Below are 56,866 nucleotides of genomic sequence, written 5' to 3' on the forward strand. Positions count from 1 at the left end.
ACCCGATGCGCAATATCGCGCCGTGCATCTCTTGCCACGGCGGCGTCGACCAGAAACTCGGCGCGCCCTGGCTGGAAGGCATGCCCAAGGATTACCTGGTGCAGCAGCTGGTGCAGTTCAAATCGGGCGCGCGCAGGAACGATGGGGAACTGCAGATGCGCAACGTGGCGCATGCAATGACCGCTGCCGAGATCGATGCCGTGGCCAGCTTCTATGCGCGCAAGGGCCTGCCGGCGCGCGAATGATGGCTGCGCGCCACTAACGTTGACTACTGGAAGGCCGACGCCACCGCGTTGGCGCCGGCTTCCTTGACGATCTGGTAGCAGGTGCACGAGGCGGCAGCCAGGCCGTCGGGATCGATGATTTCGATATTCCCGCGGCTGTAAATGATCAGGCCCTGCTGCTGCAGCGCGCTGGCCGCCTTGGTCACGCCGACCCGGCGCACGCCCAGCGCGTGCGCGAGGAATTCGTGGGTCAGGTGGAACTTATCCGATTGCAGGCGGTCACGCGTGATCAGCAGCGAGCGCGCCAGCCGCGCCTCGAGCACGTGGAAACGCGAACAAACCGCAATTTGCATCGCTTGCGCCAGCAGGCTGTCGGTGTAACGGTACAGCATGCGCTGCAGCGACGGGTTGCGCGCGAACTCGGCGCGAAAGGCCACCGCATCCATGCGACTGGCGTTACCGGCACGCTGGACGATGGCGCGCACCTGGCTGGTTTCGTGGCCCAGCGCCACGGTGGTGCCGAGCATGCCTTCGCGCCCGACCAGACCCACTTCAAGCGTCATGCGCCCTTCGGCCACACCGAGTAGCGAGATCAGGCAGTCGTGCGGAAAATAAATAGAGTGAATCAGGTCACCGGGATGGGACAGCACCATGCCGATGTCGAGCTGGACTTGTTCCAGCGCCGGCAGCATGTGCGCCAGCTCCTCGACCGGCAAGGCCGCTAGCAACTGGTTGGCATGGTGCTCCGCCAGCATGGGCGGTGCGGCATGGTTCATCGCATCCTCAACGGGAGACATCGGACATTCAAGCATGGTGGTTTTACAAGGGGCATGGGTGGCGACAGTTACATTTACCTACAATTTGAACAAGCGTAACCACTCTGATACGACAGGTATGTACGGTGACGCACGGATGCGCCGGATGCTTGCCAGCGACAATGACTTACTGACTGTACGCAAGAATATGCGTGCGCTCCCGGACCGAACAACCAGCCAAGGAATCACCATGCAATCGACCATCCCACCTGCCCCACCCGGCCGCGCCCGCCAGCATCCGCTGCTGATTGCCGCCGCCATCGCCGTCATCCTGTTTTGCCTGGTGGCCACGGCCGCCGTCATGGGCTGGATTCCGTCCACGCTGCGCGGCGGCGCCGACAACACCTTGAGCGAAGCTGACCGCATGGCACTGTCGAGCAAGATGGCGCAGCAGGACAATGTCGCGGCCGTGGTCACGCCTGCGCCAGCAATGGTGACAGCGGCGCCGGCGCCGCAGAACTTCGTGCCGGCCCCGGCCAGTGTGCCCGCACCCGAACCAGTTGCCGAAGCGGCGCCGCCGGCGCGCGACTGGTGCGCCAACTGCGGCAATATCGAATCGATCCGCACCATCACCACCCGCGCCGAGGGCAGCGGCCTGGGCGCGGGTGCCGGCGCGGTGCTGGGTGGCTTGCTGGGCAACCAGGTCGGCAGCGGCCACGGCCGCCAATTGGCGACGGTTGCGGGCGCCGTCGGCGGCGCCGTGGTGGGCAACCAGGTCGAGGGCAGCATGAAAGCCAATACCAGCTACGAAATCCGCGTGCGCCTCGACAATGGCAAATACCGCACGTTCCACCAGACCCGCGCACCGGGCTGGCGCGACGGTGACCGCGTGCGCGTTGTCAACGGCGGCCTGCGCTCGGTCAGCTGAAGTGTTCTAAAAACAACAGGGAGACCGGGCTGCGGCCCGGTTTTTTTATTTCTTATTCGCAATGTGAAACAGCGCACCGAGTCGCATCTGAGCAGGAGGGACAATCGCTTCACGTTGACGTTATCGACGGAGCAGGACAACCAAGGGGAAGGATAGCTATGAACAATCTGACATGGAGCGGCGTCGTTATTGGGGGCTTGCTGATCGCGGGTTTCGGTTTTCTCTCGGTATCGCACCTGCCCGTCGACGGCGCCAATGCTGTACAAGCGCAAGATGTACTGTTCCTGATGTCGGGCGGCCTGATGACCAGCTTGCTGGGCGCTGCAGGCCTGCTCGGTTTGACGGGGCAACGCGCGAGCGTTGCGAAAAGAACAAAATAATTACCATGAATGTACGGTATCGAACGGAGCGATCCGCGCGAAGCACCGATACTGACAACCACGGCGAATCTGTCGCCACTACCTCTACCAGGAGACTTCCATGCTTTACACTATCGCCGTCATTCTCGTCATTCTCTGGCTGCTCGGCCTGGTCACTTCGTACACCGTCGGTGGCTTCATTCACATCCTGCTCGTGGTCGCCGTGATCATGATCCTGGTGCGCCTGATCAGCGGACGCGGTATCTAGTTACCCCGCGCAGGCGGGGGCCCATGGCGCGCAATCCATGCCTGCGCCCTGACACCCCCCACACCGCAAATGGCGGCCCGACCTTGCAAGGTACGGGCCGTTATTACGTGCGCCGTACGGTTCGGCACATGTTAGGTACACTATGCTTTTATAGCCATACAGAATGTTATGCTCGCAACAATTGAACGTATCGACCCCGACAGCGACCGCATCGAACCACTGGTCGAACTGGTCGAATGCCTGCGCCAGCGGCGCCGCCAAAAACGGCCGCAAGCGCGCCTGGCAGTCCGTACTCTCACACAGTTACTCAAAGGCAATCCCGGCCACGCCTGGGCCTTGCGCAGTTACCTGACCCGCCTGCTGGAAAAGCGCCGCCATACCAGCCTCTACAGCGATATCGGCATCCTCTCCAACGATGGCTTTTTTACCGAACTGAAACGCCGCATCGCCTACCGCGTGTTGCCGCCCGCGCTGGATGATCTGTACCTGTCCGACGCCCTCGAGCAAGTCCTGTATGACGAGAAGGACGTGAAATGGATCCGCGCGGTCCCGAATGCCGACTGGCTCGAACTATTCGACACCGTCGCCAACGCGCCCGAGCCGGACGACGCCAGCGACCGCCGCCATATTCCGGGCCGCGCCCGCTATACCGTGTTGCTGGGCATGCTGGATGCAATCCGCACCCTGTCCTGCCGCGTCTGCGCGCTGGGGCTGGAACCGATCCTGGTGCACAGCTACAGTGAAATCGAAAATTTCGATTCTCCTTTCCTGATGCAGAACATCGAAGTCAATCTCTACCTCGATGAATACGCGCGTCAGCTGGAAAACGCGAATGCGCAGCCGGGCGACGCGCGCCACCTGCTGGTCATGCTGGAACAGTGCGACGACGTGGTTGCCAAGATCCGCAAGAATGCCCGCAGCATTGGCACCAGCATCGCCCTCACCTACGTGCTGGTGGCGCTGACCCAAAGCATCGACCGCCTGCGCAAGCTGCTGTTCCTGGTCGATGCCAGCGGCGAATTGCCGAGCGCGCCGACGCTGGACCTGGAAACCGTGGCCATCACCTCCACGCCGCCCACCGAGCCGACCATGTCGCTGCGCCGCGCCGGCGCCATTTCGCTGGCCCAGGAACTGGTGGAAGCGCACAACACCAAGTACCAGATCGGCGGCCTGTTCCGTTCGAATATAGACTTGCTTGCGCGCAATGTCACCGAGAATGCCAGCCGCACCGGCGAGCACTACATCGCCGAGACGCGTGGCGAGCTGCGCCACATGTTCGCCTCCTCCGCCGGCGCCGGCGTGATCGTCGGCTTCATGGCGATGCTGAAGATTTTCGCATCCTACCTGAAAGCGCCGCCCCTGGTCGAAGCGTTCCTGTTCAGCATGAATTATTCGCTCGGTTTCATGCTGGTGCACTTGCTGCATTTCACGATCGCCACCAAGCAGCCGGCCATGACAGCCTCGCGCATCGCCGCCGGCCTGCACAGCAAGGACGGCAAGGGCATCGACCTCGACACCACCGCTGCGCTGATCAATAAAGTGTTCCGTACCCAGATCATGGCCGTGCTGGGCAACCTGGCCACCGCCATCCCGACCGCCTACCTGATTGCATTGAGTTATTTCCAGATCACCGGGCGCCACCTGGTCAATCCGGACAAGGCGGCCCATTTGCTGTCCGACATCGACCCGTTCCACACGCCCGCGCTGGCGTATGCGGCCGTGGCCGGCGTCTGGCTGTTCGTGGCCGGCCTGATCTCCGGCTACTACGACAACAAGGCGCTCTACACGCGCATGGGCCAGCGCGTACGCCAGTTGCGCACCCTGCAGCGCCTGCTGGGTCCGGCCCGCCTGGCACGGCTGGGTAACTACATCGAGGACAACCTCGGCGGCTTGATGGGTAATTTCTGGTTCGGTATCCTGCTGGGCGTGACCCCGACCGTCGGCTTTTTGCTCGGCTTGCCACTCGACATCCGCCACGTGACCTTCTCGTCAGCCAACTTCGCCACGGCCTTCGTGGCAATGGACCAGCAGATGAGCTGGACGCTGGCCGCCACATCGCTGTCCGGCGTGCTGCTGATCGGCGCGGTGAATCTGATCGTCAGTTTCGGGCTGGCGCTGTGGGTGGCGCTGCGTGCCCGCAAGATCCGGTTTAATCACAGCTTGCGCTTGCTGAGAGCGCTAGGTAAACGTTTCATTCACGCCCCGATCGATTTTTTCATCGGGCCCAAATCCGCCGCGGCACTCGAACAGGAAGCCGCAGCACGCGCCAACAAGTGGACACTATGAACAAAACCCTCGCTGTGCTGCTGGTTTGCTTCGCCATGACTGCCTGCCGCACCTTGCCGCACAGCGACAGTTTTACGGAGGGCGTCACCAACAATACCAGCCGGGGCATGCCGACCATTGCCAACGCGAATGGCAAGCTCGCGCACGGCCAGGCCTCGGCACTGGTGGCCAGGCGCTGGGCCAAGGCGTCGCCCGACCTGAAGGCGCTGGCCGTTCTGGAAGAGCAAGCCACCAGCGTGCCCCTGTTTGCCGGCAACAAGGTTACCCTGCTGTTCGACGGCCCGGCCACGATGAAGGAAATGCTGGCCGCCGTGCGCGGCGCCACCACGTCGATCAACCTGGAAACCTATATTTTCGACCAGGACCCGATCGGCCTGGAATTTGCCGACCTGCTGATCGAAAAACAGCAGCAAGGCGTGACCGTCAACGTGCTCTACGACGCGGTCGGCACGCTGACCGTGCCGCAGGCGTTTTTTGAGCGCATGCGTGCGGCCGGTGTGCACCTGGTGGCCTTCAACCCGGTCAACCCGGGCGCGCGCAAGGGCAAGTGGGAAATCAACAACCGCGACCACCGTAAACTCATGGTCGTCGATGGCAAGACCGCATTCACCGGCGGCATCAACATCAGCAGCACCTACGCCAACAGTTCCTTCTTCCGGTCGAAACAGCGCCCGGCGCAGGACGCCGATAGCAGCAAGGTCGGCTGGCGCGATACGCACGTCAAAATCGAGGGTCCGGCGGTGTCCGCGCTGCAATGGAGTTTCGTGAACAACTGGGTACGCCAGGATGCCGGCGACTTGCCGGAGCGCGATTATTTCCCGACCCTGTACGCGGCCGGCGACAAGCTGGTGCGCGTACTGGCGTCCGACCCGGGCGCCGGCTTCGAAATCTACAAGTCGCTGCTGCTGGCGATCAATGAATCGAAAAAATCGATCCACCTCACGGCCGCCTATTTCGTGCCGGACCAGCAGACCGTCGATGCGCTGGCCGCGGCGGCCCGGCGCGGCGTCGATGTGAAGCTGGTGCTGCCGGGCGTGTCCGACCACGGCCTGGTGTTTCACGCGGGGCGCAATTTCTACGAGCCGCTGCTGGCGGCGGGCGTCAAGATTTACCAATTGCAGGTGGCGGTACTGCACGCCAAGACAGCCGTGATCGACGGCGCCTGGTCGACCATCGGCTCGGCCAATATCGACCGCCGCAGCTTCCTGCACAATTATGAATTGAACGTGGTCGTGGTCGATCCGGGTTTCGGGGCCGACATGGAAAGCGCCTTCAACGAGGACTTGCGCGATTCGAAAGAGATCACGCTCGAGGCATGGCGCCAGCGGCCGTGGTCGGACCGCATCAAGGAACTGGCGGCGCGGCTGACGGAGTACTGGATTTAGTCTTGAACTTGTCCATTTAAGCCGTTTTTGAGAATGCAGCGCGGCTTACATAAGGTAGAGCTCGTGTCTGAATGGCAGACCTGGCTCCAGGTCGCTCGCAAAAAACCAAAGAATATATTCAGACGCCACCTTGAGCAAGCCGCCGCCCCAGCGCGGTAGTCTTTGGTGTAAGCATCAAAGCAGTTGATAACAAAAACACGATCGCCGAGAGCAGGAACGCAAATTCAAGAGAATAAGTGTGCGCGGCGTAGGTCGCGATCAAGATGCCAGCCATTGCCCCAACCTGAAGAAAGACAGCGCGTAACGACAGCATTGCGGTCCGCTCTGTTTCACGCACCTGGTTATGAAACAGCGTCATGACAGGCGACGAAGACAGCGCTGCAATAAGGAAGATACAAAGGAATGCGAGGACGAAAGAAATGATATCGGTCAGGAAGTAAAGTGTCGAGAAGGCAGCCGCCAGCGCGATCCGGACAAAGATCATGACATTGTTGTAGTTGTTTCCGAACGCACGGCACAGACGTGGCGACAACAGCTGCCCTATCATGCTGACCAGCTTCGATCCTGCGTAGACTGCGCCGAACAACCATTGCCCACCCTCGAAGTTAACCAGATTCGATAATTTAATCTTCCAGAATTTCTCGAAGCTCATGAACGCGAGGGCACTGATGCTGCTCGACAGCAGCAGCAGACTGAGCACGGAATTATTCATACATGTCGACAGGATAGAACCGCGTTCACGGCCGAACAGAACGCTACCGATCTTGTCACGCCGCACGTTTGCGTCCGATGGGATCATGATGGTCACGGCTAGCATATGCAGAGGGATCAGCAATGCTGCGACAAGATAGTTAATCTCAAAACGATGACTGGCCAGAGCACCCATATAAAAATATGCCAGCACACTGGAAATGAATGCTCCTGCGAACACGCCACCCATCTGGTATCCACCGGCCACAGCCGATGATTGCTGGACTGCTTTCGGATCGCGGCTGTAGGTTTCGATCGTATCAACAAACAGCGCATCAAGCGTACCCGACGCCATGGCTGCGCTTAGGCCGGCAATGGCCATGAGCGCCAGCAACACGGAAAACGCATCAAACAGCAGCAATCCGATGCAAAACACAAACATGAATAGTTCGCCCAGGAGGAAGACGCGCTTTCTGCCGTAGCGGTCGGCCAGTATGCCGAACGGAATGTTGAAAATTGCGGTTACCAGTGCAGTGACAAAGACCATCATACCGATGTGCAGGCTGTCGTAGCCCTTCTCCTTCAGTACAACATACATCACGGGGGCGAGCAGGCCGGTGATCACACCGCCAAACCCGCCAAGGCCGGCGTAGCGGCGCACGAATTTCTTTAAGGTTTGTTCGCTCATTTCCTGTGGCGATGCGTTTTTCCGCGCAGCGCCGCGCCTTCCGGTAAAAGTTAAATTGAGCGATAGTTTCAGATGTCGAAGCCAATGTCACGTGCCAACACGGCGTTGGGAGCGCCAGCCACCACCACACCATCGTACGCCTTGTCATCCAGGTATTGAATGGCCTCGCCCCCCGACGGATTAAATTCCGGCCGCCATCAAGCCATCGTTGTGTGCGGCCCAGATATTCCCGCAGCGCAGGAATTTTTCGGTGCTGACCAGCGAATACGCCTTGCCGATCACATCCCAGCCGTAGCGGTCCACTTCCACCTTGTCGGCATCGATGCGCACCACATTGAAGGAATTGGTTTCACCGCGCCCGCGCGTGGACGTGGCCGTGCCGGCCTGGATGACCAGCGCCGCATATTCGCTCATGGCGTAGCGATCGGACGTATTGCCCGAATGACTGGCGTGCAGGTGCCCTGCCATCAGCACGTCGACGCCGCTCTCGGCGAACACCTGCATGGCCATCGGTGCGCGGTCGACCAGGTCGTCGTCGTCAAAGCCTTGCGGCAAATCGAAGGGGTGGTGGGTGACGATGATGCGCGTGAGTGCCTTCGGCAAGCCGGCCAGGTGCTTCCTGATCTGCTCGACCTGCTCTTCGTTCACGCGCCCGTCCTTGAAGGTCAGCGAGCGCGCCGTGTTCACGCCCAGCACGGCAATTTCGTTGTCGATGAACACCGGAGAGAGGTCGTCGGTGATGTAGCGGCGGTAACGGTCGAGCGGCGCCAGGAAGCGCCGCAGCACGTTGTAGAGCGAGATATCGTGGTTGCCCGGTACCACGATTTGCGGACCCGGCAGGCTGTCGAGAAAGGCCCGCGCTTCTTCGAATTCTTCGCTTTTGGCGCGCTGGGTCAGGTCGCCGGACACCACCACGACGTCGGGCGCCACCTGGTGCACCAGCACCCGCAGCGGTTCGAGCAATTCAGGGTCGACGCGGCCGAAATGGAGGTCGGAGAGATGAACCAGGGTACGCATCTTGGTGTTCCTTATTATGCTGATTGCGGGACCATCACGGTCAGGGCGCCCGGGCGGATCCGGTAACGCAAGGGGGTCGCCATTTTTTCAACTTCGCCGTCGAACGCCACGTGCAGGTGCTTGTGGCGCGTCTCGATCGTCATCTCTTGCGCCAGCAGGACGTCGAAATCGCGCTCTTCCTTCAGGCCACCGATGAGCGCGCGGATGGCAAAGCGCAGCAGGCCCAGGCGACCCGGGCGCTGCGCCACGTACAGCGACAAGGTGCCGCCGTCGAGGCGGCTGCGCGCGCCGATGGCCAGCCCTTCCATGGTGTATTCGTTGTTGCCGATGAAAACGAAGGGCGTGCGCCGCGCCAGGCGCGTGTCGTCGGCCTGCATCCGCACCGACAGGAAAGGATAGCGCCGCAATGCCGCCACTGTCGCCCACAGCGCCGCCAGCCACTTGCCGCGCCCGAGCCGGCTTTGCTGCTTTTCGCGGTCGCGCACAATGTCGGGATACAGGCCGAGGCTGGAATTATTCAGGAACACCTGTTCATTGACGACGCCGACATCCACCTGTTTCGGCATGCCCGTGGCAATCGTGCGCACGGCGCCGTCCAGGTCGAGTGGAATGCCGAGGTCCTTGGCGAAATGGTTCAGCGTACCCATCGGCAGCACGCCATAGGGAATGCCGCTACCGACCAGCTGCGCCGCCACCGCATTCTGGGTGCCGTCGCCGCCCCCGCCGGCCACCATCGGCACGCTCCCGGCCACCGCCGCGCGGGCAGCAGCGATCATGTCCTTGCCATCCCTGGCCAGGACAATCGTCGCCTGCATGCCGTGGGCGGCGAATTTCGCACGCAGGTCTTGGGCCATGGCGTCGTCATGGCCGGCGCCGGCGTGGCCGTTGATGATGACAGTAATGTGCTTCAGGATATTCTCCATAAAGGTAAGCCACGCGCTTCGCGCCGGCGGCGCAAGTTTGAAACGGCAGTGATGCAGATGGCCAGCCACGCCAGGCCCTCGGCGACGCCGGCCAGCACATCGGTCAAATAATGCGCGCCCAGGTAAAGGCGCGAACAACAGACGGCGGACACGATCAGGGCGGCGCCGGCGCCGATGGCAAAGCGCTTGCCGCCAGATTCCACATGACGCACCAGCAGGCAGACCAGGAAACCGTAGAACAAGGTGGCCCCTGACGCATGGCCGCTGGGAAAGCTGTAGGTATGCAGCGTGACCAGCGGCTGCTCGAACACCGGCCGGGCGCGCTCGAAGGCGAGCTTCATCAGGCCATTTACGACCATGCCGCCCGGCACCGTGCAGACCAGCGCCAGCAGCCAGTAGTCAAGCCGGCGGCGCAGCAAAGCGTACCCCAGGATTGCCGTCATCGCCAACACGCCCGCCACGCTGTTCCAGTGGGTGAACAGCAGCGTGAGCCGGGTTACGCCTGGCGTCGCGCGCGCATGAAACCACTGGGCCAGACGCAGGTCGAGCAAGGTGATGGGGCCGTTTGCTGCGACCTGGCCGGCGATCAGGCCGAACACCCAGGCTGCCGCCACCAGCGCCGCCACGCCCATGGTCAGGTACAGGCCGGCGGCGCCTTCGGGCGAAAAGCGGGCGGCGGCGAAGCGGCGCAGGCGGGAAGGTGATGATGCATTCATTTTGTTGATCATACGGCAAGTAGCAAAAAAACCACGCACAGCAAAAAATACTGTTCATCCATACAGTAACTGTGGATTTATACAGTGGTTGTGTTATTCTGGAATCTCTCGACAAACACAACTTCTACAGGAACCGTCATGGCCACTCTGAACAGCGCATTTGGTATCGAACACGCCCCAGCCCCTTTCATGCTGCGTCTCGGCCGTCGCGAACTGGTGGTCACGCGCGACTTCCGCAAGCGCTTCTATGCGGTTAACCCGATCCTCGAATGCGATACGGGCGTCGACGCGGGCCACCTCGAAATCCTGGTGTTCAAGCGCTGGTTGCTGGTGCTGTCGAAGGCAAAGTAAATACGGCACGCTGGTAATTCGCGATGCTTGACCGTATTATGCCAAGTACATGTTAAACCCATGTCAATTGCATGCCGGCCAGCATTAACCGCATACCCTTATCTGAATTGATTCGTTCGCTTTCCCAGGGCCGGCCCCTTAGCGTAGCGCATTCCGTGTAGCGTGCTTCCTGGCGCTGGGCGGGTGCGTATGCGCCGTCCTTCTGAAAGAGACTGCATGCTGCATCAACACTTTTTACGTGCGATTTTTTGTACGACCGTGTCGCTATTGCTGCTCGGGCAGCCTGCGGCGCTTGCCGCCGATATTGCCCTGCTCAACGTATCGTATGACCCGAGCCGCGAGCTGTACCAGGAGTTCGACACTGCCTTTGCGCGCTACTGGAAAGCCAGGACCGGCGACACCGTCACCATGCGCCAGTCACATGCCGGTTCGGGCAAGCAGGTCCGCGCCGTCATCGATGGCGTGCAGGCCGATGTGGTCACCCTGGCGCTGGCCGGCGACATCGATACCCTCAGTGCGCGCGGCCTGCTGGCGCGCGACTGGCAAAAGCGCCTGGCCAATCACAGTGCGCCGTACACGTCCACGGTGGTCTTCCTGGTGCGTACGGGCAACCCGAAGCAGATCCGTGACTGGGGCGACCTCGTCAAGCCGGGTGTATCGGTGATCACCCCCAACCCGAAAACGTCGGGCGGCGGGCGCTGGAATTACCTGGCCGCATGGGGCTATGCCTTGCGTCAGCCGGGTGCCAACGAGGCCAGCGCCCGGGCCTACCTGGCAGCGCTGTACCAGAATGTCCCGATTCTCGACACGGGGGCGCGCGCCGCCACCACCACGTTCGTCGAGCACGGCAAGGGCGATGTCCTGATCACCTGGGAAAGCGAAGCCATGCTGGCCACGCGCGAACTCGGCCCGAACCGGGTCGAAATGGTTGCGCCCATGACCAGCATCCTGGCCGAAACGCCGGTGGCCGTGGTCGACAAAGTGGTCGACCAGCGCGGCACCCGCCGCATCGCCGAAGCCTACCTGGCTTACCTGTACAGCGACGAAGGCCAGCTCATCGTCGCCAAACATTACTACCGCCCGACTGTGGATTACTTTGCCCGCAAATATGCGTCCTCGTTCCCGCGCATCAAGCTGTTCACCGTCGACGACATCGCCGGCGGCTGGGCCGCGGCGCAGCAGGCCCATTTTGCCGATGGCGCACTCTACGACCAGTTGCTCAAGGCGAAGTAGGCTTGGCGCTGGGGCGCCGCGATGCGTTGCCGTGGCGCCTTTGCAGCAACCGCGCCATGGCACGGTTGAGCAGCACCGCCAGGCCGTAACAGACCGCCAGCACCGGCACATACACGACAAAGGTCCATGCCGGCTCCGCGCCCAGCAGTGCGCGGTACGATGCGACCACGGCCAGCACGACGAACATGTGCGACAAATACAGTTCGTAGCTCAGCGTGCCCATGCGCGCCAGCCAGCGCAAGCCGGCGCGCGGCTGCGGCGCCCACGCCGCAAAACCGACCAGCATGCAGGCCGCGCCCACGCACAGCAAGTACATGCCGGCGCCGCGAAACAACTGGTGCGCCAGGCGACCCCATCCCATTGCGAACACGATCGCCAGCGCGCCGAGCAGCGCCAGCAGGCGCGCCGTGCGCGGCGGACAGCGCCACTTCAAGCTCAGCAGCGCCGCCAGCACGCCCCAGGCAATCGCCGCCATGCCGGGCCAGTACGCTTTCTCGCGCCAGACTTCGTCGGCCACCGGCACCAGGTCGCGCAGTGGCACCAGGCACACTGCCCAGATCAGCAGCACGGCAACCAGGACGCGGCGCGGCAACCACAGGCACAGCAGCGGGAAGCCGACATAAAACGCCTCCTCGATCGACAGCGACCACAGCACGTCCCACCCGGCCGGCGCCCAGCCGGTGCGGCCTTCGTACCAGTTGAAGGTGAAGCTCAGCGCCGAGCCGAGCAGACCATGGATGCTTTGATCGCGCGGATCGGGCGCGAAGCCGGGCACACCGAGCGCCGCCAGCACTGTCAGGGCCGCCAGCACCGCCAGTAGCAGCGGCACGATGCGCCAGGCCCGTGCCACGTAGAAGCGCCGCAGTCGCACCTGGCGCAGGTCGCCATCGACGGCAACAATGCGCCGGGTAATCAGAAAGCCCGAGATCACGAAAAAGATGAACACCGCTTCATAGCCATTGAAGCTGATGGCATTGATCAGGCGCTTGGGCAACCAGTCATGCAGCAGGCTGGGGCCAAGCGGCAAGCGGAACGGCAACGCCAGGTGGTGGACGATGACCAGTACGATGGCCAGGCCGCGCAGGCAATCGATGCCGAAGTTGCGCGTAACAGGTGGGCCAGGAAGGTGCATGCAGATTCCGATCGAAACGTAAAGTTACATAATAGTCGCGCGCAGTGCGACCAAGTAGCGTTCGCTGACCGCCACCACGGCGCCGCAGCGCAGCAGCAATTGCCAGCTGCCGTCGCCGCGCGTGGCCAGGCTGGCCACCTGGTCGCGCCGCACGATGGCGCTGCGGTGCACGCGCAAGAACACGGCGGGATCGAGCAGCGTTTCGAGGCGGCTCAGCGGCACCCGGTGCAACACCGTGCGCGCGGCCAGGCGCAGCTCCACGTAATTGCCGGCCGCTTCCAGCCACAGGATCTCGTCGACCCGGATCTGTTCGATGCGGCCCACCGAACGCACACTGATGCGCTGGGCAAACTGGCCCGCTGTCGCCGTGGTGTAGTCGCGCACGGCAGCGGCGTAGGCGGCGCGCTGGCGGTGCCCGAGCATGCTGGCGGCACGCGCGAGCGCCTGCGCCAGCCGTGCGTCGTCGACCGGCTTCAATAAATAGTCGAGTGCGTGCACATCGAAGGCATCGACCGCGTGGACGCTCCAGGCGGTCACGAACACGATCAGCGGCGGCTCGGCCAGGCCGGCCAACTCGCGCGCCAGCACCAGGCCCGATTCGCCCGGCATCTGGATATCCAGAAAAATCACATCGACACCGGCCAGCATGGCGCGCGCGGCCGCCACGCTGGCGCAGGCGCCGGCCAGTTGCCAGCCGGGGTGCGCGGACATCGCCAGGCGCAGGTTGTCGCGACCCGGCGCTTCATCGTCGACAATCAGGTAGCGTACCGGCGTGCTCACGCGTGTCCGTTCAGCGGCAGGCGCACTTCGGCGACGAAGCGCGCGCCTTCGCGGCCGGCCACCAGCGCGGCGTCCGGGTCGAGCAAAGCCAGGCGCGCGCGCGTGTTGGCCAGTCCCAGTCCGGCGCCCGGATTGGCGCCCACGCCATCGCTGGCGGGATTGCTGACGCGGATGCACAGGAAGCCCGCTTCGCGCGCAAACGCCAGCGTGATATCGCCATCGCCGGGACGGCAATCGAGATCGTGACGTAATGCATTTTCGACCAGCGGCTGCAGCAACAAGGGCGGGCACGCCACTCTGTCCAGCGCTGCATCGTCACCTCGAATGGTCACCTGCAGGCGCGCACCGTAACGCAGCCGCTGCAGCGCCAGGTAGTCGCGCACGAAGGCCAGCTCGTCGGCGACGCTGACGCTGTCGCGGCTGGCCGCGGCCAGCGCATAACGCAGCAGCTCGCTGAGGCGTCCGATGCCGCCCAGCGCCAGCGCCTTGTCGCCGTCGCGCACCAGGGCGCTGATGGCGTTCAGGGCATTGAACAGAAAATGTGGTTCGAGCTGGGCGCGCAGGGCCTGGGTGGCCTGGTGCTCCAGCGCCAGGCGCAGCGCCAGCATATCGGTCTGCGCCCGTTGCCAGGCCAGTTCGCGCGCCTGGCCCTGGCGCCAGTAATGCAGCGCCAGCACGGCGGCAAAGGTGCCGGTGGTGGAAAACCAGCCCACGAGCAGCATTTTCATCAGCAACTGGCCGGCTTCCGGCCAGCCAGCAACCGGCAGGTAGCCGCGCAGCCATGCGATATACGCCCACTGGGCCGGCTGGAACAGCAGGATCAGGCCGATGCCAAGGAATATCACCTGGCGCGGCCCGGCCCCCATGGCCGGCCGGCGCGCCAGCGCCAGGTTCAGGCCCACGCACAGCACGATCAGCGGCGTGGCGTATTCGATGAACCAGGTCAGCAGCAAGCTCGGGTAGCTGCTCGCGATGCCGCCCCGCAAATTGTCGCTATACGTTTGCAGCGCGCCCAGCCCGCTGATCGCCATCCATAGCAGTACAGTCAGCCCGATCGATCGGGCCAGGCGGTAGTCAGGGGTGGGCGTTGTCTGCATCTCAAAAGTATACCAGTGGTAACAGGCGCGGCCGGCCAGTCCATCCCGCCGATGCGGTATTTCATCCCGCGGGCGCTGCCGCGCTGCACACGCGCAAGCACAATCGCCATGCCACAACCTGCCGAGGAGACCGATGAAATCCCTGATCACCCTGATGCTATGGCTGGCCGCCAGCATCGCCAGCGCCGCGCCCGCCTATCAGCTGGACGCCACCGAGGTGGTGGACCTGCGCGCAGCCGCCTTGCAGCGCGACTATCAGTTGTACATCGCCCTGCCCGATTCCTGGCGCGCCGGGCAGCAACGCTATCCCGTGCTGTTCGTCACCGACGCCAACTACGCATTTCCGGTCGTGCGTAATATCGCGCAGCGGCTGCACAAACACGCCGGGATGGAAGAGGTGATCGTGGTCGGCCTTTCCTATGCCAACGGCGACACGCCCGGCTTCAGCCGCCGGCGCGACTACACCCCCAGCGTGCCGCGCGGCGACTACCGCTCGGATATGCCGGGCCGGGCCCCGGCCTTCGGCGCAGCGCAGGCGTATGGGCGCTTCCTCGCCAACGAGGTGATGCCGCTGGTCGCGCGCCGCTATCGCGCCGACCTGACCCGGGCGGTGTTCATCGGCCACTCTTACGGCAGCCTGCTGGGCCTGCAAATCCTGCTCGACCGTCCCGCCACGTTCGCGCACTACATTCTCGGCAGTCCATCGCTGTGGTTCGACGGCGGGGTCATGTTCGACCGGGAGCAAGCCTACGCTGCGCGCCAGCGCGATCTGCGCGCGTCGGTTTATTTCGGCATCGGGTCCACTGAAACGCGCGCGCCCGGCAAGCAGCGTTCGCGCGCGGAAGAAAATGCCGACATGCTGGCCGACCTGCGCGACTTCAGGCAGGCGCTGACCTCCCGCCATTATCCCGGCCTCAGCACGACGCTCGAGGTATTCGAAGGCGAGGACCATGCCAGCGTGTTTCCCTTCCTGCTGACGCACGGTCTGCGCACGTACTTGCACAGGAAACCGTAGCCGCAAGCAGTGCAATTGCCTGTCGGCTCAAGGACGCCCCCTTCCCTCGCCCTGTGCTAACTTGGTTCGCAGTGCATTTGAAGGGGGAGCGGCCATGACGTTCAAACTGAAACCCGTCGATGAGCAGGTCATCGTCATCACCGGCGCCACCAGCGGCATCGGGCTGACCACGGCGCGCATGGCGGCCGGACGGGGCGCCAGACTGGTGCTGGCGGCCAGGAATCGCGACGCGCTCGACCAGCTGGCAGCGGAGTTGCGTTCGCGCGGCACGCAGGTCGCGACGGTGGCCGCCGATGTCGGCGTGGCGGCGGATGTGGCGCGCATCGGCAGCGGCGCCGTCGAGCAATTCGGACGGATCGACACCTGGGTCAACAATGCCGGCATTTCCGTCTACGGGCGCCTCGAGGACACCCCGCTGGAAGACCAGTTGCGCGTGTTCCAGACCAATTACTGGGGTGTGGTGCATGGCACGCTGGAGGCGGTGAAACACATGCGCCAGCGCGGCGGCGGCGCCATTGTCAACCTGGGCAGCGAAGTGTCGGACCGCGCGGTGCCGCTGCAAGGCACCTATTCTGCGTCGAAGCACGCAGTAAAAGCCTTTACGGACGCGCTGCGCATGGAGCTCGAACGCGAACACGTGCCCATCTCGCTCACACTCGTCAAGCCGGCCGCGATCGATACACTGTTCCCGGTCCATGCGAAAAACCTGATGGACAAGGAACCGGCGCTGGCGCCGCCCGTCTACGCGCCCGAGCTGGTGGCACGCGCCATTTTGCATGCGGCCAGCCACCCGGTGCGCGACCAGTTCATTGGCGGCGCGGCCAAAATCATTTCGATGAGTGCGCAGGCAATGCCGCGCCTGATGGACCGCTACATGCGCAACAGTATGTTCACGCAGCAGCGTAGTGCGAAGGACACCGCAGCGCAACGCAACGATGCGCTGCACGCGGTCGATCCGGACCAGGAACTGAAACAGCGCGGCACCTGGCAACAGCGCGACGGGCGCCACGTGGTGGAACGCTCCCCCTACACCACGCTGTCGATGAAAGCAGGGTTGGCGGTACCAGCGCTGGTCTCGGCCGGCGTGTTATTTGCGGGCTGGCGACTGGCCGCGTCCATCCTGGCCCGGCGCACTGCTCGCAAGGAAGTCGATGTCGTCCTCGGTGAGAGCAGTGTCGGGCATTGATTCGATGTGGTCGGTATCGATGTCGGCGCCATCGCGCACGGTGGCATCGCGCCCGGCTGCGGCCCGCTCGCCGGTTCCGCTGGCGTCGCTGTCGCTGGAGAAATTCGAATCGCCCAGGTCCGGGCCGGCCGTGTTGCCGGCACGACCCGCTTCGATGTCGGACGTGTTGCCGCGGTCAAAGTCGAGCATTTCGTCATCGATGTCGCCGCCCAGGCCGGGGCCGCCCATCACATCGCTGCCGCTGTCGGAGGTGTCGCTGGGGCCGAGAGCGCCGATGCCGTGACCCTTGCCCAGACTGCGGTCCGGTGCTTCGGGGAAGTTGTCAGGGTCGAGTGTGCTGATACCGCTCATATTCTTGCTCCTTGAAAATCGGTGGATGAATAGCGTTAATCCATGTTGACAGGGTATGCGTGCGATTGCCCACACGTTTGGCGAATACCTGGAACGCGGGGCGCATTCAGACCTTGATGGCCGTGCATGCCCAAGCTCTCATCGGCCAATGAGCAGCACTGTATGCGCTCGGGACGCGCTGGTCTGTTGACGACCGCACATTCGCCCGAGCAGACTTTCCTGTGGGTTTGTCGGCCTGCTCCGACAGGCGCGACCACGCTGCAGGGGCGTGCGCTCAGGCCTCGGCGGGCGGCGCCGTGACGACGCGGTTTTTGCCTTCGCGCTTGGCGGCGTACATGGCGGCGTCGGCGCGCGCCAGCAAGGCGGTCAGGTCGCGCACATCGTCCGACTGGTGCAGCGCCACGCCGATGCTGGCGCTCACGGTCACCGTCACACGGGTCAACTGGTACGGCGCCTGCAGCATCGCGATCAGCTGGCGCGCCTTGTCGTTGGCGTCCGCGGCATCGCTCAACAATTCCAGCACGACCACGAATTCGTCGCCGGCCAGGCGCGCCACGGTGTCGGTCTTGCGCACGGCCTGCTGCACGCGCGCGCCAAACTGGCGCAGCAGCGCATCGCCCTCTTCGTGACCATGGGTATCGTTGATGGCCTTGAAACCGTCCAGGTCGAGAAACAGCACGGCGCACGGCCGCCCGGATCGCGCGGCCCTGTCCAGCGCTTCCGGCAAGATCTGCATGATGGCACGCCGGTTCGGCAAATTGGTCAGCGCGTCGCGCATCAGCAGCGCCTGCAATTCGGCGGTGCGTTGCGCAACGGTGCCTTCGAGCTGGTCGTTCAGGGTTTTCAGCGCGTGCAGGTGCGCGTGTTCGCTGCGCACCAGTTCACGCATGGACTGCGACAGCACCTGCGCTTCGTGGAACGCGGTAATTTCAGGAATCACAGGACGGCCGTCGCCCAGGTCGCGCGAGCGCGCAGCCTGCTCGATGGTGCTGGTAAGTGCATCCATCGGCCCGGTCAGGCGGCGCGCCAGCCACGCGGCCAGCATCGCGAACCCGGCCGCCAACACCAGGCTCAGCTGCAGCACGCGCTGCTCCAGGTGGCGCGGTCCGGCCATGGCGACGTCCTCCGCCTGGCGCACCAGCACGGTCCAGCGCAAGGTGGCCGGGTCAGCCACGGTGCCGGTGGTGCTGTAACCGGTCAGGTAAGAGACGCCGTTGGCCCAGGTTTCGCGGACCGAGCCGGTCTGCCCGCCCCGCGCCAGTTCCATGCTGCGCGTGGCCAGCCTGGTCTCGACCGATCCGGGCGGCCCCAGCAGCACGGTTCCGTCGCCGCGCACGACGAAAATTTCGGCGCCGTATTCGCGCAGCGCCGGTGCGACCAGCTCCTCGGCGCGCTGACGCACCCAGTTCCAGCTCAGGTGCAAGCCCAGCACCCCGCGCAGCTTGCCCGCTTCGTCCAGCACGGGTCCGGACATGTCGATGAAGCGCCATTGGTCCGGCGACACGGGCAACAATTTACCCAGCATCACGGCCGGATGGTAATCCTCGGCGTGCACGCCCAGTTTGCCGCTCTGGAACCAGGGCCGCGCGCTGACGTCTGCATGCTGCAGCATGGACAGGGTCGAGGCAAAGACCTTGCCGTCGACATGGGCAATGCCGATCCAGGCATAGTCCGGAAACGTCGCTTGCAGACTTTCCAGCACGGCGCGCACCTTTGCCGGGTTGTCGGCCTGGCGCACTTCGGGCAGTTCCGCCAGCAGGCGCACGTCACCGATGCCCTTCGCCACCACGCGATTGAGCGAATCACGCATTTGCCAGGACAGCTGCTGGAGCCGCAGCTCGGCGTCCTTGCCGGCATACCCCATGGTCAGGCTGTGGACCAGGGCGACCTGGATCAGTACGGTCAGGCCAACCGTCAGGCACACGCCGATTGTGATCAGGGTACCAAGGCGAAACGGGGATTTCAGACGTTGCTGCAGGCGATTGAACATAAGACGGCGCGGAGACAAAGTGATAGATTGTATCTTACAGGAAAGTGATTTAACAGTTGGCACGCATGTTCGTGATTTTTTGTTACCTTGCGCGTACATCCAGTAACAACATCGGCGCAGCAAACGCTGGCTGCAAGCGTCCTTAGCGTCTAGAATTAATGCACGATTGAAACAACCAGGAACCATGATGACCATCGCGCGCCATTTTTTTATCGCCGCCGTGCTTGCCGCCGGCCTTGCCGGCCAGGCCCGCGCGGACAGCTTCGCCTCGTCCGCATCGAGCGCCGGTTCGGCCTCGAGCGGCAGCATTTCGACCTCGCTCAACGGTTCGAGCAACAGCTCCACCGGCAACGACAAGATTGCCAACGGCGCCTGGCGGATCGACCGCGTCGAGCAACTGGCCCAGCTTCCGGGCCGTCCGGAGATGGTGCGCCTGGCGATGCAGGCCGAACAGGTCGACCAGCAATTGACGCTCGATTTGCCGGTGGCCGTGTTCGCCAGCCAGAACCTCGGTCAGGGTGACCTGGTGGATGTGCAAAAACGCGACTACGGCTTCCAGTTCGCCCGCAACGACACCCGCACTGCTTTCTTCCTGGTGCTGGCCGACGACTGGCACGACGAACTCGCGGCCCGTCCCGTCACGCTGTAATTTTGCGGGCATTCCAGCGCCTGCGCAGCGCGCTCTTGTGCGCCTTGTGGCTGGCCTGCGGCTCGGCCCAGGCCGGCTCGGCGCTATCGAACTTCTGCGACCGCCAGGACAAACTCAGCGCCAGCGAGCAGGACCGCCTGTTGCGCTTTGCCGCCGTGGTACGCACCGAACTGGCGCGCACCGACGGCGGCGCTGTCCTGATCAGCCGCTCCGGGCTCGACCTGTCGCGTTTCGACATCCGTTATTCGCACGCCGCGCTGGCCCTGCGCGGCGCCGACGGCGCCTGGGCCGCGCGCCAACTGTATTTCGCCTGCGACGAGAAACGCCCACGCATCTTCGACCAGGGTATCGCCGGCTTCGCGCTGGGGACCGACGACCCTGCGCTTGGCTACATTGCCATCGTGACCTTGCCGCCCGGCGCCGCCCAGGCACTGGAACTGGCAGCGCGCGACAAGCAGCGCGCGCTGCACCTGCTCGCTGGCCAGTACAGCGCGAATGCCTACCCCTGGAGCTTGCGCTACCAGAACTGCAACCAGTGGGTCATCGAGATGATGGCCAGCAGCTGGGGCGAGCTGGCCGATGGCGCCGATTTGCGCGCCCGATCTCAGGACTGGCTGCGCGAGGCGGGCTATGCGCCGGAACCGGTGCTGATCAAATCACCGTTGACGATGATGGCGGCGTATTTCGTGCCGCTGGTGCACGTCAACGACCATCCCGCGGCCGACCGCGCGGCGCGCCGGCTGCAGGTGAGCTTGCCGTCCACACTGGAAACGTTCACGCGCCAGCGCTACCCCGCTGCCGAACGGGTCGAACTGTGCCACAACACGCGGGAAATCGTGCTGCACCGGGGCTGGACCCCGCTGGCGGCAGGCTGCGTGGCAGGGCCAGGCGATACGGTGCTGGCGCTCGATTAACGGCAAATTCCGTCGGCCGCCATGGCGGGCCGGCCCGGCGCGCACCGTAAAACCTGCCTTTTTGGTAACAATTTCCCGATTAACGCTATGATGCGATGCAGCAGTCGGTGCACCCACTCCACCTTCCAGGGCAAATCATCCATGTCACGCGCTACTCGCCACCACCTCGTTTCCCTCTCTTTGTTTGAACAGGCCATGCTGCGCATGCGCCTTCGCTTGCACTGATGCCGGCCCACGCCTGTCCAAGCTGCGCGCCGCTTGACGCCTGCGTGTGCCCCGCCGTCATGCATGCCGCCGGCCGGCCAGGCACGCTGCACCTGGCCGCGCCTTACTGGGGCTCGCGCCACCGCTGGCGCGCCTGGCTGCTGGTGGCGCTGTGGCTAGGCATCACGCTCGGCTCCGCGTGGCTATATGTGCGCGCCAACCAACTGACCGGCGAACTGACCGACGCGCTGCTGGCCCGCAAATGGGATCTGCTGCAACGGGTGGTCTGGCTGACCATCGGCGTCGGCGTGCTGGTGGCCGCCCTCGGCGTGGTGCGCACCGCCATCATCGAGCTGATCGACCTGGATTGGCGCACCTGGCTCACCAACCATTACCTGGAACGCTGGTTCAGCGCGCACGCCTACTACGACATCGAGCGCGATGGCGAACTCTCGCATGCCGACCAGCGCATTGCCGAAGACGTGCGCCTGTTCGCCAACAGCAGCATCGTCAACCTGTCGAACGTGATCAACGTGGTGATCAGCATCGTGGCCTTCACCTCGGTCCTGTGGTCGCTGTCGGGCACGCTAAGCATCGCGCTCGGCGGCGTGCATCTGCGCATACCCGGTTACATGGTCTACGTCGCGGTGGCCTACAACCTGGCTTATTTCATGCTGGTGCACTGGGTCGGCAAGCACCTGATCGGCCTCGGCATGAAAAAGCAGACCGTCGAGGCGGACTACCGCCACGGCGCCATGCAGGTGCGCGAAAACGCCGAGCAGATTGCGTTTTATGGCGGCGCCGCCAACGAACTGCAGCGCCTGCGCAGGCGCTTCGCGAAAATCCGCAGCAACGTGCTGGCCATCGTGGCCCGCACCGCCAAGCTGGAAATGACGCGCGCGGTCTACGGCCAGGTGTTCGCCGTGCTGCCCACGCTGACCGCCCTGCCGCGCTATTTTGCCGGTGAAATCACCTTGGGTGGCGTGACCCAGGCGGTGGGCGCGTTCGGCCAGCTGAGCGCGTCACTGGGCTATTTTCAAAGCGCCTACCAGAGCTTCGCGATGTGGCTGGGGCTGGCAAACCGGCTGCGCGATTTGTCCTGGGCCATCGACAAGGCGCATGCCCGGCCTAACGGCTTTACCGTGGCGCGCGCCAGCCAGGCCGGCATCCACAGCAGCGACCTGGCCTTGCACACGCCGCATGGCGAGCCGCTGGCCGATGTGGCGCCGCTGCGGCTGGCGGCAGGCAGCCGCACGCTGGTACGCGGGCCGTCCGGTACCGGCAAGAGTACCCTGCTGCGCGCACTGGCCGGCTTGTGGCTGCATGGCGCCGGCACCGTCACGCTGCCGGCCGCGGCCCGGATCATGTTCTTGCCTCAACGCAGCTACCTGCCGACCGGCAGCTTCAAGGCCGCCATGTGCTATCCGATGATGCCCGACCAGTTCGACGACGCCGCCTGCCAGCGCGTGCTGGACGCCTGCGGCCTGGCGACCCGGATCACCTCGCTGCACACCAGCGACAACTGGCAGCAACTGCTGTCCGGCGGCGAACAGCAGCGCGTCGCGTTTGCCCGCGTGTTGCTGCAACGGCCTGATTTCGTGTTCCTCGACGAAGCGACCAGCGCGCTCGACCCGGCCACCGAGGCCAGCCTGTACCAGACCCTGATCACCGAACTGCCCGACAGCGCCATCATCAGCGTGGCGCACCGCGCCGCCGTGGCCGATTACCACGACGACATCATCGAACTGACGCCGAGCGGCGCGCCGTCCGCGCAACCGTGCTGACATGATTGCCGTGCCGACACATCGTGCGTCGGCATTGCGCTGCCATCGTTTAAGATGTGCCAACACCAACCTCGTCAATACGCGCCGCCCATGCACCAGTTCACCCTCCAGCAAAAATCCTTCCTGTTACTGCTCGCCCTCGTCACCATCGGCTTCGCCTGGGTGCTGCTGCCTTTCGGCGGCGCCGTCTTCTGGGGCGTAGTGCTGGCCATCGTGTTCGCGCCGGTGTACCGCTGGCTGCTGAAGAAAACCGGCCAGAAACCGAACCTGGCCTCGTTTCTGACGCTGCTGCTGATCATCGTGATCGTCATCCTGCCCTTGACACTGATCGCGGTCTCGCTGGTCGACCAGGTGGCATCGGTGGTCGAGATGGTGCGCTCCGGCGAGCTGACGGTTGGCATGTTTTTCAGCAAGGTCATGGCCGCCCTGCCCGCCTGGCTGGTCAACCTGCTCGACCGCTTCAATCTCACCAGCCTGGCCAGCCTGCAGCAAAAGCTGACTGCCGCCGCGTCGCAGATCAGCCAGACGCTGGCGCTGCAAGCGATCAACGTCAGCCTCTACACGGTCGACTTTTTGACCAGCCTGTGCATCATGCTGTACCTGCTGTTTTTCCTGCTGCGCGACGGCGCCGTGCTGTCCGCGAAAATCCGCAGCGCCGTGCCGCTGTCGCAAAAGTACAAGCAACGCCTGTTCGGCAATTTTACGACCGTGATCCGTGCCACCGTCAAAGGCAATATCTTGGTGGCAATTGCCCAGGGTGCGCTGGGGGGGCTGGCGTTCTGGTTCCTGGACGTGCGCGCGCCGCTGCTGTGGGCGGTGCTGATGGCCTTCCTGTCGCTGCTGCCGGCCATTGGCGCGGCGCTGGTCTGGGCCCCGGTCGCGCTGTATTTCCTGGCCACGGGCTCAGTGTGGGAAGGCGTGGCCTTGACGGTCTGGGGGGTGGTGGTGATCGGTCTGGTCGACAACATCCTGCGTCCGCTGCTGGTCGGCAAGGACACCAAGATGCCCGATTACATCGTGTTGTTCTCGACGGTGGGCGGCATGGCGCTATTCGGCCTGAACGGGTTCGTGATCGGCCCGGTCGTTGCCGCCCTGTTCATCGCGGCGTGGGACTTGTTTGCCTCCGCCAGCGAATTTCACACTGACTGATCCACGATTGCGGCGCTTACACCCGACCGGAGGGCGTCAGTGAATTGGCCAGCACATCGAGCAAGAGCTTTACTTTCGGCAGGTATTGGCGGCTTTTCAGCCACACCAGGTTGATCGGCAAGCCATCGGTTGCCAGTTGCGGCAACACCTCCACCAACAAACCCTGCTCGACCTGCTGCTTCACGGCCCAGGTCGGCAACTGCGCAATGCCGAGTCCCGCGAGGATGGCCGCCACCTGACCGGCAGCATCGCCCACCGCAATCCGGCCCGGCATGACGCGCTGTTCCAGCGGCGCCGCGCCGGCGCCGGCAAACAGCCACGAGTTGACCAGGCCGTCAGAGCGGCCGTACACCACGCGGTCATGCTGCTCCAGGTCGGTGTCAAGTTGCGGCGTGCCCCTGCGCGCTAGGTAAGCCGGTGACGCGCAGAAAATCAGGCGCTCGGCGCCCAGGTAGCGATGGCCCAGCGCAGTCGGCCAAGTGTTCGGACCGCCGATACGCACCACGATGTCGATGCGTTCTTCGACCAGGTCGACAAAGTGGTCCGACATTGAGATATGCGGCATCAGCAAGTGGTGGTCGGCAATGAAGGCGAGGATGACGGGCAAGGCGTGCAACTGGCCGAACGAGGCCGGCAGGTCGATGCGCACGCGCCCGGTTGGCTCGACGTACTCGGCGCCGATCTGCGTTTCCACTTCTTCCAGGTCGGCCAGCACGCGCAAGCAGGTCTGGTAAAACACACTGCCGGCGTCGGTCAGCGCGAGTTTGCGCGTGGTGCGCGCGAACAGGCGCGCCTGCAAGCGCTTTTCAAGCCGCGCAATGCTTTTGCTGACGGCAGAACTGGTCAGATTGAGGCGCTCGGCGGCGGACGCAAAACTGCCGCGCTCCACCACGCTGACAAACACGTCGAGGCCTTTCAGCCGTTCGGAAGGAAGCATGATTTATTCGGGAATCCAATTCATTAATTAACGTAAATATTACCATCAATGTGCCTACAATTCTGCAATAAAATGGCTGATTAACCATTCCAATGATCGATCACCATGGACGCCTCCACTCCCCGCTCCGGCCTGCAAATCTGGATCATGGCCATCGCCGCCTTCGTTATCGTCACCACCGAATTTCTCATCGTCGGCCAGTTGCCCGCCCTGGCCAAGGACCTGAACATTTCGGTCGCCGCCGCCGGCCAGCTGGTCACCCTGTTCGCGTTCACCGTCATGCTGTTCGGCCCGTTCATGACGGCGCGCCTGTCCCACCTGGGCCGCAAGGGACTGTTCGTGACCATCCTCGGCGTGTTCTGCGCCGCCAACGTGCTGGCGGCGGTGGCGCCAAATATCTGGGTGCTGGCGCTGGCGCGCTTCATTCCGGCACTGCTGCTGCCGGTCTTCTGGGGCACCGCCAGTGAAACGGCCGGCCAGCTGGCCGGCCCGAAAAACGCCGGCCGCGCGGTCGGCAAGGTCTATCTCGGCATCTCCGCGGCGATGGTATTCGGCATCCCGCTGGGCACCCTGGCGACCGACGCCATCGGCTGGCGCAACACCTTCTTCATCCTGGCCGGCCTGTCGCTGCTGATGGCCGTGCTGATACAAACCTTCATGCCGACCCTGCCGGTGCCGGGCGTCGCCAAGGGCCAGAAACAGACCGCCATCTTCAAGGACAAGCGGTTTCTGGCCCACATCGCCCTCTCGGTGCTGGCCTTTACCGCCATGTTCACGGCCTACACCTATCTGGCCGACATCCTCGAGCGCGTGGCCGGGATTGCCCCGGCCCAGGTCGGCTGGTGGCTGATGGGCTTTGGCGCGGTCGGCATGGTGGGTAACTACATCGGCGGGCGCGTGGTCGACGCCAATCCGCTCGGCGCCACGGCGACCTTCCTGCTGATCCTGATCGCCGGCATGATCGGCACCCTGCTCACTGTCCAACACCATGGCCTGATGGCGCTGGCGCTGGCAGTCTGGGGGCTGGCCTACACGGCGCTGTTCCCGGTGTGCCAGGTGCGCGTGATGCAAGCCGGCAGTGCCGCCCAGGCGCTGGCCGGGACCATGAATGTGTCGGCGGCAAACGCCGGCATCGGCCTCGGTGCAATGATCGGCGGCGCGGCGATCGGCACCTGGGGTGTCAGCTCGCTGATGGCCATTTCGAGCGTCATCGCGGTGCTCGGCATCGCGGTGACGCTGTGGATGATGGCGCTGCAGCGTGCACCGCAAGTTACCGTCAACGCATAACTAAAAGCCGTTATTTTTGTCGCATTGGTGCCTAATTTTCACGTATTTAGGTGCCCATCGACAATAGCCATTAAAATGAACCATGGAACATTTTATTGGCTCCCCTGCTGCCAGTTTCACCGACCTCCTGCTCGACGCCGTCTGCGTGGTTGATGCGCGTGGGCGCTTCGTGTTCGTCAGCGCCGCCTGCGAGCAGATCTTCGGCTACACGCAGACCGAAATGATCGGCATGACGATGATCGAGCTGGTGGCGCCGCACGACCGCGTGCGCACCCTGTCGGCAGCCACGTCCGTCATGGGCGGTACGCCGTTCCCCCATTTCGAGAATCAGTATGTGCGCAAGGACGGCAGTCTGGTCGACATCCTGTGGTCGGCGCGCTGGTCCGAGCAGGACCAGGTACGCGTGGCGATTGCGCGCGACATCACGGTGATGAAACGCACCGAGGCCATGCAAGCAGCGCTGTACGCCATCTCCGAGGCGGCCCATGCCGCCGACGACCTCGATACCCTGTTTGCGCGCAGCCACGCCATCATCGGCAAACTGCTGCCGATCGCCAGTTTTTCGGTGGCGCTGCACGGCGACCATGGCTGCACGCTGCATTGCGATTTCCAGGCCGCGGACAGCGCGCCACACGACCCGCTGTTGCACGCCGAGCTGGTCAGCCTGCTGTGCGAACATGTCACGCGCCAGAAGGCGCCCTTGCTGCTGCAGCATCCAGCGCCGGCCGGCCTGGCGCCAGCCTTGCGCGCGGCAGTCGACGGCATGCCGGGCAGCGCCCTGGCCGTGCCCTTGTGCGACCAGGAGCGCACGATTGGCGTGCTGGTCCTGCGCAGCAGCCTGATTGGTGCGCGCTACACCCACCGCGACCGCGACCTGGTGGCCTTCGTCTCGACCCAGCTGGCCGCCAGTATCGGCCGCAAGCAGCTGCATGCGCAAATGCGCTTCATGGCCATGCATGACGAACTGACGCGCCTGCCCAACCGGCGCCTGTTCCATGATCGCCTCGCCACCAGTCTGGCGCGTGCCCAGCGCCAGCAGTCCAGGCTGGCGCTGCTGTTCATCGACCTGAACCGCTTCAAGCAGGTCAACGACCAGCATGGCCATGCCTGCGGCGACCGCCTGCTGCAGGAAACCGCGCGCCGCATCAAGGCCTGCCTGCGCGAGGCGGACACGCTGGCGCGCATCGGTGGTGACGAATTCGTGGTGCTGCTCGAGAGCATCCTGCTGCCGCACGACGCCGCGCTGGTGGCCGATAAAATTCACCTGGCGCTGGCGGCGCCGGTCGAGCTGGGCAATGGTTTGAGGATACCGATCACGGTCAGCGTGGGCCTTGCGCTGTACCCGGAACATGGGGCCGACACCAAGGCGCTGCTGGCGCATGCCGACCAGGCGATGTATGCCGCCAAGGCGGCCCTCGCCATATCCTAGAATCATTTCCGGGTGGCTGCGTTATGATCAATTCCTCAACCTGCCACCGGAACCGAAGATGACGCCCCTGCCCCGCCGCATCGCCCTTGCCCTGTTCGCCAGTACCCTCGCCGCCCACTTCAGCGCCCTCGCGCAGACGCCTGCCGTCAGCGCCGACATGGTCCAGAACGGGACCGACATCGCCGCCAAATGGGTCGCGCCGAGCGCCGACTTCGACTACGTCCGGCGCGAAGTGGAACTGCCGATGCGCGACGGCGTCAAGCTGCACACCGTGATCCTGATTCCCAAGGGCGCGCAGGACTTGCCGCTGCTGCTCGAACGCACGCCGTACAACGCCGGCGAATTTTCGAAAGCGGCAGTCCCGCGCCTGCGCGAAGCGGTCAGCGCGGCCAACCGCGAATGGGTCGACGACCGCTACATCATCGTGCACCAGGACATCCGCGGCAAATACGGCTCGCAGGGTAAATATGTGATGACGCGCCCGCCCGTGGGCGCCCTCAACCCCAGCAAAACCGACGACACCACCGACGCCTGGGACACCATCGACTGGCTGATCAAGAACGTCAAGGAAAGCAACCAGAAAGTCGGCATGATCGGCTCGTCCTACGACGGCTGGACCGTGGCCAACGCCCTGCTCGGACCGCACCCTGCCTTGAAAGTGGCGGCGCCGCAAAGCCCGATGATCGACGGCTGGATGGGCGACGACTGGTTCCACTACGGCGCCTTCCGCCAGGTCAACCTCGATTATTTTACCGGCCAGACCAGCAAGACCGGCAAGGGTGAGTCGGTGCAGCGCGCCGGCCTTGACGACTACCAGAATTTCCTCGACGTTGGCTCGGCCGGCGACTGGGCCAGGCGCGCTGGCTTCGAGCAGCTGCCGTTCTGGAACCGCTTGTCGAGTCACCCGTCCTACGACGCCTTCTGGCAAGGCCAGGCCCTCGACCGCGACCTGGTAGCGCGGCCCTCGAAGGTGCCCTCCATGTGGCTGCAGGGCCTGTGGGACCAGGAAGACATGTACGGCGCCGTCGTCGCGTGGGAAAAACTCACCGCCAAGGGCTACGACAACAACCACCTGGTGATGGGGCCGTGGGCGCACAGCCAGGTCAACGGCAAGGCCGAAACGCTGGGACCGCTCAAGTTCAAGGGCGACACGGCCGCCGACTTCCGCAAGGATGTCCTGATCCCGTTCTTCAACACGTATCTGAAAGACCGCACGCCGGCCACACCGCTGCCGCCGGTAATGATTTATAACGTTCCCGAAAACCGTTGGGACAGTTTTGCAAAATGGCCCGGCACGTCCACGCTGGCGCCGCTGTACCTGCAGGCCAACAACGGCCTGGCCTTTGCGCCAGCCGCCGCCGGCGAGGACAGCTATGTCTCCGATCCCGCCAAACCGGTGCCTTTCCTGGCGCCGCCAATGGCGTTTTCCGAGCGCGCGCGCTGGGTCAGCTGGCTGCTGCAGGACCAGCGGTTTGTGGCCACGCGCACCGACGTGCTGTCGTATCAGACACCGGTGCTCACGAATGCGGTGACGGTGCAGGGCGCGCCGCTGGCCGACATCTTTGCCAGGACCAGCGGCAGCGACCTGGACGTGGTGGTAAAAATCATCGACGTCTATCCGCCGACCGTCCCGGAGCAGCCGGAAATGGGCGGCTATCAGCTGGCCGTCTCGATGGACATCTTCCGCGGCCGCTACCGCGACAGCTTCGAGAAGCCGAGCGCCATTCCATCGAACACGGTGCAGAACTACAAGTTCCGCCTGCCGACCATGAACTACGTGTTCAAGCCGGGCCACCGCATCATGGTGCAAATCCAGTCGAGCCTGTTCCCGCTGTATGACCGCAATCCGCAGACCTTCGTGCCGAATATTTTCTTCGCGAAGAAGGCGGATTACCAGAAGGCGACGGTGTCGGTGCTGCACGGACCGGACGGCGCCAGTGCGGTGCTGCTGCCGGTGGTATCGGCCAGTACCGCGATCGCTGTCACGCGATAAGCCATCACCGGCAACCTGAAAACCGTCATGCCGGCGCAAGCCGGTACCCATACTGCGCTGACAGTATCTTGCTCTTGAGTCAGCATGGGTCCCCCTTTTCAGCGGGAGGACGGCTGTGGGACTGACGCCGCAAGCGTGCTTGTCCGCTGCAGCGCCGCCAGCATCTGGCGCACGCCCTCCTGATACGACGTCTTGCGCACTGGCCCGATCAGCCCCTGCAGCGCGCTGTCATCCATGCGCAGCGGCTCGGTCAACAGGTAATTCATTTCCACCATCTCGCGCATTATCCGGTTGAACAGGCCGAGCACGCGCAGCATGGTCTTGCCGGCCACGCGCAGCTTCACGGGCGCGCCGGTCTGCCGCTCGATTTCCGTCACCATGGCGCGCTGCGTCGTCACGCCGACACCGGCCAGATGCCAGAACTTGCCCCACGCGCCCGGCGCCGCCGCCAGTTTCACCACCACCGGCCCCACATCCGGCACGAACACGAATTCATGCGCAGCGTCGATGGGGCCGAGCATGTTCGCCGTGCCGCCTTCGCGCGCCGCCACCGCCGCGCCATGCAACAAGCTCGCCGCCACGCCAGGCCCGTAAAAGTCGGGCAGGCGCAGCACCGTGGCATTGATGCGCCCTTCCCGATGTGCGGCCATCAGGATATCCTCCTGCTCCATGCGCATGCGCCCCTTGAAGGTGTGCGGCCGGCGCGGCTGGTCTTCGCGCACTGGTTTGCCGTCGGTGCGGCCATACGGATACACGGTGCCGATCAGGATCACATTCTTCACACCGGCGGCAATCGCGCCTTCGAGCGTCTTGCGCATCAGTTCAGGATGCAGTTCGAACTGCCAGTAGTTCACGCCCACCAGGTAGACCAGGGTCTCGATGCCGCTGGCGGCCGCCTGCACCGACGCCGGCCGGTCCGGGTTCCACGTGACGATCTCGGCCAGCGCATCGTCCCCATAGTCACGGCGCAAGCTGGCAGCGTCGCGCCCGACCACGCGGTAACGCTGGCCGGCAGCGCGCAAGGCCGCGGCGATGCTGTTTCCAATGGCGCCGGCGGCACCGAACAGGGCAATTTTCGACATGACATTTCCTTTTGGTGAGTGAATGCAGCCAGTGTGCCGCATTGACTTGGCAAAGGAAATTGGATAACTTCGCTTATCTTCTATACACGAATGCATACCATGAGCAATGAACCGAACTGGGAGTGGTATCGCAGCTTCCTCGCTGTGGCCGAGAGCGGCTCGCTGTCGGCGGCCGGGCGCGCGCTCGGCCTGGCGCAGCCGACCGTCGGGCGCCACATCGACAGCCTGGAGCAGGCGCTGGGCCTGAAACTGTTCACCCGTTCCTACGATGGCTACGCGCCCACCGAGGCGGCGGGCGAACTGCGGCCATATGCCGCCAGCGTCGCCGCCACCACCGCGGCGCTGCGCCGGGTCGCCAGCAGCATCGGCGATGGCGTGCGCGGCACGGTGCGCATCACTGCCAGCGCCGTGATCGGCGTCGAAGTTTTGCCGCCCATCCTGGCCGCCCTGCGCGCGGCCCATCCGGCGCTGGTGATCGAACTGGTGCTCTCGAATGCAGTGGACGACCTGCTCCAGCGTGAAGCCGATATCGCGGTGCGCATGGTGCGCCCGACCCAGGAAGCGCTGCTGGCGAAACGCGTCGGCGCCATCGAGATCGGCCTGTTTGCGCACCAGCGCTACCTGGCCGCGCACGGCACGCCGCAGGCGATGACTGACCTGGCCGGCCACGCGCTGATCGGCTACGACCAGGAATCGGCCGCCATCCGCGCCTGGCTGGCACGTTTCCCCGCCTTCGCGCGCGCGGCGCTTGCGTTGCGCTGCGACAGCGATCTGGCGCAGCTTGGCGCCATTCGGGCCGGCTTCGGCATCGGCTGGTGCCAGGCCGGCCTGGCGGCGCGCGACCCGGACCTGGTGCGCCTGCTGCCCGCAGTCTGCTCGCTGCCGATGGACACCTGGATCGCGATGCATGAAGACCTGCGCGCCAGCCCGCGCTGCGCCGTCACCTTTGCCGCGCTGGTATCGGGCCTGGGTGACTACATCGCCCCAGCCTGAGGTCCAGCGCATCGCGGCAATCTGCGAAAGCTGGCAGCGCACAAAAAAGTACCGCTAGAATGGTCCCATAAAATAACCATGGAGACCATGATGAAATCACTCGCAAGCTATGTGCATGGCGCGCACGACGTGGCGCTGATCGGCGCCACCATCGGCGACTATCTCGAGACGATTGCCGCGCGCTTCGGCGCCAATGACGCGCTGGTCGTCCCCAGCCAGGGGGTGCGCTGGACCTACGCCGAATTCAACGAGCGCGTTACCCGCCTGGCCGCCGGCCTGGTGCGCCTTGGCCTGTTGCCGGGCGAGCGCGTCGGCATCTGGGCGCCCAACTGCGCCGAATGGGTGCTGACCCAGTTCGCCACTGCCAGGGCCGGCCTGATCATGGTCAACATCAACCCGGCCTATCGCCGCGCCGAACTCGAATTTGCGCTCGACAAGGTCGGCTGCACCGCGCTGATCCTCGCGCCCAGCTTCAAGTCGAGCGACTATCTCGCCATGCTGGGCGACGTGGTGCCGGAACTGGCGACGTCCAGCCCCGGCCAGCTGGCGTCAAAGCGCCTGCCGGCACTGCGCCACGTGATCCGGCTCGGCACCGTGCACACGCCCGGCATGGTCAATTTCGATACGGTCTGCGCCGAGGCCGACGCCGGCGACTTCGCCAAGCTTGCCAGCACCGCGCGTGGCCTGCAATTCGACGACCCGGTCAACATCCAGTTCACCTCCGGCACCACGGGCGCCCCGAAAGGCGCGACGCTGACGCACCACAACATCCTCAACAACGGCTTTTTCATCGGCGAGGCCATGCGCCTCACCCGCGCCGACCGCCTGTGCATCCCGGTGCCGCTGTACCACTGCTTCGGCATGGTGCTGGGCAACCTGGCCTGCGTGACACACGGCGCGACGATGGTGTATCCGGGCGAAGGCTTCGACCCGGTGGCGGTGCTGCGCACGGTGCAGGACGAGCGCTGCACCGGCCTGCATGGCGTGCCGACCATGTTCATCGCCATCCTCGACCATCCCGATTTCAGCCAGTACGATTTGCGCTCGCTGCGCACCGGCATCATGGCCGGCTCGCCCTGCCCGGCCGAAATCATGCAGCGCGTGATCGACAGCATGCACATGCAGGAAGTGACGATTGCCTACGGCATGACGGAAACCTCGCCAGTCAGTTTCCAGAGCGCGGTCGACGACCCGCTCGCGCTGCGCGTGGCCACCATCGGGCGCGTGCATCCGCACCTGGAAGTGAAAATCGTCGATGGCGCCGGCAACATCGTCGCGCGCGGCGAAAAGGGCGAACTGCTCACGCGCGGCTACTCGGTCATGCTGGGTTACTGGGACGATCCGGAGCAAACGCGCGACGCGATCGACGCGGCGCGCTGGATGCATACCGGCGACCTGGCCACCATCGACGCCGACGGCTTTGCGACCATCGTCGGGCGCGCGAAAGACATGGTCATCCGTGGCGGCGAGAACATCTATCCGCGCGAAGTGGAAGAATTCCTGTACCGGCACCCGCAGGTGCAGGACGTGCAATGCGTCGGCGTGCCGGACAAAAAATATGGCGAAGAACTGTGCGCCTGCATCGTGCTGCGACCCGGTGCGCAGGTCACGGCGCAAGACATCCGCGCTTTCTGCGACGGCCAGATCGCGCATTATAAAATCCCACGTTACGTGCGCTTCGTCGAGGCGTTTCCGATGACGGTCACGGGAAAGGTGCAGAAGTATTTGCTGCGCGAACAGGCGGCGCAGGCGCTGGTGCCAACCACCTGAAACATCTCGAAACAACTTAAAGAAAAATAGTTAACCGCAATAAAGCACATCTGCGGCGGACTAAAAACATGGTCATTCTGATCACGCTGCTACACGCGGCAATGCCCCCGCTTGCGCTATGAAAATCGGGGAGAAATCGCGCAGCTCCCCTGTTTTATTCCAGCCACGTATTTCTTTGACGATGCCGTTCCATGCTTCAAACAGGCAGTCCGGGCGCGGCACAATGCGCGCTGCATGTGCGTCGCCGTGCCACTTCGCAGCCGCGCAATCCGGTGCTAATCTGCTCGCGCACCAAAGCGGCATCGCCGTTTTTATCAGTGACGCATTCAAAGGACACAGCGTGAAATTCATCCAAACAAGACCAGCGCAAAAATTACTCGCCGCCGCCATTCTGGCCAGCATGTCGATGATCGTGGCGACGCCTGCCAGCGCGGCCAGTTTCAATCCGGCCGATACCTCGGTGCAAATGTTCCGCTGGCGCTGGAACGATATCGCCAAAGAATGCACCAACTGGCTCGGCCCGCAAGGCTATGGCGCGGTGCAGGTGTCTCCGCCGCACACGTCGGTGAGCCTGAACACCTGGTACGACATATACCAGCCAGTCAGTTACACCAAGCTGAACAGCCTGATGGGCACCGAAGCCGAATTCCAGGCCATGATTTCCACCTGCCACGCAGCCAAGGTGCGCGTGTATGCCGACGTGGTGGTCAACCACATGGCCGGCGGCTCGGGCAAGACCAGCGACGGCACCAGCTGGAACGGCAATACGCTGGCCTACCCGAATTTCAGTGCGTCCGATTTCCACGCCAACTGCACCATCGCCAGCGCCGATTACAGCAATACCAACCGCAGCAATGTCACCACCTGCCGCATCCCCGGCTTGCCTGACCTGAACACCGGTTCGACCTATGTGCAGGGCCAGATCCGCACCTACCTGAACAAACTGGTGGCAATGGGCGTGGACGGCATGCGCTTCGACGCTGCCAAGCACTTGGCCCCGGCCGACATCGCCGCCTTCCTGAATGGCGCCACGCGCACCACCACCTCGGGCGAGCCGCTCTGGATCACCCAGGAAGTGATCGTCGACGGTGGCGTGAATGTCCCGAGCTATTTCGCCACCGGCACCGTCAACGAGTTCCATTACGTGTACGCGATGAAGGAAATGTTCCAGAACCTGAACGGCGCCAGCATCTCGAAGCTGGAAACCATCATGGGCACGCCGGCCAAATGGGGCGGCAGCTGGGGCTTCATCCCCAGCCAGAACGCCACCGTGTTCGTGAATAACTGGGACACCGAGCGCAACGATGGTTCGCCCAGCTCGCTGGTGGCCAGCAATTTCACCGGTGTCAACAACGACACCACCGGCACCAAGCGCTACAACCTGGCCAATATGCTGATGCTGGCCTGGCCGTATGGCGCGGCGCAAGTCCACTCGGGCTTCCGTTTCACCACCACTAACCAGGCGCCGCCAAGCGCCAGCCCGTTCGATGCCAACGGCAATGCGCTGGTCAACCAGCAGTGGGATTTTATTCATCGCTGGCCCGAGATCTCGAACATGGTGGGCTTCCGCGCCGCCACGGCCGGTGAAGGCACGGCCAACTTCGTATCCGGCACTGTCAACCAGATCGCATTTTCGCGCGGCGCCAAGGGCTTTATCGCCATCAACAACGACAGCGCCGCGTGGACCAACCGTTCGTTCGCCACCGGTCTGCCGGCGGGTACCTATTGCAACGTCGCACACGGTTTGCTGAACGCGGCCAAAACCGGCTGCACCAGCGACAGCGTGGTGGTGCCGGCCAATGGCGTGGTGACGCTCACCCTCGGCAGCGTGACGGGTACCGTGGTCCCGGCAGTGGCCTTGCACATCAACCAGAAGATCGCCGCTGCCGTCACGTGCAGCGCCGTGTCGGTCAAACTGCGGGTGGCGAATGCGAATACCGTCACCGGCCAGAGCCTGTACGTGGCCGGCGACCGTGCCGAGTTCGGCAACTGGGCGGCCACCTCGGCGAGCCAGCTGACGATCGAAGGCACGGGCGCCAACGCGGCCTGGTCGCGCACGTTCAGCCTGCCGCCATCGACGGCGATCCAGTACAAATTCGTCAAGAGCGGCGCGGGCGCAGCAAGCTGGGAAAGCAACCAGTCCACCATCAGCAGCAACCGCGAAGCGGTGACGCCGGCATGCGGCGCGGCGACACTGGTGCTGGATGCGGGCAGTTTCCGCTCCTGATATTCCCCGGGTTGAAGCAGCCCCGGATGGCCCGGACCGTGATGGTCCGGGCCATTTTTTTGTCTACATTTAATGGACGAACGGCGTGTTTGGCGCAGCCGGATGCGCGCGCAGGCAGCGCAGTCACAATCATTCGACTCACCTCCGATTGACATCCGAGACCAAACGATTACAGTCATGCTGCCACGCCAGGGAGATGCTGGCCGGTTTGAAAGCCCGGCGCGACGCGCTGGCCGAGTGAAAGGAACACCAGCATGAACACGACCGATACCGCCTGTCGCCTCGACAGCCTCGATGGCCTAGACGACTTCGACGTGGCGCACAGCCTGACCAGCGACGCCGCCATTGCCGCCTGCATCAACGACGTCATTTCGAGTGGCGAGCAGGCGCTCAGGAACGTCATCCGGGTCAGGGGCGTGACGACTATCGCCGGCATTGCCGGACTGACGCGCGAGGGCACCTACAAGGCGTTGCGCCCGTCGAGCAAGCCGCGCTTCGAAACCCTGGCGGCCCTGCTCGACGCACTCGGCATGGAAATCAGGCTGGTTCCGAAGTCGGCCGCGCCAGGCGAAACCGAGGTCGTGGCCGCGTGAATGGTCGACGTTCCCGCCTGCCAGCTGCGCAGACAGCAGCTGGCGAAGCACGGGCACGCGAAGCGGCGCCGGTTCTACGCGGGCTGTAGTGCCGCCGCCTTCAAACTGTCTGCCAACGACAAGCCCATCAGACCGGCGCCGGTGGCCCACGACTTTGCAAACGCGTCGAAGCCATGCAAGCCGCCATTGACGATGCGGCGCAGCGCCGCCAGCTTGTCCATCGGCGCCATTGCGTCGCTCGTCAATACCGCCTTGATGCGGCTGCTATTCGCTTTCAAATACAAGCTCAGCAAATCGGCGGCAATGGCGCTTTCCAGCGCCCGCTCCGGCGCATCTTCCAGCTTGAAAGGCGGCGTCAGCAAGCTGCCAAAACGCTGGTAATTGGCCCGTCCCGTCAACTGGACGAAGCCGCGGCCGCGGAATTGTTGTCCGTCGTCCGGCCCCAGGTTGCCGAGATCCTTGCGATTGTCGTATTTGGCGAAATGCGGCCCGTTCGGCAGGACCGTATTGAACTGCGACACCCCTTCAGGAACCGGCTTGAACTGGCCGCTTTCGACATGAATGGTGGCGATTGCCATCAGCACCGTGGACGGCGCCTGCAAGCCGCGGGCAATCAGCGAGCGCTGGATGTTGGGCAGATGCTCGCGGATATTTTGCAAGGGAGCGCCAACGCACATCTGGCTGACCAGGTCGACCGACAGCCGGGTGACCGGATCCGCGGCCGCATCGTCGCCCAGCAGCCCCAGCGCACGCAGCGTGACCGGCCCGGCCACGCCGTCCGGCTTCAATTCCGCACTGCGCTGGAAGGCGATCACGGCCTGTTCGGTGGTGGCACCAAACGAACCATCGATCAAACCGGCATAAAATTTCTTTTCAAATAGTGCCTGCTGCAATAGTTCGACGTCCTTCCCTATTGCGCCGAGAAAAAGCGTACCGATAGGCATGATTGACTCCCTCATAAAGTGACGAAACGATGCGATCCAGACTACGCGTCCGCACCTTTTCGAAGAGCGATCAAGCATTGCATCAACCGGCTCGCTGCATCATCAGGCGCTCGGACTGCCAATCCAGTGTGGCATGAAAATCTTGCGCATTCCATCATTTTGTTGATCTGCATATGCCATGCAATCCGCATTGCAAACCGGGCCGCCGATTCCACGCCTGACCCCTATTTACAAAGTACCTGCGGCTATAGGTAGATAAAATCCGCCTCAGCATTTATAATGAGAACGATTCGCATTAACATTTAGACGCACATTCAGGAGTTTCAATGCCGCAGTACTGTCCTTCCCGTTTTCCATTGCGTCCCCTGGCGCTGGCCTGCTCCCTGCTGGTGGCCTCCAGCGCCCCCGCCTTCGCGGACGACCTCGACGAACCCATTCCGACGGTCACGGTCACCGGCGCCGCCGACAAACCCGGCTACACCGTGCGCGACAGCAGTTCGGCCACCCGCCTCGATCTGTCGCTGCGCGAGACGCCGCAATCGGTGACTGTCGTCACGCGCGCAAAGATGGACGACTTCAAGCTCAATTCGGTCAGCGACATGCTGGCCAGCACGCCCGGCGTGTCGGTCGAATCCGTCGAAACCGACCGCGTCTACTACACCGCGCGCGGCTTCGATATCACCAATTTCCAGTACGACGGCGTCGGCGTGCCGTTTGTGTTCGGCAATGTCACCGGCAACTTCGACACCGCCCTGTACGAACAGGTCGACATCGTGCGCGGCGCGAACGGCTTGATGTCCTCGACCGGCAATCCATCGGCCACCGTCAACTTCGTGCGCAAACGCCCGGGCAAGGAACTGGCCGCCTCCAGCACCCTCACCCTCGGCTCGTGGGGCAACAAGCGCCTCGACGTCGACGTCTCGACGCCGCTGTCGGAAAACTGGGCGGCCCGCTTCGTCTTGGCGCGCGACCAGGGCGATTCCTGGCTCGATCGCTACCACCTGAACAAAACCGTGGCGTCGGCCATCGTCGAAGGCAAACTGACGCGCGACGACAAGCTCGCACTCGGCTACACCTATCAAAAAAGCGCCGCCACCGGCGCGATGTACGGCGCGCTCCCGCTGTATTTCAGCGACGGCAGCCCGACCAATTATGCAGGCTCGGCCAGCACCGGCACCGACTGGGCGTTCTCGAACGCCGAGGTCCACAGCGGCTTCGCCGAATGGACGCACGCGTTCGCCAACGGCTGGTCGGGCAAGGTGACGGCCACCTACAATGTGGCGCCGAGCCGCTGGCAGATGCTTTTTGTATCCGGTACGCAGGACCGCGTCACCGGCCTCGGCCTGTCGAGCTATACGTCCCTGTACAACTCGGATTTCAAACAGAAAATGGTCGATGCGCAGGTGTCCGGAAAATTCGCGCTGGCAGGACGCAGCCATGACGTCAGCCTGGGCGGCGCGTGGGCCGATTCGCGCATCAGCTCCAACTCATCCACGGGCGCCGATACCGGCACCGCGCTGCCCGGCAACGCGGCCGTCGATGGCAGCTATCCGAAGCCGGACTTCCCGGCGGCCGCCGACAACGGCGGCTACAACGACAAGCGCAAGAACGCGTATGTCGCGGTACGCTGGAACCTTGCCGACGACGTCAAGCTGCTCACCGGCGCCAACCACGCCAAGGTCGATACCGCGGGTTCCAGCTACGGTGTGAGCAGCTATCGCGCCGCCAGCAAGACCACGCCCTACGTTGGATTGGTCTATACGATGAACCCCGTTTTGTCGGCCTACGGCAGCTACACGTCGATTTTCAATCCGCAAAGCGAGATCGATGTCACGCGCCATACCCTGGCGCCGGTCGAAGGCAAGACCTATGAACTGGGCCTGAAGAGCGAACTGTTTGGCGGCAAGGCGAATCTGTCCGGCGCGATTTTCAAAACCAAACAGAGCAATGCCGCGCAACTGATCGGCTACCTCGGCGTCGACGCCTATTACAAAGGTATCGAGGCCCAGTCGCAAGGTTTCGAGATCGAATTCGCCGGCCAGCTGGCGCGTAACTGGCAAGCGAGCATCGGCGTTTCGCAGCTGTCGGTGACCGGCGACGACGGCGCTGCTGCCCGCACCTTCATCCCGCGCAAGACCATCAAAACGGCCACCACCTACCGCTTCGACGCGCTACCACAGCTGAAAGTGGGCGCGGCAATCAACCTGCAATCGAAGATCTACACGCAGGAAAACGGCGCGACGATCACGCAGGGCGGCTACACGACCGTGGGCCTGATGGCGCAGTACGACATCACGCCGAAGCTGACCCTGGCCGCGAATGTGAACAACGTCACAGACAAGCGCTATCTGAAGAGCCTGTTGTGGACGCAGGGCTATTATGCGGCGCCGAGGAATGCCAGCGTGAGTCTCAACTGGAAGTATTAATAGCCAGCCGCCGAGCCAGCTGGCCGGCGGTTGTCGTTGGCGCCGTAAATAAAGCCGGGCAGCACCTTGCCCGAGACGCCCGAGTCGTTCCCTGAACTTGCCGGCGCCGCGCCCGCCACAACCGGCGGACCGACCAGGATCATCTCGGTCGCGCCCCAGGTTGACTGCTCTTTCATCGTGTAGCCCATCTCTGTCAACAACTTCAAGGTATCCGGCGACAGCGTGCGCGGCTCGTAGTTGACCAGGTCGGGCTGCCACTGGTGGTGGATGTGCGGCGCATCGACTGCCTCCTGCGGCGCCATGCCGTAATCGATCACGTTCAGCGCTGCCTGCAGCGTGATGGTGATGATGCGCGAGCCGCCGGGCGAGCCGACCACCATGAAGGTCTTGCCGTCTTTCGTGATCACGGTCGGCGACATCGACGACAGCGGCCGCTTGCCCGGCGCGATGGCATTGCTGGCGCCCTGCACCAGGCCATACATATTGCGCGCCCCGATCTTGCTCGTAAAATCGTCCATCTCGTCGTTCAGGAAAAAACCCGTGCCCGGCGCAATGACCACCGCGCCGAAGCGGCCATTCACGGTGTAGGTCGTCGAGACCGCGTTGCCTTCCTTGTCGATCACCGAGTAGTGGGTCGTCTCCGGCTTCTCGTGCGGCATGCTGCCCGGCTGGACGGCAGACGATGGCGTGGCCTGGTTCGGCTGAATCTGCTTGCGGATGGCGGCGGCGTAGTCCTTGCTCATCAAACGTGCGGTCGGATTCTTGACGAAATCCGGGTCGCCGAGGAAGGTGTTGCGGTCCATGTAAGCATGGCGCATCGCTTCGACCATGGCATGCACCGAGGCGGCCGAATGGTAGCCCAGCGCCTTCATGTCGTAGCCCTCGAGAATATTCAGGATCTGGCACATGGTCACGCCACCGGAACTCGGCGGCGGCGCCACGATGAACTGGTAGCCGCGATAGGTGCACTTCAACGGCGCCATTTCGCTCACGTGGTACGCGGCGAAATCGGCCGCGGTGATGATGCCGCCGCCCGCCTTGGCGGCCTTTTCCACGGCTGCGGGAATGGCGCCCTTGTAGAACGCATCGGGGCCCTTGATTGCGATGGCTTCAAGCGTGTTGGCCAGGTCGGTCTGGACCAGGCGGTCGCCCGGCTGCAGCGGCGTGCCATCCGGCCGCAGGAAGATGCGCGCCGCTTCCGGGTCCTTCCTGAACCAGGCCACCGTGGTGTCGATGATGTCGGTGTCGGCGCGGTTCAGAATATAGCCTTCGCGCGCCAGCCTGATCGCGGGCGCGAGCACCTGGGCGCGCGTGAGCTTGCCGTATTTTTTCTGCGCGTGCTCGAAACCGGCCACCGTGCCCGGCACGCCGACCGCCAGGTAGCCGTGCAGGCTGGCGCCGGGTTTGAGCTTGCCGTCGGCGTCCAGGTACATGTCGGCGCTGGCGGCGGCCGGCGCTTTTTCGCGGAAATTAATAAACGTGTCTTTGCCATCGGCCAGGTGGATGGTCATGAAGCCGCCCCCGCCGATGTTGCCGCAGCAGGCGTTCACCACCGCCTGGGCGTAACCGACCGCGACTGCCGCATCGATGGCGTTGCCGCCCTGTTTCAGGATAGCGACCCCGATATCGCTGGCCAGGTACTGGGACGACACCACCATGCCGTGTTTGGCCTCGAGGGCGGGTGGGGAGACTGCGTGGGCGCTACCGAGAAGGCCGAGCGAGAAACATACGGTGGCCGCGAGCGGCGTGAAGCGAAAGATCATGAGGTGTCCTGGAAATCAGCAAAAGCGCCCGCATCAGCGGGCACTTTCCTACTTTACTGCAAATCCATTTTTACAGCAGGCAACAGGCCGATTGCTTACTTGCGTGCGCCGCCGTGGGCAAACACCGTGTTGCAATTGCCATTGACGCAGCAAACTGCTGTTTCTTCCAAATCCAGCCTTGCGCGCGGGGCACTAAATTGGTGCGGTTGCTCAAGATTATTAAACTGTTGTAAGCATTCAGTATTTTTTTACGGAAATATTCGTAAGGACATATTTGAACTAAGATCGTTTAAGGCAAAAATTCAGCATAAACAGCATAAGTTTATGCATTTGTCTCATTACGACTAAGGGGAAGACATGATTTTGCGAAATATGACCGTTGCCCAAAGACTCAGCGTTGGATTCGGCCTGGTATCAGTATTACTGCTTCTGGTGATTGCACTGGGACTGTCAAGCATGCGCCAGATTCAGGGACGCATGGTCGAGATTGCCAAAGTCAACGATGTCGAAATGCGGCTGGCCCAGACCATGGACCTGACCGTCACCGAGCGTGCACTCGCGCTGCGTAACCTGATCCTGCTGAAGGAAGAGAAGGATATCCAGATCGAAGTCAAGCGCATCAGCGACCAGGAAGCCAAGTACGCCGTTGCCATCGACAAGTTGGCGCAGATGTTCCGTACCGAGGGCGGCACCAGCACCGAAGAACGGGCGCTGCTCGAAAGCATCCGCCAGCAGGGTGAACAGGCAGCGCCGTTTATCAAGCGCGCCCAGACCCTGGCGCTGGAACAGCATCAGGACCAGGCCTACCAGCTGCTGCGCGCCGAGTTCCGTCCGGTACAGCGGAAATGGTGGGATCTGCTACGCCAGCTGATCGCACTGGAAGAAAAACAGAACATCGAGTCGGTCAACAACGCCGACGCGGCGTATGCCAGCGCGCGCCAGAATATGCTCATCATGGGCGGCCTGGCATTGCTGTGCAGCATCGCAGCGGCCTGGTTGATTACCCATCGGCTGGTGCGCCAGCTCGGTTGCGAACCGGATGAAGCGGCCAGCATCGCGGCGGAGATCGCAGCCGGCAACCTGAGTGTGCCGATCCATCCGCGCAGTGGCGATACCAGCAGCCTGCTCTACGCCATGCAAGCCATGCGCGACGGACTGACCCTGATTGTCGGCCAGGTGCAGTCCAGCAGCGCCACCATCGCCAGCGCCGCCAGCCAGATCGCCAGCGGCAACCTCGATCTGTCCTCGCGCACCGAACAGCAGGCCAGCACACTGGAGGAAACCGCGTCGTCGATGGAACAATTGACCAGCACCGTGCGCATCAACTCCGACCGGGCCCGCGAGGCCAACGGCCTGGCCGAATCGGCCTCCAGCGTGGCCACCAAGGGCGGCTCGGTGGTGGCCGAAGTGGTGCACACCATGGCCGCCATCGATGTCTCGGCGCACAAAATCGTCGACATCATTGCGGTCATCGACGGGATTGCGTTCCAGACCAATATTCTCGCGCTGAACGCGGCGGTCGAGGCGGCCCGGGCCGGCGAGCAGGGTCGCGGCTTTGCGGTGGTCGCCAGCGAGGTGCGCACGCTGGCCCAGCGCAGTGCGGCGGCGGCCAAGGAAATCAAGGAACTGATCGGTGATTCGGTCGACAAGGTGCAGGCCGGCAACCGCCTGGTCGAGCAGGCCGGCAACACCATGGATGAAGTGGTGGCAAGCGTCAAGCGGGTGACCACCATCATGTCGGAGATCATGCAGGCCGGACGCGAGCAAAGCGCCGGCATCGAGCAGATCAACAACGCCGTCACGCAAATGGATGACGTCACCCAGCAGAATGCAGCGCTGGTCGAGGAAGCGGCGGCGGCGGCGCAGGCGATGCAGGAACAGGTCAACAGCCTGAACGACGTCGTCAGCACCTTCCGCCTGACGGCCGGGGTTGCCCCCGTGATGCACGTTAGCATGAAGCCGATCGCCCGCGTCAGCAAACCTGCACCGCAGCTGGCGGCGCCACCCAAGCCGGTCCGGGCCCCGGCCCGCCCCAGTGTGAAGAGCGCCCCCAAGCAGATGGCGGCGGCCGAATCGAACGAATGGGAACAATTCTAAGTGCAGCAGGAGCACCTCATGGTCAGTCTGGAACGGCAGGACAAGGCGGCGCCGCAAGTGTTCTGGCATGCCAGCGGCGTCGCCACCGAACAACGCTGTCGCCAGCTGGGTCAGCAGGCGGCCACCGTCTGGCTGACCGGCCTGAGCGGCGCCGGCAAATCGACGCTGGCCTACGCACTGGAGCAGCGCCTGTTTCACGCCGGCCGCACCTGCTTCGTGCTGGACGGCGACAACCTGCGCCACCACCTGAACAGCGATCTCGGCTTCACAGCACGCGACCGTCAGGAAAACATCCGCCGCGCCGCCGAAGTGGCGCGCCTGATGAACGATGCCGGGCTGATCGTGATTTGCGCTTTCATTTCGCCGCTGCGCAGCGACCGCGATCTGGCGCGCGCCATCATCGGCGCCGGGAATTTCATCGAGACCCATGTCAGCACCCCATGCACGGTGTGCGAGGAACGTGATCCCAAGGGCCTGTACCAGAAAGCGCGGGCTGGACTGATCGCGGAGTTCACCGGCGTGTCGGCGCCCTACGAAGCGCCGCTGCAGTCGGCACTGACACTCGACACCGGCGTGCTGACGCTGGAACACGCCTGCGACCAGCTGTTCGGCCACCTGACGCCGCGCTTCCTGTGACGCCATGGACTACGACGTCTTCAACGGCGATGCAGACGGTATCTGTGCGCTGCACATGCTGCGCCTGCATACGCCGGCCCGGCGCACGCTGATCACCGGCGTCAAGCGCGACATTGCGTTGTTGCGCCGGGTGCCGGCCAGGCCCGGCATGGAAGTGATGGTGCTGGACGTGTCGCTGGACGCGAATGCCGGCGAGCTGCAACGTTTGCTGGACGGTGGCGCGCACCTGACCTGGTTCGACCATCACGGCGCCGACTGCGCGCCGGCCCATCGCCATCCGCACCTGACGCTGCATTGCGACCCGGCGCCGCAGGTGTGCACCAGCATCCTGGTGGACCGCCATCTGGGCGGCCGTTACCGTCCCTGGGCAGTGACGGCCGCCTTTGGCGACAACCTCGACCAGCCGGCGCGGGCACTGGCGCACAGCCTGGGGCTGGAGCACGACGCCACCGCGGCGCTGCAGCAACTCGGGCAAGTCCTTAACTACAACGCGTATGGCGAATGCGAGGCCGACCTGCATGTGGCGCCAGCCGATCTGTACCTCGCCATCAGCGCGCAGGCGACGCCGGCCGGCTTTATGGCCAGTAGGCTGTACCCGGCCCTGCTGGACGGCTACCGCGCCGATTGCGCCCAGCTGCTGCACCTGCAACCACACTGGCAGCAGCACGGCAACGCGGTGTACCTGCTGCCGTCCGGTGCGTGGGCACGCCGTGTCAACGGTGTACTGGCCAACCGGCTGGCCGCGCGCCAGGACGGCGCCGCGTTTGCCGTGCTGGTGCAACGCAGCGATGGTGATTACCTGGTCAGCGTGCGCTCGGGACAGCCGCACACACACAGTGCCTGCCGGCTGTGCAGCGAATTCCCCAGCGGCGGCGGTCGCCATGCCGCCGCCGGCATCAACCACCTGCCGGCGGCCGCACTGACCCACTTCATCGCCCGCTTCGACGCCTATTTCCGCGCTGACGCGGCGCGCACCCATGCCGCCTGATGTTGCACCCCTGTCGGCCGGCGGCTGATTTTTCAGGAGAATGAGATGACTGCAAGCCCACCCCGCCCGCGGCCCGTGATGATGATTCCGCTGCGCCGCTGCGGCAGCCACGCGCTGCGCCTGCGCCTGAACATGGCGCCGCAGTTCTATTCGCCCTATCCGCTGCATATCGTCGATTTCATGCCGCTGCTGGCGCACTACGGCGACCTGCGCGACGACCGCCACTACTTCCGTCTGGTCACCGACCTGTGCGGGCTGCAAGCGGTGAGCATGGTCAAATGGCCGCAGATGGCGTTCGATCCGGTGCAGATTTTCGAAGCCATTCGGCACCAGCCGCGCAGCGTGCACCGCGTGCACTGGGAGCTGCTGCTGCGCGCGGCCGAACAGCAAGGCGCCAGCGTCGCCATGGACAAGTCACTCGACAACGTGCACCACGCCGATGAGCTGATGACGCTGTTTCCCGACATGCTGTTCGTGAACGTGGTGCGCGACCCGCGCGCCCAGGTGGCGTCGATGAACCGCGCCATCATCCACGACTTCGACACCGGTCTGAACGCCGAAACCTGGCTGGCCGCCCACCGCGCCACCGACCATGTGACAGCGCGCTATCCGGGGCGGGTGCTGACCATACGCTACGAAGATTTTTTATCGGCCCAGCAAGCCACGCTGGAAACCCTGTGCGGTTTCCTCGGCATCGACTACCTGCCGCAGATGCTCGACGTTGGCGCCTCGCAGGAAGCCCGGCAGATCAGCCAGTTGTCGGCGCTGTGGTCATCCAACTGTTTCGCGCCAATTGCCGCCAACATCGACAAGTTCAAGCAGCAGCTCAGCATGGACGAAATCGCGCTGATTGAAACCCTGACCGGCGACTACATGGACCGCTACGGCTACGCGCGCCTGACGCCGGGCGCGGCCGACCTGTCGCCAGCGACGCGGGCCGCCGCCGTGGCGCGCTCCGACGCCGGCCGCGCACGCGCCTGGCGCGATCTGGAACAGGACAACTTCCGCGACTACGTGCTGCGCCGCTGCCGTGCCGACTACCTGGCGCAATTGCGCGCGCGCCCCGCACAACCAGCCTTGCCGCGCGGCGCCGAGCATGTCATCGTCACGCTGAGCGAACTCGATCCGGCCGCATTCGAGGTCAGTGATTAAATAGAAGCGGCTGGCGAATACGCGTGAACCCGGCAGGGTGTCGACATGTGCAATTGGCGCCCCCTCACTTGCCGGCGAGCTGGCTGTCAACAATGTTGATGATGGTGTTTTGAAACCGTTCAGGCTCATCCTGGTGAATCTGATGGCCGGATTTTTCAAATAAAAACAGTCCCTTCTGCGGCGCTTTCAAGGTTCCGGCATACGCTTGCGTGATGGCGGTGGAGGTCTGGATGTCGTTCCTGCCAACAAAAAAGTAAACCGGACAGCGCACTTGCGTCAAGGTCTTTGGCAGGTCGATGTTCATCACCTCGTTCCAGACCGGCGACCAGACTTTTGACCACTGCAGAAAACCGTCCTTGAATTGATTGCTCGTCACATTCGTCCTGCCCTCCTTGTAGAACAGCCACTTGCGCAAAAAGAACAGGTCTTCGTCGGTCCTGAACGGAATATGCACGCTGGACAGTTCCGTGGCCGCCGCCGGGTTGTCCTTGAAATGCGCCTTTAGATTGTCGAGCAAGGCTTTTTCACTATCGAGCTGGCTGACCACGGGATTCGACGCAAAATAGGCGTGCAACAATTCCGGATGGGTTTTGACGATATAAAACCCCAGCACATTGCCCCATGAACTGCCCAATAAATAGATTTTCTTCTGGCCAGTCTTGTTGATGATGAAGTTGATGACCTCGAGCGTGTCGCTTTCCATCCGGGCGACTGACGGCGGCACCGGCGACGCGTTCAGTTTCAGGGTTCTCCCCGCGTCGCGTTGATCCCATTGCACCAGCGTAAATCTGGTCTTCAGAATCGAAGTGAAATTGTCGCTGCTTCTCAGCATGGAACTGCCCGGCCCGCCCGACAGAAAGAGCAGAACCGGCTTGTTCGGATCGTCCGTTTTGATTTCGATGAACTGCTTGATTGCGCCGATCTCCGGTGTCAGTGTTTCGACCGTTTCGGCGGTGTTGGCAGCGCGCGTTTGCGCCCAGGACTGCTGACAGGGCGCCAGCAAGGAAAACAACAGCACGAGGACAATTTTTATACGCATGTTCGGACCTTGGGGTGATCACATCGGGGCTGGCCCATGACGCGCCGCGCGCAAGCCGATTTCTGGATCGATATTAACAGTTTGCAATGCCCGTGGGTCAGCTCAGGGCGACATCCCCGACCAGCCCCCGCCCAGCGCGCGATACAAGGCGACCTGCGCCTGCAGCAGGCCCGACTGGAGGCTGACCACGCCCTGCTCCGCGCCCAACAGATTGCGCTCGGCCAGCCGTTCGTCCAGCGCCGATCCATACCCCTCGCGCAAGCGCCGCCCGGCGATGCGCAAGGCCTCGGCCAGTGCCTGGCGCTGGGCCAGCGCAGCGCGCAGTTGCAGCTGCTGCTGGGCGTGGCTGTCGAGCTGAACCTCGACTTCGGCCCACGCGCCGAGCACCGTGCGTTCGTAGGCGGCCAGGGCCTGATCGCGCCGCGCCTGGCTGGCGCGCGCCAGTGCCTGAATGCGGCCACCGTTGAAGAGCGGCGCCAGCACGCTGCCGCCCAGGCTCCAGATCGTGAACGGGTCGCCGCGCAAGATGGTGGAGCCGACCCGGCCGACGCTGGCGTTGAGCCGCAGCGACGGCAGCCATTGCGCGCGCGCGGCCGCCAGTTGCGCGTCGCTTGCCGCCACCTGTAGCTCGGCGCTGTAAATGTCGGGGCGCCGCCGCAACAGCGCCGAGGGCAAGCCCGCATCGGGCAGCGCGCAGAGGCGCAACGCAGCCAGGGCGCCGCCCCGCTCCAGCGGGCCCGGCGCACGTCCCGGCAGCAGATTGAGCTGCGCCTCCTGGCGCGCCAGCGCGCGCGTCAGCTGCGGCAGCGCCTGGGCGCCGGCATCGCGCTCCGCCTCGGCCTGGATCAGTTCCAGGCTGCTGGCATAGCCCTGTTCACGGCGCTGGCGTGCCAGCACCAGCGTACGGTCGCGCGAGACCAGCAGGCGCCTGGCCAGGTCCAGCTGCGCGTCGAGCTCAAGCAGGCCGATGTAGGCCTGTGCGACACTTGCCGCCACGCTCAGGGCGACGCTGTCGCGGGCAGCACGGCTGGCTTGTTCGCCCAGATCGGCGGCGCCGGCCAGTGCGCCGATGCGGCCCCACAAGTCAACCTCATAGGCCGCCTGGAACAGTTCCTGGTGGCCGGTGGCAAGGTAGGGCTTGAGGGTCACGTCGCTGATACTGCGCGCGCGCTCGGCGCCGATGCCGGCGTCCAGGCTGGGCCAGAAGGCGGCGTGCTGCGCCGCCGCCAGCGCGCGCGCCTCGGCCACGCGGGCGGCGGCCTGGCGCAGGTCCTGGTTGCGCGCCAGCGCCTCGTTGATGAGCCCGGCGAGCGTCGCGTCGCCAAAGCCCTGCCACCAGTCTTCCTGCAGCGCCGCGCTCCCGGCCGCATGGCGCCAGGCGGCGGGCGCCGCTGGCGCCGTGACTGTCTTCGGCGCGTGCCCGGCACAGGCGCCCAGCGCCAGCGCCACTGCCAGGGTCAGTGCGGTGCAAGCTGGCTTCATGGCGTGGGCGCGCGCGTGTCAACCTCGGCGATCACCGACATGCCGGGGCGCAACCGCCTGGCCAGCGGATCGTTCGCATCGACCGCGATGCGCACCTGCAGGCGCTGGGCAATCTTGGTGAAGTTGCCGGTCGCGTTGTCGGCGCGGATGACACTGAACTCCGAACCCGTGGCCGGCGCCAGCCGCTCCACCCGCCCCTTGAGGCGCGCATTGCCCAGGCCGTCGACCTGCAGCTGCGCCGCCTGGCCAGGCGCCATGCGCGCGGTCTGGGCTTCCTTGAAGTTGGCCACCACCCACACCTGGGATGGGACCAGGGCGAGCAGCTGGGTGCCCGGCGTCACGTACTGGCCAAGCTTGACGCCAATTTCACCGGCGCTGGCCGCGCGCGGGGCGCGGATGCGGGTGTTCTCGAGATCGATCTCGGCCAGCTGGACGGCCGCCCGGGCGCCCTCGATGGCGGCCTCGATGAGCTGCTGGTTGACGTCGACCGAGCGCAGTTCCTGGCGCGCCACCTCGATCGCGGCGCGGGCCTGGCCGGCCTGGGCGTCGGCCTGGCGCTGCGCCGCCTCGGCCTGGCGCAGGGCGCTCTCGGCCTGCTCCTGTTCGCGCTGGGACACCGAACCATCGACCACCAGCACCAGGGTGCGGCGCGCGTCCGGCTTTGCGCGATTGACCTGGGCCGCTGCATTCGCCTGCTGGGCCGCCGCCGCCGCTAGTTGGGCCTGCGCGTTGGCGATGCCGGCCTCGCGCGCCCGGCGGGCTTGCGCGACATTGGCCAGATTGGCCTGCTGCACCGCCAGCGCCGCACTGGCCTGCGCCAGGCGCTGGCGGAAGTTGCGGTCGTCCAGCCGGACCAGCAGCTGTCCCTGGTCGACCGTCGCGAAGTCGCGCACCAGCACCTCGGCGACATACCCGTCGACCTTCGGTGCGATGACCGTCACGCTGCCGCGCACATACGCATTGTCGGTCGCTTCGATGTCGCCGCGGAACGGCGGCAATTGCCACGCATACAGCACGAGGATGACAGCGCCGACGGCCGCGGCCACGATGCCGATGCTGGCAAGATGCGGGATTTTTCGCATGCTGGGCCGGGGTTCAGGAAAGGTCGGCGGACTGGCGGCGCAGCCCCCGGATGGCGAGCACGCCAAGCCATAACAACATGGCGCCGGCCAGCCAGGCGGTGCAGGCGAACAGTTCGTTGTAGGCCAGCACAATCGCTTCACGGCTGATTTGCTGATGCAGCAGCACCAGGCCCTGCTGGGCGCGCGCGGCGGGATCCGTCACAACGCGCCCCAGCGAGCCGGTCAGCTGGGCCAGGCGCAGCCCCACCTGTGGATCGCCCAGCGCCAGATGCGCGACCAGTGCCGCGTAGTGGAACGCCTGGCGCCGCGCGACAAAGGTGCTGACCCACGCCGCGCCGAGCAGGCTGCCCAGGAACTGCGCCGCGCTGAACGCGGCGAGGAAGCTCACCAGATGGCGCCCGCCGTCCGCCATCACGGGACCGAAGCCTTGCAGCAGCGAGGCGGCAAAGAACAGGCCCAGTCCAACTCCCAGCAGGGTCTGGCTGACGTAGAACTGCTCGGGCCGGCTCAGGGAAGTGGCGTGGCTGTCCATCCATGCGGCGCACAGCACCAGGGCCACGGCGACGACCGACAGCAGCGGGATCGCGCGCCTGGCCGCCATCACGGCAGCCAGCACGAAGCCGGCCAGCAAACCCGCGCTGGCCAGCGCGAACAGGGTGCGCATTTGCGTGTTCGACTGGCCCAGCGCCAGCATCAGCCCGACCACGCCCACCGTCTGCTCCGACAGAATGATGCGAAACAGCAGCATCGCCAGCACGAAGCGCAGCATGTAAGGGCTGGCCAGCCAGCGCAGGTCGAGCAGTGGCGACGGGCGATTCAGGTCGATGAGGGCGTAAAGCGCGATGCAGACGATGCCCAGTGCCAGGCACCAGCCCAGCCAGGGTGCATCGGTCCACCAGGCCAGGCGTCCCTGGGAGATGGTCACGCACAGCAGGGCCAGGCCGCTGGCATACAGGACAAAGGGCAGCAGGTCGCCCGCCTCGAAGGCGGCCTGGCGTGGCTGCGGCTGCAGGGGCACGGCGTGGATGGCAGCCACGCTCAGCGCGGCCAGGGCCACGTCCAGCAGGAACAGTCCATGCCAGCGCCCGGCCGCAAGCAGATCGGGAGAGATGACGCGGCTCAGTGGCCCCGGCAGTTGCAAACAGGCGAAGCCAGCCAGCAGCGCCAGCGGGGCGAGCTTTTGCGGCAGTGCTTCCATGATGTAGAACACCGCCAGCGTGCTCAGCGGCGCGGCGGCCACGCCGAGCGCGGCGCGCACCGCGATGGCCGAGCCGAGCGTGTCGGTCAGCAGGTGCAGCGCGCTGATCGCCAGGAACAGCCACAGGCTGGCCACCGAGAACGCGCGCAGTCCCACCTGCAGGCGCATCTTCGTCACCAGCAAGGTGGCCCACAAGCCGGTCGCAGAATAAGCGGTCGTCAGCCAGCTCGCTTCGGCCAGGGTCGCGCCCAGCGCGCCCTGGAGGTCAGCGAGGTTGTTGTTGACCAGATACAGCCCGAAGCCCTGGGTCAGTCCAACCAGCATGCCGGCCGTTGCGCGCGCGAACGGCAACGCTTTCGGGGCAGGCAGTCCGGGCGCCGGGTCGAACCGGGCAACGCTGGCAAGGTCTGGTGACATGGCGGTATTTCCATGGAGTGCAGGTGCACGGACAGTGCCGGCGGCCGCTGTTGCGTACCCAATAGTAGGGTGGGCCGATCTTCCCGGGTAGGCTCAGAAACCGTTCGAAGAAGGCGTATCAGCCGCCTCGGACAGTCCATGCTCGTCATTGAAGCAATGTGGCATTCATGTTAACCTTGTTCGTAAATACAGAGTCTTAATTGTCGACAACGCGTGTGTCAGTCTTTAACGTGAGGGGGACAGGTGATCCGATACAAGGAGTACGCCGATGAACTTGCTCAGCGAATTCAGGCCGGACACCTCAAGCCTGGCGACCGCTTGCCGTCGATACGCGCAGTCAAGCGCCAGCGGGGCGTCAGCGCATCGACCGTGTTTTCGGCTTACTACCTGCTGGAAACGCAAGGCTACGTCGAGGCGCGCAACCGGTCCGGCTACTACGTCAGCGCCAAGATGCCGCTGCCTGGCCTGGCAGAACGCCCCACCCCGGTCGCGCAGGCGCACGCCCTGCCGCTGGATTTCTCCACGCTTGCGTGCCAGATGCTGGCACAAGCCGGACAGCGCAACCTGGTGCCGATGGGGTCGGCATTTCCCTCGCCAGAACTGTTCCCGTTTGATCAATTGGCCATGAGCATGGGGCGCGCGCTGCGCCGCATGGACCCGTGGCAAACCGTGGAAGATCTTTCGCCCGGCAACCCGGCGCTGCGGCGCCAGATCGCCATGCGCTACGGGACCTTGGGAATGGACCTCGCGCCGGCCGAACTGGTGGTCACCAGCGGCGCCATGGAAGCCTTGAATCTTGCACTCGAGGTGACGACGCAGCCAGGTGATCTGGTCGCGATCGAGTCGCCGGCCTTCTACGGCGCGCTGCAGGCCCTTGAACGGCGTGGCCTGCGCGCAGTCGAGGTGCAAACGCACCCGCGCACCGGCGTCGAACTGGCGTCGCTGCGGCGGGTGCTCGACACCCATGCAGTGAAGGCCTGCTGGTTCATGCCGACGTTCCAGAATCCCATGGGGTGCACCATGCCTGACGAGGCGAAAGCGGCGCTGGTCGGCCTGCTGACGACGCGCCAGATCCCGCTGATCGAGGACGACGTCTACGGTGAGCTGTACCACGGCCCGCGCCACCCGCCGCCAGCCAAAGCGTGGGACCGCGAGGGTTGGGTCTTGCATTGCGGTTCCTTCTCGAAGTCGCTGGCGCCGGGCTACCGGATCGGCTGGGTGGCCGCGGGTCGATTCACGGCACGGCTGGCCCGCCACAAAATGATGAGTTCGCTAGCCACAGCTCTGCCCTCGCAGTTGGCCATCCTTGATTTCCTCCAAAAAAGAAGCTTCGAGCGCCATCTGCGCGCGCTGCGCCACGCGCTGGCGCGCCAGCAGGCCGCAGCGATTCGCGCGATCGGGCAGTACTTTCCCTCCGCCACCAAGGTGACGCAGCCCCAGGGCGGCTATTTCGTCTGGGTCGAGCTGCCGGCCGACATTGATGCGCTCGCCGTTCATCAGCAGGCCGGACAACAGGGCATCGGCACCGCACCGGGCCACTTATTTTCGGCCGATCACCGCTACAGCCATCATCTGCGCATCAATCACGGCTATCCCGGCGACCTGCGCAGCGAGGCATCGTTCAAGGTGCTGGGGGAGATCGTGCATCGCAACCGTGCGCGCTCCGGGACATAGCCAGGCGCAGGCAGCACCAGATTGCGAGCGCGCCGGAGGCGAGTACCAGGCCGATGCCGGTAGCGGCCTGGTCGTCAACCAGGTAGGCATTGCATAACTGCGTGGACTGGTCCTGGTACAGCATGCCGACGACGGCGGTCATGGCGCAAAAATTCCCAATGAAAAAAATTTGGATGATGCCGTTGGCTCTTGCCATTGCCCCGGGCAACGCGGCGCCAAGCGCAAACAGGGTGCCAAATTTGAGCGTTTCCGCCAGCGCGTCGGTGGTACTGCGCTCAAGGGCACGCGGGATCATCCAGTAAGCACTGACAAACAGCGCCGCAGTGAACACACTCAAGCCATGGCGGTCGAACGCGGCGGCGCGCTGACGCCAGCGGGGGTTGCCCGACAGGAGCCACCCTGCGGCCGCGCTGCACGGTAGCTGCAGCAACATGTGCCTGAGCATGGTCGCTTCCAGCCATTGATGTGCAAGCGCGGCCGCAAGAAGGCAAAGCGAACCCGTCACGACGCGCATCGTTCGGCTGCCGGTCATGATCCGTCCCGCGTTACAACGGCATAGCGCAGGGCACCGTCCTGGTCGTCGAGGTCAATGATGCGGACCAGCCGTCCGGCGCGGTCGACGATGTGGAACGCGGCATTGTGCTGAAACTCACCCAGCGGCGCAGGCAAGACGACGATGCCAAACGCTGCCAGCAGCCTGCTTCGCTGCTGGGCGTCGGGCACGCTGGCGAACTGCCATACGGCCGGCTGCGCGTGTTGCCGTTTGGCGTAGTCCTGCAACACTGCAGGCGTATCGCGTTCGTCAAAGCTGATGCTCAGCAGTCGTATTTGATGTTGCATGCCACGCGCAATGATCTCGGACTGCATCTGCTGGTACTGGCTTCCCAGTACAGAACAGATCGCGTTACAGCGGGTATAAATGAAGGTAACAATCGCCACCCGGCCATCATGCCGGAGGTTCTCCTGCAGTGCCATCACGCGCGGCGTCGCAAGCGCGGTGGGCGGCAGCAGCAGCGGATGCGCGCTGATCTGCAGGCGGCGGCCACTCTCGGTGGAGACGATGCGAAAGCCCAGCGTCGCCTCGTATAGCGCAGCAATGCCCAGCGCGCTCACGAGCAGCAGCGCCGCGAGCGTCCATGTGCTATTTGAACTTGGTGAGGTCGTCATCGCCGTTCCAGGGCGTACTCCGGTCCTTGCTGGCCTCGCGCTCGGCCTTGACCACGTCCGGGCTGACTTTCGCCGCAGCATTGCCGAAATTACCGCGTACAAAAGTCAGAATCGCGGCAATTTGATTGTCGTCGAACCTGGCTTTGAACGACGGCATCGCACCGTGATAGGTGGTTCCCTTGACCGTCAGACTTCCCGTGATGCCATGTAAAAGTATGCTGGCCAGCACCCGGTCCTGGCCAGCAACCCATTCGGACCCGGCCAGCGGAGGAAAGGCGCCAGGCACGCCGGCGCCGCTTGCCTGATGGCAGGCTGCGCAGTTGGCAGCATACAGCTCGGCGCCGTTGGCCGACGAAACGCTTTTGACCTTCTCTTCAAGGGTGGAGATTGTGCGCAGGTCCCCAAGCGTGGGGTCGTCGTCGCGCTGGTTGATGAAAATGTAGGCGACCGCCCAAATAAACACCCCGAGCACGAGCGCAATGACGATCCATGGCACGGGCCTGTTCATTTCCTCGGGATCCGGATTTTCACGCGCCCGAACCTGCTGTTTGCGTTGGTCAGCCATCGCCCGATGCCCTTGTCATGGTTGGGTCGCTGCGCGCACCGGATAGGTGTGATCCAGGGCCTGCAAATAGGCGACCAGATCGAGCACCTCGGCTTTCGCAACCACCACATTGCCGATCGGGTTGAAGCCCGCGGGCATTTGCACGACTCTGTCGCCCGGCTCCGCCGCGCCTTTCACGTCGAACAGGAAGGGATAGGCCGGCATGATGGACGCCGCCGTGTACGCCCGTGGCTGAAACAGATGGGCGAGGTGCCAGTCGGCGCTGGGTTGCCGCGCGCCGATATTAAACAGGTCGGGGCCGGTGCGCATGGTGCCCAGCAAATGCGGCTTGTCAAAAACGTAGTCCGCCGCGACCGACGCGCGCCCCCAGCCGCGCTTGTCGTCCGGAGCCTGCGCTTTGTCGCGTGGCTGCTGGGAGTGGCAATACACACAGCCATTCTGGATGTAGACCGCGCGTCCGCGCAGCTGCGCCGTAGTGTAGGGATGCAAGGCAGCGGGCGCCGCCAGGTTTTTCACTTGAAAAAACGGTAGCACGATGAAGGCAGCAGTGGCCAAGGCAAGCGTCACCATTGCGCCACCAAGGAGTTTGAGTTCGTCTTCCATGGTCAGGCTTCAGCGCTGTGCGCAGCAAGGTGGCGCGTATGCAGCAGCGCTGCCCCGGTACGCGCCGGCCCATGCCGCAACGCCATCGCGGCAAAGTGGGCAGCGAAAACCAGATGGCCCAGCGTCATGATGAAGCCACCCACCGAGCGCATTCTGAGGTAAGGCATCGTCACGATGACCGAGTCGATGAACGGCCTGGACGCGTCGAGCATGGCGAGGCCTTGCAGCCAGCCGCCAATGGTCAGGCTGATGAAGTACACCGAGAAACCTGCGACGACGAGCCAGAAGTGCGTCGCGATCAGGCCCGGGTACGGCCACTCCCATGACATCACGCGCGGCATGACGAAATAAATCGCGCCAAACATGACCATCGTAAAAAATCCATACACACCAAGATGTGCGTGCGCCACGGTGAAGTGGGTGAAGTGGGTGATGGTGTTGACACTCCGGAGCGCTTCGACGGTTCCCTGGATGGAGCTCAGCGTGTACATCATGCCGCCGAGAACAATAAAGCGCAGCGTCGGCGAATAGACCAGTTTACCGAAATGGCCGCGCATGGTCATATGCTGGTTGATGGAAAACGCGATCACCGGCACCAGCATCATCACGCTCTGAACGATGGACAGGGTGATGAGCCAGCCGGGAACCGGGCCGCCAATCAAGTGATGCCCGCCCACTTGTCCATAAAAAAACGCAAGGGTCCAAAAACCCAGCAGGGAGAGGTTGTAGGACTGAATCGGGCGGCCAATGATTTTCGGCAGAAAATAGTAGACCGATGCCAGCGCCATCGGCGTGTAGAAAAGGCCGAGCACGTTGTGGCCGAACCACCAGTTCATGGTTGCCTGTTCGACGCCAACGTGAACGGCGGGCAGATTGGCGATCAAAAACAGAATGGGGAACCAGAACAGCGCAGCCCCCATATACCAGATGGAAACGTAGAGATGGTCGACCTTGCGCGCTTGCAGCGTGTAGACCAGCGGGACGCCGACCAGCGCGCCGCCAGCGACGAGCAAAATGTCGACCTGCCATGGGATTTCAAGCCATTCCATACCATCGCTCAAGCCCACAGCGATGCATCCAAGGCCGGCGATCAGCCCTGCGGTCCAGAGCATGCAGCCAACGATGGCGACTCTGCCGCCGACCAGCCTGGTTTTTAACAGGCGCGGCAGCAACCAGATTGCAATGCCGAGTGCCGCCATCGGCGCCCAGCCGTAGGCGACCGCGTTGAGGTGAATCGTGCGTAGCCGG

At 64.1% G+C, this 56,866-nt stretch carries 51 protein-coding genes (2 of these 51 running past the window's edge); 27 read left to right on the forward strand and 24 right to left on the reverse strand.

Translation table 11 applies throughout. The features are described from left to right. Positions 1-245: the end of a c-type cytochrome gene (locus tag V6M87_RS15820; protein WP_332877605.1), read on the forward strand. The gene continues 562 nt to the left of window position 1, outside the view; only the last 245 of its 807 coding nucleotides appear in the window; its start codon lies off the left edge, out of view; it ends in the stop codon at positions 243-245. Positions 246-268: 23 nt separating this feature from the next. Here the strand turns inward: V6M87_RS15820 and V6M87_RS15825 are convergent, their stop codons facing one another. After that, positions 269-1,000: a Crp/Fnr family transcriptional regulator gene (locus tag V6M87_RS15825; RefSeq protein WP_332877606.1), complete on the reverse strand. Its 732-nt coding sequence runs from the start codon at positions 998-1,000 to the stop codon at positions 269-271. A gap of 229 nt (positions 1,001-1,229) precedes the next feature. On the opposite strand from V6M87_RS15825, the gene V6M87_RS15830 reads away from it, so the two are divergent. The 5 genes from V6M87_RS15830 (at position 1,230) to cls (ending at position 6,205) form a co-directional block, all read left to right on the forward strand. Continuing rightward, the gene (locus V6M87_RS15830; protein WP_332877607.1) at positions 1,230-1,907 is read left to right on the forward strand and encodes a glycine zipper 2TM domain-containing protein; all 678 of its coding nucleotides are present in this window, start codon (positions 1,230-1,232) and stop codon (positions 1,905-1,907) included. A gap of 158 nt (positions 1,908-2,065) precedes the next feature. Further along, positions 2,066-2,287, forward strand: a complete 222-nt coding sequence (locus V6M87_RS15835) for a hypothetical protein (protein ID WP_332877608.1) — start codon at positions 2,066-2,068, stop codon at positions 2,285-2,287. Between the two features lie 100 nt (positions 2,288-2,387). Next, positions 2,388-2,534, forward strand: coding sequence for a lmo0937 family membrane protein (locus tag V6M87_RS15840; protein WP_332877609.1), 147 nt, complete (start codon positions 2,388-2,390; stop codon positions 2,532-2,534). Between the two features lie 168 nt (positions 2,535-2,702). Next, positions 2,703-4,820, forward strand: a complete 2,118-nt coding sequence (locus V6M87_RS15845; RefSeq protein ID WP_332877610.1) for a site-specific recombinase — start codon at positions 2,703-2,705, stop codon at positions 4,818-4,820. After that, entirely contained in the window at positions 4,817-6,205 is a 1,389-nt protein-coding gene (gene cls, locus V6M87_RS15850; RefSeq protein ID WP_332877611.1) for a cardiolipin synthase, read from the forward strand. Before V6M87_RS15845 ends, cls begins: the two co-directional genes overlap by 4 nt. 118 nt (positions 6,206-6,323) lie before the next feature. Here cls and V6M87_RS15855 read toward each other — a convergent pair whose 3' ends face one another. The 4 genes from V6M87_RS15855 to V6M87_RS15870 all read right to left on the reverse strand — a co-directional run bounded on the left by V6M87_RS15855 (position 6,324) and on the right by V6M87_RS15870 (position 10,239). Next, positions 6,324-7,583: an MFS transporter gene (locus V6M87_RS15855; RefSeq protein WP_332877612.1), complete on the reverse strand. Its 1,260-nt coding sequence runs from the start codon at positions 7,581-7,583 to the stop codon at positions 6,324-6,326. Positions 7,584-7,763: 180 nt separating this feature from the next. Then, on the reverse strand, positions 7,764-8,600 hold the full coding sequence (locus V6M87_RS15860) for a metallophosphoesterase family protein (protein WP_332877613.1): 837 nt from the start codon (positions 8,598-8,600) through the stop codon (positions 7,764-7,766). A 14-nt stretch (positions 8,601-8,614) separates the two neighbouring features. Then, entirely contained in the window at positions 8,615-9,523 is a 909-nt protein-coding gene (locus tag V6M87_RS15865; protein WP_332877614.1) for a diacylglycerol/lipid kinase family protein, read from the reverse strand. Then, positions 9,508-10,239: a phosphatase PAP2 family protein gene (locus V6M87_RS15870; protein ID WP_332877615.1), complete on the reverse strand. Its 732-nt coding sequence runs from the start codon at positions 10,237-10,239 to the stop codon at positions 9,508-9,510. Before V6M87_RS15870 ends, V6M87_RS15865 begins: the two co-directional genes overlap by 16 nt. Before the next feature lie 138 nt (positions 10,240-10,377). Between V6M87_RS15870 and V6M87_RS15875 the strand changes: the two genes are divergently transcribed. Both V6M87_RS15875 and V6M87_RS15880 read left to right on the forward strand, forming a co-directional pair. Then, positions 10,378-10,590, forward strand: coding sequence for a hypothetical protein (locus V6M87_RS15875; RefSeq protein ID WP_332877616.1), 213 nt, complete (start codon positions 10,378-10,380; stop codon positions 10,588-10,590). Between the two features lie 216 nt (positions 10,591-10,806). Next, the gene (locus V6M87_RS15880; protein ID WP_332877617.1) at positions 10,807-11,823 is read left to right on the forward strand and encodes a sulfate ABC transporter substrate-binding protein; all 1,017 of its coding nucleotides are present in this window, start codon (positions 10,807-10,809) and stop codon (positions 11,821-11,823) included. On the opposite strand, the gene V6M87_RS15885 is transcribed toward V6M87_RS15880, so the two are convergent. The 3 genes from V6M87_RS15885 to V6M87_RS15895 are packed head-to-tail and all read right to left on the reverse strand — an operon-like array spanning position 11,810 to position 14,832. Further along, the gene (locus tag V6M87_RS15885) at positions 11,810-12,955 is read right to left on the reverse strand and encodes an acyltransferase family protein (protein ID WP_332877618.1); all 1,146 of its coding nucleotides are present in this window, start codon (positions 12,953-12,955) and stop codon (positions 11,810-11,812) included. The genes V6M87_RS15880 and V6M87_RS15885 overlap by 14 nt on opposite strands. A gap of 24 nt (positions 12,956-12,979) precedes the next feature. After that, the gene (locus V6M87_RS15890; RefSeq protein WP_332877619.1) at positions 12,980-13,735 is read right to left on the reverse strand and encodes a LytR/AlgR family response regulator transcription factor; all 756 of its coding nucleotides are present in this window, start codon (positions 13,733-13,735) and stop codon (positions 12,980-12,982) included. Beyond that, complete coding sequence (locus V6M87_RS15895; protein WP_332877620.1) at positions 13,732-14,832, reverse strand: sensor histidine kinase; 1,101 nt, start codon at positions 14,830-14,832, stop codon at positions 13,732-13,734. Before V6M87_RS15895 ends, V6M87_RS15890 begins: the two co-directional genes overlap by 4 nt. A 133-nt stretch (positions 14,833-14,965) precedes the next feature. Here V6M87_RS15895 and V6M87_RS15900 point away from each other — a divergent pair, with 133 nt between their 5' ends. Next, positions 14,966-15,847 carry an alpha/beta hydrolase gene (locus tag V6M87_RS15900; RefSeq protein WP_332877621.1) on the forward strand — a complete coding sequence of 294 codons (882 nt, stop codon included), beginning with the start codon at positions 14,966-14,968 and terminating at the stop codon, positions 15,845-15,847. 94 nt (positions 15,848-15,941) lie between these two features. Then, positions 15,942-17,033 (forward strand): SDR family oxidoreductase, encoded by a 1,092-nt coding sequence (locus tag V6M87_RS15905; RefSeq protein WP_332877622.1) that lies wholly within the window; start codon positions 15,942-15,944, stop codon positions 17,031-17,033. Here the strand turns inward: V6M87_RS15905 and V6M87_RS15910 are convergent. Together V6M87_RS15910 and V6M87_RS15915 are read right to left on the reverse strand one after the other, a co-directional pair. Next, complete coding sequence (locus V6M87_RS15910) at positions 16,935-17,384, reverse strand: hypothetical protein (protein ID WP_332877623.1); 450 nt, start codon at positions 17,382-17,384, stop codon at positions 16,935-16,937. The genes V6M87_RS15905 and V6M87_RS15910 overlap by 99 nt on opposite strands. A 274-nt stretch (positions 17,385-17,658) precedes the next feature. Then, the gene (locus V6M87_RS15915) at positions 17,659-19,374 is read right to left on the reverse strand and encodes a sensor domain-containing diguanylate cyclase (protein WP_332877624.1); all 1,716 of its coding nucleotides are present in this window, start codon (positions 19,372-19,374) and stop codon (positions 17,659-17,661) included. A gap of 187 nt (positions 19,375-19,561) precedes the next feature. Between V6M87_RS15915 and V6M87_RS15920 the strand changes: the two genes are divergently transcribed. The 4 genes from V6M87_RS15920 to V6M87_RS15935 all read left to right on the forward strand — a co-directional run bounded on the left by V6M87_RS15920 (position 19,562) and on the right by V6M87_RS15935 (position 24,074). Beyond that, positions 19,562-20,023, forward strand: a complete 462-nt coding sequence (locus V6M87_RS15920) for a hypothetical protein (protein ID WP_332877682.1) — start codon at positions 19,562-19,564, stop codon at positions 20,021-20,023. A gap of 2 nt (positions 20,024-20,025) precedes the next feature. Next, complete coding sequence (locus V6M87_RS15925) at positions 20,026-20,937, forward strand: DUF2145 domain-containing protein (RefSeq protein WP_442920600.1); 912 nt, start codon at positions 20,026-20,028, stop codon at positions 20,935-20,937. A gap of 269 nt (positions 20,938-21,206) precedes the next feature. Then, complete coding sequence (locus V6M87_RS15930) at positions 21,207-22,925, forward strand: ABC transporter ATP-binding protein/permease (protein WP_332877625.1); 1,719 nt, start codon at positions 21,207-21,209, stop codon at positions 22,923-22,925. 90 nt (positions 22,926-23,015) lie between these two features. Beyond that, the gene (locus V6M87_RS15935; protein WP_332877626.1) at positions 23,016-24,074 is read left to right on the forward strand and encodes an AI-2E family transporter; all 1,059 of its coding nucleotides are present in this window, start codon (positions 23,016-23,018) and stop codon (positions 24,072-24,074) included. A 16-nt stretch (positions 24,075-24,090) separates the two neighbouring features. Here V6M87_RS15935 and V6M87_RS15940 read toward each other — a convergent pair whose 3' ends face one another. Then, the gene (locus V6M87_RS15940; protein ID WP_332877627.1) at positions 24,091-25,011 is read right to left on the reverse strand and encodes a LysR family transcriptional regulator; all 921 of its coding nucleotides are present in this window, start codon (positions 25,009-25,011) and stop codon (positions 24,091-24,093) included. 105 nt (positions 25,012-25,116) lie between these two features. Here V6M87_RS15940 and V6M87_RS15945 point away from each other — a divergent pair, with 105 nt between their 5' ends. The 3 genes from V6M87_RS15945 (at position 25,117) to V6M87_RS15955 (ending at position 29,720) form a co-directional block, all read left to right on the forward strand. Further along, positions 25,117-26,298, forward strand: a complete 1,182-nt coding sequence (locus V6M87_RS15945; protein WP_332877628.1) for an MFS transporter — start codon at positions 25,117-25,119, stop codon at positions 26,296-26,298. A gap of 82 nt (positions 26,299-26,380) precedes the next feature. Continuing rightward, complete coding sequence (locus V6M87_RS15950) at positions 26,381-27,727, forward strand: sensor domain-containing protein (protein WP_332877629.1); 1,347 nt, start codon at positions 26,381-26,383, stop codon at positions 27,725-27,727. A gap of 58 nt (positions 27,728-27,785) precedes the next feature. Further along, positions 27,786-29,720, forward strand: a complete 1,935-nt coding sequence (locus V6M87_RS15955; protein WP_332877630.1) for a CocE/NonD family hydrolase — start codon at positions 27,786-27,788, stop codon at positions 29,718-29,720. Positions 29,721-29,818: 98 nt separating this feature from the next. Here V6M87_RS15955 and V6M87_RS15960 read toward each other — a convergent pair whose 3' ends face one another. Next, entirely contained in the window at positions 29,819-30,802 is a 984-nt protein-coding gene (locus tag V6M87_RS15960; RefSeq protein ID WP_332877631.1) for an NAD-dependent epimerase/dehydratase family protein, read from the reverse strand. A gap of 90 nt (positions 30,803-30,892) precedes the next feature. Here V6M87_RS15960 and V6M87_RS15965 point away from each other — a divergent pair, with 90 nt between their 5' ends. Both V6M87_RS15965 and V6M87_RS15970 read left to right on the forward strand, forming a co-directional pair. Next, the gene (locus V6M87_RS15965) at positions 30,893-31,795 is read left to right on the forward strand and encodes a LysR family transcriptional regulator (RefSeq protein ID WP_332877632.1); all 903 of its coding nucleotides are present in this window, start codon (positions 30,893-30,895) and stop codon (positions 31,793-31,795) included. Positions 31,796-31,873: 78 nt separating this feature from the next. Beyond that, complete coding sequence (locus V6M87_RS15970) at positions 31,874-33,565, forward strand: AMP-binding protein (RefSeq protein WP_332877633.1); 1,692 nt, start codon at positions 31,874-31,876, stop codon at positions 33,563-33,565. A gap of 81 nt (positions 33,566-33,646) precedes the next feature. Here the strand turns inward: V6M87_RS15970 and V6M87_RS15975 are convergent, their stop codons facing one another. Beyond that, positions 33,647-33,916 carry a hypothetical protein gene (locus V6M87_RS15975; RefSeq protein WP_332877634.1) on the reverse strand — a complete coding sequence of 90 codons (270 nt, stop codon included), beginning with the start codon at positions 33,914-33,916 and terminating at the stop codon, positions 33,647-33,649. On the opposite strand from V6M87_RS15975, the gene V6M87_RS15980 reads away from it, so the two are divergent. Together V6M87_RS15980 and V6M87_RS15985 are read left to right on the forward strand one after the other, a co-directional pair. Next, positions 33,906-35,792 carry a carbohydrate-binding module family 20 domain-containing protein gene (locus V6M87_RS15980; RefSeq protein ID WP_332877635.1) on the forward strand — a complete coding sequence of 629 codons (1,887 nt, stop codon included), beginning with the start codon at positions 33,906-33,908 and terminating at the stop codon, positions 35,790-35,792. The genes V6M87_RS15975 and V6M87_RS15980 overlap by 11 nt on opposite strands. 254 nt (positions 35,793-36,046) lie before the next feature. Then, on the forward strand, positions 36,047-36,385 hold the full coding sequence (locus V6M87_RS15985) for an addiction module antidote protein (RefSeq protein WP_332877636.1): 339 nt from the start codon (positions 36,047-36,049) through the stop codon (positions 36,383-36,385). Positions 36,386-36,459: 74 nt separating this feature from the next. Here V6M87_RS15985 and V6M87_RS15990 read toward each other — a convergent pair whose 3' ends face one another. Then, the gene (locus V6M87_RS15990) at positions 36,460-37,329 is read right to left on the reverse strand and encodes a peptidoglycan-binding protein (RefSeq protein ID WP_332877637.1); all 870 of its coding nucleotides are present in this window, start codon (positions 37,327-37,329) and stop codon (positions 36,460-36,462) included. Positions 37,330-37,655: 326 nt separating this feature from the next. Here V6M87_RS15990 and V6M87_RS15995 point away from each other — a divergent pair, with 326 nt between their 5' ends. After that, on the forward strand, positions 37,656-39,755 hold the full coding sequence (locus V6M87_RS15995; RefSeq protein ID WP_332877638.1) for a TonB-dependent siderophore receptor: 2,100 nt from the start codon (positions 37,656-37,658) through the stop codon (positions 39,753-39,755). Here V6M87_RS15995 and ggt read toward each other — a convergent pair. After that, positions 39,752-41,413, reverse strand: a complete 1,662-nt coding sequence (gene ggt / locus V6M87_RS16000) for a gamma-glutamyltransferase (protein ID WP_332877684.1) — start codon at positions 41,411-41,413, stop codon at positions 39,752-39,754. The genes V6M87_RS15995 and ggt overlap by 4 nt on opposite strands. 477 nt (positions 41,414-41,890) lie before the next feature. Between ggt and V6M87_RS16005 the strand changes: the two genes are divergently transcribed. From V6M87_RS16005 to V6M87_RS16020, 4 genes are read left to right on the forward strand one after another with little or no spacing between them, the layout of a single operon-like run. Beyond that, a complete protein-coding gene (locus V6M87_RS16005) occupies positions 41,891-43,615 on the forward strand; it encodes a methyl-accepting chemotaxis protein (protein ID WP_332877639.1) in 1,725 nt (574 codons plus the stop codon). 18 nt (positions 43,616-43,633) lie between these two features. Continuing rightward, a complete protein-coding gene (gene cysC, locus V6M87_RS16010; protein WP_332877640.1) occupies positions 43,634-44,251 on the forward strand; it encodes an adenylyl-sulfate kinase in 618 nt (205 codons plus the stop codon). A gap of 4 nt (positions 44,252-44,255) precedes the next feature. Then, positions 44,256-45,239 (forward strand): hypothetical protein, encoded by a 984-nt coding sequence (locus V6M87_RS16015; protein WP_332877641.1) that lies wholly within the window; start codon positions 44,256-44,258, stop codon positions 45,237-45,239. A 45-nt stretch (positions 45,240-45,284) separates the two neighbouring features. Further along, positions 45,285-46,391: a sulfotransferase family protein gene (locus tag V6M87_RS16020; protein ID WP_332877642.1), complete on the forward strand. Its 1,107-nt coding sequence runs from the start codon at positions 45,285-45,287 to the stop codon at positions 46,389-46,391. Between the two features lie 64 nt (positions 46,392-46,455). On the opposite strand, the gene V6M87_RS16025 is transcribed toward V6M87_RS16020, so the two are convergent. From V6M87_RS16025 to V6M87_RS16040, 4 genes are all read right to left on the reverse strand, one after another. Continuing rightward, a complete protein-coding gene (locus V6M87_RS16025) occupies positions 46,456-47,430 on the reverse strand; it encodes an alpha/beta fold hydrolase (protein ID WP_332877643.1) in 975 nt (324 codons plus the stop codon). A 102-nt stretch (positions 47,431-47,532) separates the two neighbouring features. Further along, entirely contained in the window at positions 47,533-48,912 is a 1,380-nt protein-coding gene (locus tag V6M87_RS16030; protein WP_332877644.1) for an efflux transporter outer membrane subunit, read from the reverse strand. Beyond that, positions 48,909-49,994: an HlyD family secretion protein gene (locus V6M87_RS16035; protein WP_332877645.1), complete on the reverse strand. Its 1,086-nt coding sequence runs from the start codon at positions 49,992-49,994 to the stop codon at positions 48,909-48,911. Before V6M87_RS16035 ends, V6M87_RS16030 begins: the two co-directional genes overlap by 4 nt. Before the next feature lie 13 nt (positions 49,995-50,007). Further along, the gene (locus V6M87_RS16040) at positions 50,008-51,609 is read right to left on the reverse strand and encodes an MFS transporter (protein ID WP_332877646.1); all 1,602 of its coding nucleotides are present in this window, start codon (positions 51,607-51,609) and stop codon (positions 50,008-50,010) included. 243 nt (positions 51,610-51,852) lie between these two features. Here V6M87_RS16040 and V6M87_RS16045 point away from each other — a divergent pair, with 243 nt between their 5' ends. Continuing rightward, complete coding sequence (locus V6M87_RS16045; RefSeq protein WP_332877647.1) at positions 51,853-53,283, forward strand: aminotransferase-like domain-containing protein; 1,431 nt, start codon at positions 51,853-51,855, stop codon at positions 53,281-53,283. Here the strand turns inward: V6M87_RS16045 and V6M87_RS16050 are convergent. The 5 genes in view from V6M87_RS16050 to V6M87_RS16070 are tightly spaced (at most 15 nt apart) and all read right to left on the reverse strand, a layout consistent with a single transcriptional unit that may run on beyond the window. Continuing rightward, a complete protein-coding gene (locus V6M87_RS16050; RefSeq protein ID WP_332877648.1) occupies positions 53,231-53,815 on the reverse strand; it encodes a hypothetical protein in 585 nt (194 codons plus the stop codon). The two genes, V6M87_RS16045 and V6M87_RS16050, sit on opposite strands and share 53 nt — an antisense overlap. After that, positions 53,812-54,450, reverse strand: a complete 639-nt coding sequence (locus V6M87_RS16055; RefSeq protein ID WP_332877649.1) for an SCO family protein — start codon at positions 54,448-54,450, stop codon at positions 53,812-53,814. The genes V6M87_RS16050 and V6M87_RS16055 overlap by 4 nt, the downstream gene beginning before the upstream one ends. Beyond that, positions 54,425-55,015, reverse strand: coding sequence for a c-type cytochrome (locus tag V6M87_RS16060; protein WP_332877650.1), 591 nt, complete (start codon positions 55,013-55,015; stop codon positions 54,425-54,427). The genes V6M87_RS16055 and V6M87_RS16060 overlap by 26 nt, the downstream gene beginning before the upstream one ends. 15 nt (positions 55,016-55,030) lie before the next feature. After that, complete coding sequence (locus V6M87_RS16065) at positions 55,031-55,618, reverse strand: cbb3-type cytochrome c oxidase subunit II (protein WP_332877651.1); 588 nt, start codon at positions 55,616-55,618, stop codon at positions 55,031-55,033. 2 nt (positions 55,619-55,620) lie between these two features. Further along, positions 55,621-56,866: the 3' portion of a cbb3-type cytochrome c oxidase subunit I gene (locus V6M87_RS16070; RefSeq protein ID WP_332877652.1), read on the reverse strand. It continues 419 nt past the right edge of the window; the window shows 1,246 of its 1,665 coding nt (coding positions 420-1,665); its start codon lies beyond the right edge, outside the window; the stop codon is at positions 55,621-55,623.

Origin of the sequence: Massilia sp. S19_KUP03_FR1 (assembly GCF_036688685.1) — a bacterium.
Lineage (GTDB): Bacteria > Pseudomonadota > Gammaproteobacteria > Burkholderiales > Burkholderiaceae_D > JALYUM01.

Excerpts from the sequence above, each read along its gene's own strand:
- V6M87_RS15825 (WP_332877606.1), bottom strand. The coding sequence starts at position 1,000 with ATGAACCATGCCGCACCGCCCATGCTGGCGGAGCACCATGCCAACCAG.
- V6M87_RS15830 (WP_332877607.1), top strand. The coding sequence starts at position 1,230 with ATGCAATCGACCATCCCACCTGCCCCACCCGGCCGCGCCCGCCAGCAT.
- V6M87_RS15835 (WP_332877608.1), top strand. The coding sequence starts at position 2,066 with ATGAACAATCTGACATGGAGCGGCGTCGTTATTGGGGGCTTGCTGATC.
- V6M87_RS15840 (WP_332877609.1), top strand. The coding sequence starts at position 2,388 with ATGCTTTACACTATCGCCGTCATTCTCGTCATTCTCTGGCTGCTCGGC.
- V6M87_RS15845 (WP_332877610.1), top strand. The coding sequence starts at position 2,703 with ATGCTCGCAACAATTGAACGTATCGACCCCGACAGCGACCGCATCGAA.
- cls (WP_332877611.1), top strand. The coding sequence starts at position 4,817 with ATGAACAAAACCCTCGCTGTGCTGCTGGTTTGCTTCGCCATGACTGCC.
- V6M87_RS15855 (WP_332877612.1), bottom strand. The coding sequence starts at position 7,583 with ATGAGCGAACAAACCTTAAAGAAATTCGTGCGCCGCTACGCCGGCCTT.
- V6M87_RS15860 (WP_332877613.1), bottom strand. The coding sequence starts at position 8,600 with ATGCGTACCCTGGTTCATCTCTCCGACCTCCATTTCGGCCGCGTCGAC.
- V6M87_RS15865 (WP_332877614.1), bottom strand. The coding sequence starts at position 9,523 with ATGGAGAATATCCTGAAGCACATTACTGTCATCATCAACGGCCACGCC.
- V6M87_RS15870 (WP_332877615.1), bottom strand. The coding sequence starts at position 10,239 with ATGAATGCATCATCACCTTCCCGCCTGCGCCGCTTCGCCGCCGCCCGC.
- V6M87_RS15875 (WP_332877616.1), top strand. The coding sequence starts at position 10,378 with ATGGCCACTCTGAACAGCGCATTTGGTATCGAACACGCCCCAGCCCCT.
- V6M87_RS15880 (WP_332877617.1), top strand. The coding sequence starts at position 10,807 with ATGCTGCATCAACACTTTTTACGTGCGATTTTTTGTACGACCGTGTCG.
- V6M87_RS15885 (WP_332877618.1), bottom strand. The coding sequence starts at position 12,955 with ATGCACCTTCCTGGCCCACCTGTTACGCGCAACTTCGGCATCGATTGC.
- V6M87_RS15895 (WP_332877620.1), bottom strand. The coding sequence starts at position 14,832 with ATGCAGACAACGCCCACCCCTGACTACCGCCTGGCCCGATCGATCGGG.
- V6M87_RS15900 (WP_332877621.1), top strand. The coding sequence starts at position 14,966 with ATGAAATCCCTGATCACCCTGATGCTATGGCTGGCCGCCAGCATCGCC.
- V6M87_RS15905 (WP_332877622.1), top strand. The coding sequence starts at position 15,942 with ATGACGTTCAAACTGAAACCCGTCGATGAGCAGGTCATCGTCATCACC.
- V6M87_RS15910 (WP_332877623.1), bottom strand. The coding sequence starts at position 17,384 with ATGAGCGGTATCAGCACACTCGACCCTGACAACTTCCCCGAAGCACCG.
- V6M87_RS15915 (WP_332877624.1), bottom strand. The coding sequence starts at position 19,374 with ATGTTCAATCGCCTGCAGCAACGTCTGAAATCCCCGTTTCGCCTTGGT.
- V6M87_RS15920 (WP_332877682.1), top strand. The coding sequence starts at position 19,562 with ATGACCATCGCGCGCCATTTTTTTATCGCCGCCGTGCTTGCCGCCGGC.
- V6M87_RS15935 (WP_332877626.1), top strand. The coding sequence starts at position 23,016 with ATGCACCAGTTCACCCTCCAGCAAAAATCCTTCCTGTTACTGCTCGCC.
- V6M87_RS15940 (WP_332877627.1), bottom strand. The coding sequence starts at position 25,011 with ATGCTTCCTTCCGAACGGCTGAAAGGCCTCGACGTGTTTGTCAGCGTG.
- V6M87_RS15945 (WP_332877628.1), top strand. The coding sequence starts at position 25,117 with ATGGACGCCTCCACTCCCCGCTCCGGCCTGCAAATCTGGATCATGGCC.
- V6M87_RS15950 (WP_332877629.1), top strand. The coding sequence starts at position 26,381 with ATGGAACATTTTATTGGCTCCCCTGCTGCCAGTTTCACCGACCTCCTG.
- V6M87_RS15955 (WP_332877630.1), top strand. The coding sequence starts at position 27,786 with ATGACGCCCCTGCCCCGCCGCATCGCCCTTGCCCTGTTCGCCAGTACC.
- V6M87_RS15960 (WP_332877631.1), bottom strand. The coding sequence starts at position 30,802 with ATGTCGAAAATTGCCCTGTTCGGTGCCGCCGGCGCCATTGGAAACAGC.
- V6M87_RS15965 (WP_332877632.1), top strand. The coding sequence starts at position 30,893 with ATGCATACCATGAGCAATGAACCGAACTGGGAGTGGTATCGCAGCTTC.
- V6M87_RS15970 (WP_332877633.1), top strand. The coding sequence starts at position 31,874 with ATGGAGACCATGATGAAATCACTCGCAAGCTATGTGCATGGCGCGCAC.
- V6M87_RS15975 (WP_332877634.1), bottom strand. The coding sequence starts at position 33,916 with ATGAATTTCACGCTGTGTCCTTTGAATGCGTCACTGATAAAAACGGCG.
- V6M87_RS15985 (WP_332877636.1), top strand. The coding sequence starts at position 36,047 with ATGAACACGACCGATACCGCCTGTCGCCTCGACAGCCTCGATGGCCTA.
- V6M87_RS15990 (WP_332877637.1), bottom strand. The coding sequence starts at position 37,329 with ATGCCTATCGGTACGCTTTTTCTCGGCGCAATAGGGAAGGACGTCGAA.
- V6M87_RS15995 (WP_332877638.1), top strand. The coding sequence starts at position 37,656 with ATGCCGCAGTACTGTCCTTCCCGTTTTCCATTGCGTCCCCTGGCGCTG.
- ggt (WP_332877684.1), bottom strand. The coding sequence starts at position 41,413 with ATGGTGGTGTCGTCCCAGTACCTGGCCAGCGATATCGGGGTCGCTATC.
- V6M87_RS16005 (WP_332877639.1), top strand. The coding sequence starts at position 41,891 with ATGACCGTTGCCCAAAGACTCAGCGTTGGATTCGGCCTGGTATCAGTA.
- cysC (WP_332877640.1), top strand. The coding sequence starts at position 43,634 with ATGGTCAGTCTGGAACGGCAGGACAAGGCGGCGCCGCAAGTGTTCTGG.
- V6M87_RS16015 (WP_332877641.1), top strand. The coding sequence starts at position 44,256 with ATGGACTACGACGTCTTCAACGGCGATGCAGACGGTATCTGTGCGCTG.
- V6M87_RS16020 (WP_332877642.1), top strand. The coding sequence starts at position 45,285 with ATGACTGCAAGCCCACCCCGCCCGCGGCCCGTGATGATGATTCCGCTG.
- V6M87_RS16025 (WP_332877643.1), bottom strand. The coding sequence starts at position 47,430 with ATGCGTATAAAAATTGTCCTCGTGCTGTTGTTTTCCTTGCTGGCGCCC.
- V6M87_RS16030 (WP_332877644.1), bottom strand. The coding sequence starts at position 48,912 with ATGAAGCCAGCTTGCACCGCACTGACCCTGGCAGTGGCGCTGGCGCTG.
- V6M87_RS16035 (WP_332877645.1), bottom strand. The coding sequence starts at position 49,994 with ATGCGAAAAATCCCGCATCTTGCCAGCATCGGCATCGTGGCCGCGGCC.
- V6M87_RS16040 (WP_332877646.1), bottom strand. The coding sequence starts at position 51,609 with ATGTCACCAGACCTTGCCAGCGTTGCCCGGTTCGACCCGGCGCCCGGA.
- V6M87_RS16050 (WP_332877648.1), bottom strand. The coding sequence starts at position 53,815 with ATGACCGGCAGCCGAACGATGCGCGTCGTGACGGGTTCGCTTTGCCTT.
- V6M87_RS16055 (WP_332877649.1), bottom strand. The coding sequence starts at position 54,450 with ATGACGACCTCACCAAGTTCAAATAGCACATGGACGCTCGCGGCGCTG.
- V6M87_RS16060 (WP_332877650.1), bottom strand. The coding sequence starts at position 55,015 with ATGGCTGACCAACGCAAACAGCAGGTTCGGGCGCGTGAAAATCCGGAT.
- V6M87_RS16065 (WP_332877651.1), bottom strand. The coding sequence starts at position 55,618 with ATGGAAGACGAACTCAAACTCCTTGGTGGCGCAATGGTGACGCTTGCC.